Origin of the sequence: Paraneptunicella aestuarii (genome assembly GCF_019900845.1) — a bacterium.
In the GTDB taxonomy this organism is placed as follows: Bacteria; Pseudomonadota; Gammaproteobacteria; order Enterobacterales; family Alteromonadaceae; genus Paraneptunicella; species Paraneptunicella aestuarii.
Genome location: NZ_CP074570.1, coordinates 2306860 through 2364530 on the forward strand (window position 1 = coordinate 2306860; position 57671 = coordinate 2364530).

General features: G+C 43.1%; 39 protein-coding genes (2 of these 39 only partly in view). 35 read left to right on the forward strand and 4 right to left on the reverse strand.

What is annotated here, in order from left to right:
• The 3 genes from acs to add all read left to right on the forward strand — a co-directional run.
• A protein-coding gene (gene acs / locus KIH87_RS09530) for an acetate--CoA ligase (RefSeq protein ID WP_232361302.1) crosses the window boundary here: on the forward strand, positions 1-1325 show its 3' portion. Its footprint begins 619 nt before the window's first position; the window shows 1325 of its 1944 coding nt (coding positions 620-1944); its start codon lies off the left edge, out of view; its stop codon occupies positions 1323-1325.
• Positions 1326-1624: 299 nt separating this feature from the next.
• On the forward strand, positions 1625-2260 hold the full coding sequence (locus tag KIH87_RS09535; RefSeq protein ID WP_232361303.1) for a LuxR C-terminal-related transcriptional regulator: 636 nt from the start codon (positions 1625-1627) through the stop codon (positions 2258-2260).
• Positions 2261-2399: 139 nt separating this feature from the next.
• Positions 2400-3395 carry an adenosine deaminase gene (gene add, locus KIH87_RS09540; protein ID WP_232361304.1) on the forward strand — a complete coding sequence of 332 codons (996 nt, stop codon included), beginning with the start codon at positions 2400-2402 and terminating at the stop codon, positions 3393-3395.
• A 101-nt stretch (positions 3396-3496) separates the two neighbouring features.
• Here add and KIH87_RS09545 read toward each other — a convergent pair whose 3' ends face one another.
• On the reverse strand, positions 3497-5749 hold the full coding sequence (locus tag KIH87_RS09545; RefSeq protein ID WP_232361305.1) for a TonB-dependent receptor: 2253 nt from the start codon (positions 5747-5749) through the stop codon (positions 3497-3499).
• Between the two features lie 353 nt (positions 5750-6102).
• Complete coding sequence (locus KIH87_RS09550) at positions 6103-7383, reverse strand: citrate synthase (protein WP_232361306.1); 1281 nt, start codon at positions 7381-7383, stop codon at positions 6103-6105.
• A 567-nt stretch (positions 7384-7950) separates the two neighbouring features.
• Here KIH87_RS09550 and sdhC point away from each other — a divergent pair.
• From sdhC to pulA, 13 genes are all read left to right on the forward strand, one after another.
• Positions 7951-8325: a succinate dehydrogenase, cytochrome b556 subunit gene (gene sdhC / locus KIH87_RS09555; protein ID WP_232361458.1), complete on the forward strand. Its 375-nt coding sequence runs from the start codon at positions 7951-7953 to the stop codon at positions 8323-8325.
• Positions 8319-8666, forward strand: a complete 348-nt coding sequence (sdhD, locus tag KIH87_RS09560; protein ID WP_232361307.1) for a succinate dehydrogenase, hydrophobic membrane anchor protein — start codon at positions 8319-8321, stop codon at positions 8664-8666. The genes sdhC and sdhD overlap by 7 nt, the downstream gene beginning before the upstream one ends.
• On the forward strand, positions 8667-10439 hold the full coding sequence (gene sdhA / locus KIH87_RS09565) for a succinate dehydrogenase flavoprotein subunit (RefSeq protein WP_232361308.1): 1773 nt from the start codon (positions 8667-8669) through the stop codon (positions 10437-10439).
• Between the two features lie 14 nt (positions 10440-10453).
• Positions 10454-11164 (forward strand): succinate dehydrogenase iron-sulfur subunit, encoded by a 711-nt coding sequence (locus KIH87_RS09570; protein ID WP_232361309.1) that lies wholly within the window; start codon positions 10454-10456, stop codon positions 11162-11164.
• Positions 11165-11352: 188 nt separating this feature from the next.
• Positions 11353-14178 (forward strand): 2-oxoglutarate dehydrogenase E1 component, encoded by a 2826-nt coding sequence (locus KIH87_RS09575; RefSeq protein WP_232361310.1) that lies wholly within the window; start codon positions 11353-11355, stop codon positions 14176-14178.
• Between the two features lie 9 nt (positions 14179-14187).
• Positions 14188-15675 (forward strand): 2-oxoglutarate dehydrogenase complex dihydrolipoyllysine-residue succinyltransferase, encoded by a 1488-nt coding sequence (gene odhB / locus KIH87_RS09580; RefSeq protein ID WP_232361311.1) that lies wholly within the window; start codon positions 14188-14190, stop codon positions 15673-15675.
• 152 nt (positions 15676-15827) lie between these two features.
• Positions 15828-16994, forward strand: coding sequence for an ADP-forming succinate--CoA ligase subunit beta (gene sucC, locus KIH87_RS09585; RefSeq protein WP_232361312.1), 1167 nt, complete (start codon positions 15828-15830; stop codon positions 16992-16994).
• A complete protein-coding gene (sucD, locus tag KIH87_RS09590) occupies positions 16994-17866 on the forward strand; it encodes a succinate--CoA ligase subunit alpha (RefSeq protein ID WP_232361313.1) in 873 nt (290 codons plus the stop codon). Before sucC ends, sucD begins: the two co-directional genes overlap by 1 nt.
• A 1032-nt stretch (positions 17867-18898) precedes the next feature.
• On the forward strand, positions 18899-21736 hold the full coding sequence (locus KIH87_RS09595; protein ID WP_232361314.1) for a TonB-dependent receptor: 2838 nt from the start codon (positions 18899-18901) through the stop codon (positions 21734-21736).
• Between the two features lie 107 nt (positions 21737-21843).
• Positions 21844-23337 carry a tryptophan halogenase family protein gene (locus KIH87_RS09600; protein WP_232361315.1) on the forward strand — a complete coding sequence of 498 codons (1494 nt, stop codon included), beginning with the start codon at positions 21844-21846 and terminating at the stop codon, positions 23335-23337.
• Positions 23337-24833 (forward strand): tryptophan halogenase family protein, encoded by a 1497-nt coding sequence (locus KIH87_RS09605; protein WP_232361316.1) that lies wholly within the window; start codon positions 23337-23339, stop codon positions 24831-24833. The genes KIH87_RS09600 and KIH87_RS09605 overlap by 1 nt, the downstream gene beginning before the upstream one ends.
• A gap of 71 nt (positions 24834-24904) precedes the next feature.
• Positions 24905-27325, forward strand: a complete 2421-nt coding sequence (locus KIH87_RS09610) for a TIM-barrel domain-containing protein (protein WP_232361317.1) — start codon at positions 24905-24907, stop codon at positions 27323-27325.
• Positions 27326-30214 carry a pullulanase-type alpha-1,6-glucosidase gene (pulA, locus tag KIH87_RS09615; protein WP_232361318.1) on the forward strand — a complete coding sequence of 963 codons (2889 nt, stop codon included), beginning with the start codon at positions 27326-27328 and terminating at the stop codon, positions 30212-30214.
• A 566-nt stretch (positions 30215-30780) separates the two neighbouring features.
• On the opposite strand, the gene KIH87_RS09620 is transcribed toward pulA, so the two are convergent.
• The gene (locus tag KIH87_RS09620) at positions 30781-31554 is read right to left on the reverse strand and encodes a sulfite exporter TauE/SafE family protein (RefSeq protein WP_232361319.1); all 774 of its coding nucleotides are present in this window, start codon (positions 31552-31554) and stop codon (positions 30781-30783) included.
• A gap of 378 nt (positions 31555-31932) precedes the next feature.
• Here KIH87_RS09620 and KIH87_RS09625 point away from each other — a divergent pair, with 378 nt between their 5' ends.
• The 5 genes from KIH87_RS09625 to KIH87_RS09645 all read left to right on the forward strand — a co-directional run bounded on the left by KIH87_RS09625 (position 31933) and on the right by KIH87_RS09645 (position 41454).
• On the forward strand, positions 31933-34236 hold the full coding sequence (locus KIH87_RS09625; protein WP_232361320.1) for an EAL domain-containing response regulator: 2304 nt from the start codon (positions 31933-31935) through the stop codon (positions 34234-34236).
• A 421-nt stretch (positions 34237-34657) separates the two neighbouring features.
• Positions 34658-36985, forward strand: a complete 2328-nt coding sequence (locus KIH87_RS09630) for an EAL domain-containing response regulator (RefSeq protein WP_232361321.1) — start codon at positions 34658-34660, stop codon at positions 36983-36985.
• A gap of 44 nt (positions 36986-37029) precedes the next feature.
• The gene (locus KIH87_RS09635) at positions 37030-39186 is read left to right on the forward strand and encodes a hybrid sensor histidine kinase/response regulator (protein ID WP_232361322.1); all 2157 of its coding nucleotides are present in this window, start codon (positions 37030-37032) and stop codon (positions 39184-39186) included.
• Positions 39187-39397: 211 nt separating this feature from the next.
• Positions 39398-40093, forward strand: coding sequence for an ABC transporter ATP-binding protein (locus KIH87_RS09640; RefSeq protein ID WP_232361323.1), 696 nt, complete (start codon positions 39398-39400; stop codon positions 40091-40093).
• Positions 40087-41454, forward strand: coding sequence for an ABC transporter permease (locus KIH87_RS09645; protein WP_232361324.1), 1368 nt, complete (start codon positions 40087-40089; stop codon positions 41452-41454). The genes KIH87_RS09640 and KIH87_RS09645 overlap by 7 nt, the downstream gene beginning before the upstream one ends.
• Positions 41455-41555: 101 nt before the next feature.
• Here KIH87_RS09645 and KIH87_RS09650 read toward each other — a convergent pair whose 3' ends face one another.
• Entirely contained in the window at positions 41556-44231 is a 2676-nt protein-coding gene (locus KIH87_RS09650) for a cation-translocating P-type ATPase (protein ID WP_232361325.1), read from the reverse strand.
• 91 nt (positions 44232-44322) lie between these two features.
• Between KIH87_RS09650 and KIH87_RS09655 the strand changes: the two genes are divergently transcribed.
• From KIH87_RS09655 to KIH87_RS09720, 14 genes are all read left to right on the forward strand, one after another.
• Positions 44323-44904, forward strand: coding sequence for a hydrogenase maturation protease (locus tag KIH87_RS09655; RefSeq protein ID WP_232361326.1), 582 nt, complete (start codon positions 44323-44325; stop codon positions 44902-44904).
• Positions 44901-47345 carry a carbamoyltransferase HypF gene (gene hypF, locus KIH87_RS09660; RefSeq protein ID WP_232361327.1) on the forward strand — a complete coding sequence of 815 codons (2445 nt, stop codon included), beginning with the start codon at positions 44901-44903 and terminating at the stop codon, positions 47343-47345. Before KIH87_RS09655 ends, hypF begins: the two co-directional genes overlap by 4 nt.
• 2 nt (positions 47346-47347) lie before the next feature.
• Complete coding sequence (locus KIH87_RS09665) at positions 47348-47608, forward strand: HypC/HybG/HupF family hydrogenase formation chaperone (protein ID WP_232361328.1); 261 nt, start codon at positions 47348-47350, stop codon at positions 47606-47608.
• A complete protein-coding gene (hypD, locus tag KIH87_RS09670) occupies positions 47592-48743 on the forward strand; it encodes a hydrogenase formation protein HypD (RefSeq protein WP_232361329.1) in 1152 nt (383 codons plus the stop codon). The genes KIH87_RS09665 and hypD overlap by 17 nt, the downstream gene beginning before the upstream one ends.
• Positions 48744-48754: 11 nt before the next feature.
• Positions 48755-49831: a hydrogenase expression/formation protein HypE gene (gene hypE, locus KIH87_RS09675; protein ID WP_232361330.1), complete on the forward strand. Its 1077-nt coding sequence runs from the start codon at positions 48755-48757 to the stop codon at positions 49829-49831.
• 21 nt (positions 49832-49852) lie between these two features.
• Complete coding sequence (locus KIH87_RS09680) at positions 49853-50185, forward strand: hydrogenase maturation nickel metallochaperone HypA/HybF (RefSeq protein ID WP_232361331.1); 333 nt, start codon at positions 49853-49855, stop codon at positions 50183-50185.
• Entirely contained in the window at positions 50178-50930 is a 753-nt protein-coding gene (gene hypB, locus KIH87_RS09685) for a hydrogenase nickel incorporation protein HypB (RefSeq protein ID WP_232361332.1), read from the forward strand. Before KIH87_RS09680 ends, hypB begins: the two co-directional genes overlap by 8 nt.
• On the forward strand, positions 50923-52152 hold the full coding sequence (locus tag KIH87_RS09690) for a 4Fe-4S dicluster domain-containing protein (protein WP_232361333.1): 1230 nt from the start codon (positions 50923-50925) through the stop codon (positions 52150-52152). Before hypB ends, KIH87_RS09690 begins: the two co-directional genes overlap by 8 nt.
• The gene (locus KIH87_RS09695; RefSeq protein WP_232361334.1) at positions 52149-53030 is read left to right on the forward strand and encodes an FAD/NAD(P)-binding protein; all 882 of its coding nucleotides are present in this window, start codon (positions 52149-52151) and stop codon (positions 53028-53030) included. Before KIH87_RS09690 ends, KIH87_RS09695 begins: the two co-directional genes overlap by 4 nt.
• A gap of 18 nt (positions 53031-53048) precedes the next feature.
• Positions 53049-53852, forward strand: a complete 804-nt coding sequence (locus tag KIH87_RS09700) for an NADH-quinone oxidoreductase subunit B family protein (protein ID WP_232361335.1) — start codon at positions 53049-53051, stop codon at positions 53850-53852.
• Positions 53853-53891: 39 nt separating this feature from the next.
• Positions 53892-55193 carry a Ni/Fe hydrogenase subunit alpha gene (locus tag KIH87_RS09705; RefSeq protein ID WP_232361336.1) on the forward strand — a complete coding sequence of 434 codons (1302 nt, stop codon included), beginning with the start codon at positions 53892-53894 and terminating at the stop codon, positions 55191-55193.
• 97 nt (positions 55194-55290) lie between these two features.
• On the forward strand, positions 55291-56166 hold the full coding sequence (locus tag KIH87_RS09710; RefSeq protein WP_232361337.1) for a cation diffusion facilitator family transporter: 876 nt from the start codon (positions 55291-55293) through the stop codon (positions 56164-56166).
• Positions 56163-57371 (forward strand): thioredoxin domain-containing protein, encoded by a 1209-nt coding sequence (locus KIH87_RS09715; RefSeq protein ID WP_232361338.1) that lies wholly within the window; start codon positions 56163-56165, stop codon positions 57369-57371. The genes KIH87_RS09710 and KIH87_RS09715 overlap by 4 nt, the downstream gene beginning before the upstream one ends.
• 190 nt (positions 57372-57561) lie before the next feature.
• On the forward strand, positions 57562-57671 hold the 5' portion of the coding sequence (locus tag KIH87_RS09720) for a methyl-accepting chemotaxis protein (protein ID WP_232361339.1). It continues 2227 nt past the right edge of the window; only the first 110 of its 2337 coding nucleotides appear in the window; it begins with the start codon at positions 57562-57564; its stop codon lies off the right edge, out of view.

Consider the following 57671-nt stretch of genomic DNA (forward strand, 5'->3'; position numbering starts at 1 on the left):
AAGAATCCACCAGTAGTATCAAAAATGTAGTGGTGTATCGCTATACCAAGAATGATGGCTATTGGAATGATGCCAGAGACATAAGCTGGCAAGACCTGGTTGCTGATTTACCTGCGACTTGTGAACCCGAACCAATGGACGCGGAAGATCCTTTGTTCATTTTGTATACCTCTGGTTCAACCGGCACGCCCAAAGGGGTTGTGCATACCAGCGGTGGCTATTTGGTTTATGCTTCATTAACTCATGAAAAAATCTTTGATTATCATCCTGATGATATTTATTGGTGTGCTGCCGATGTAGGCTGGATTACCGGTCACACTTATATTGTTTATGGCCCGTTGGCGAATTGCGCGACAACGCTTATGTTTGAAGGTGTGCCTACATATCCTTCGGTTGCTCGTATGGGGCAGGTGGTTGATAAGCATAAGGTCACTATTCTATACACAGCGCCAACCGCTATTCGTGCATTAATGGCGAAAGGTGATGAGCCTGCACAAGGCTCGACTCGTGAAACCTTGCGCTTAATGGGAAGTGTGGGTGAGCCGATTAACCCTGAAGCCTGGCTTTGGTATCACGAGAAAATTGGTAATGGTAAATGCCCAATTGTTGATACCTGGTGGCAAACAGAAACGGGTGGTGTGATGATCACGCCTCTGCCGGGCGCGATTGACTTGAAACCGGGCTCGGCAACACTTCCTTTCTTTGGTGTGAAACCTGTTTTGCTGGATAGCAATGGCGTTGAACTGCAAGGTGAGAATGAAGGAAATTTGGCGATTACCGGTTCCTGGCCAGGCCAGGCTCGTACCGTTTGGGAAAATCATCAACGTTTTCAGGAAACCTATTTTAGTACATACGACAATATGTATTTCACGGGCGATGGTGCTCGTCGTGATGCTGATGGTTACTATTGGATCACCGGACGTGTTGATGATGTTCTGAATGTGTCAGGTCATCGCCTGGGTACAGCTGAAATTGAAAGTGCTTTGGTAGCCCATGAGAGTGTCGCCGAAGCTGCGGTTGTGGGTTATCCGCATGACATCAAGGGGCAGGGCATTTATGTTTATGTTATGCCTACCGATGGCACAGTGATTTCTGATGAGTTGACAAAAGCGGTAAGGCAGTCTGTACGTGATGAACTTAGCCCGATCGCAACGCCTGATTTTATCCAGTGGACTAAAGGATTGCCCAAAACCCGATCAGGCAAAATTATGCGTCGTATTTTGCGTAAAATTGCGGCTAACGATTATGCCGAGTTGGGTGATACATCCACATTGGCTGACCCTGGTGTAGTGCAAGAATTGATTGATAATCGCCTGAATAAATAGCACTTTACTCGCATTTCGCATATCAAGTTTCCAGCTCTGACAAGGGCTGGAAGCTCATTCCTGTAACGATTTTCTAATTCGTTAAAAGACTCTTCCGAATATAACTGAAAGCAAGTATAGTATCTGGCAGGCTATGTTCTTGTGGTCATGACATAAACCCTTGGAAATAGGTTGATGTCGTTTGTTGTTCATAGTCCGGTATAAAATTTCCTTTAATAATTAGACTAAAGTATAACTCTGGATCATAATTGCTTTTATGATTTGGGTTAAACCTTCTACTTAGACTTGAAGGGGAGAACATGACCAAGTTTTTGATAGCGGATGATCACCCGCTATTTAGGGATGCTCTATCTGCGGCACTAAAACCGTTATTCGACAATTTGGAATTTGTGTACGCCGATTCGCTGGACACTACCCTTTATGCATTGGAAAAGAATCCAGATATAGACTTAGTGCTTTTGGATCTTTTTATGCCGGGCAGTGAAGATTTCTATGGTCTTATTCGGGTAACTGAAGATTATCCTAATGTGCCGGTAGCTATTGTGTCTGGTAGCGACTCACCGAATATTGTGTCTCGCGTGATGACCTTTGGGGCTAAAGGCTTTATTCCTAAAACCACGGCATCTGCCGATACCGCTATTGCTATCAAGAAAATATTAAGCGGTGAAACCTGGTTGCCGGAACATTTGCAAACCAATCTTATTCGTGTTGCAACTGATGAGATTGATATTGCATCAAGAATGGCTGAGTTGACGCCTAAACAATTTCAAGTATTAAAGCAATTACAGGCTGGTTTGTTGAACAAGCAGATAGCTTTTGATTTGAATATCACCGAAGCAACCGTGAAAGCGCATATTAGTGCGATTTTTAAGAAGCTTGAAGTTAATAATCGAACTCAAGCGGTATTGGCTGCTGAAAAACTACAGTTGAACTAGGGTATTGTTAACGCATAGACCTGTATAAATAGCGCGTAAGAATTAGCTGTTCATGTAGTTTTTATTCATTAAAAATCACAAATGAGAACTCCAATAAGTTGTAAGGCTTATTGGAGTTTTCGTACATAAGGAGCTAGCAATGATTAATCCCAATATTCCTTTAGTAGAACTACACCGACATTTGGATGGAAATATTCACCCTGAAACCATCTGGGATTTAGCGCAAAAGCATGGCATCGCCTTACCAGCCAGTTCCCTTGATGAGTTAGTCCCCATGACTCAGATAATCGAGCAAACCAGTGATTTAATGGCCTTTTTGGAGAAGCTGGAATATGGTGTTTCCGTGTTGGCTGATTTGCAGGCTTGCCGCAGAGTGGCATTTGAGAATTTAAGAGATGCCAAGGCGCAAGGCATTGATTATATCGAGTTGCGTTTTTCTCCCTATTACATGGCTAAAGCACACAATCTGGATATGGCTGGCGTGGTTGAAGCTGTCATTGACGGTGTACAAGCAGGTATTCAGCAGTATGGTGTGCAAGCAAAATTGATTGGTATTTTGAGTCGTACCTTTGGTGCTGATATCTGTATGCAAGAACTTCAGGCGTTACTAGCTCATAAAGATAGTATTGTAGCGTTAGATTTAGCGGGTGATGAACTCAATTTCCCGGCTCCCATGTTCGTAGAGCACTTTAATAAAGGACGTGATGCCGGTTGGCAAATTACTGTTCATGCGGGTGAAGCGGATGGCCCGGAAAGTATCTGGAATGCTATTAAGTTGCTTGGTGCTACTCGAATTGGGCATGCCATTGCAGCTACAAGAGATCCTGAGTTGATGTCTTATATGGCTAAAAATCGAATCGCGGTTGAATCTTGCCCGACCTCCAACTTTCACACCAGCACAGTGAAAGAGTTGGAAAAGCATCCTCTGCCTTTGTTTTTGGAAAATGAGATTTTGGTGTCTATTAGTACAGATGATCCGGCTGTATCCAATATTGATTTGCCTCATGAATATGAGGTGGCGCATAAGGTGCTGGGAATGACGGCAGAACAATTAAGCCGGCTGCAGGAAAATGCCATTAAGTCGGCCTTTATGACGGAAAGTGAACGTCAGGCTTTGTGGAATAAAAAGGGATAGGCTCCCGGTCAACAAACAAAGAAAACAAAACTAAAGATTGAGAACATGAAAAAGCCGCGATTAACGCGGCTCTTTACTTCTAAGCTCAGATAAGCTGATCCTTAGTAGAAGTTGGATACGAACTCAATACCCCAGAAGCGAGCTTCATTGACATAGCCCGTCAGGTTGTTGAAGTCGATAACACCAGTCAGTTGTTGTTCGTCTGTGATGTTACGGCCGAATACGGCAATTTCATAATCTGAATTGTTGGCTGACCACTCGTAACCTACACGCAAACCACCTTCTAACAAAGGCTTGCCTTTGAATTCTTCAGCTTCATAAAGTACGAAGTTAACTTCACTGCGGTATGCCCAATCGGTGTAAGCGAAGAAGTTACCTTCACCGATTTCTTTGGTGTAACGCAATGTGAAGTTAGCAATCCACTCAGGTGCTTGCGGAAGAGGGTTGCCGTCGATCAACGCCAAACCATCTTCACGAGTAGGGTCGATCATAGTACAAGGTGCGCCACATGGATCTACAGCCAGGTCTGCTTGCTGAATTTCTGTGTGGTTGTAGCTCAAGCCTGCAGTTGCACTCCAATTTTCATCCAGAGTTGCTTGTGCATCCAATTCAAAACCGTAACCAACTGATTTATCAGCATTTAACAGGCTAGTGAAGTTTCCAGTACCGCCAACCGCAGTTAACTGTTGATCGCTAACTTCGTAGTAGAATACAGAACCGTTAACGCGAGCGCGGTTTTCCCAGGCACGAGATTTGAAACCAGTTTCAAAAGAGATCATGGTTTCTGAATCGGCAGTGGTTGGCGTGCCGCTAAATAACAGGTTACGACCCTGAATACTGGGGGCGCGATAGCCCTTAGCCAAGCGTGAGTAAATATTGGTTTCGTCAGTATATTTGTAGCTGGCGCTGATATCCCAGCTAACCTGTGAGTCTTCTACAGCGGATACAGCAGTGAATGACGGTGCACCAAATGGAGACAGGATAAGCTCACCGTCCCAATCGCGCTCGTCATCAGAGTAACGCAAACCAGCGGTTACTGTCAGGCGATCACTCACTTCGATATCCGCAGAACCAAAGATAGCCCATGCAGAGGTTTCCATATGCTGTTCGGAAAGTCCGTTCAGAATACCACCGGCCAGAGTGTCGAAACTCAGGTTTTGGATCGTTAATTCTTCGTCGAACCAGAATGCACCGACTTGATAGTCGATCATACCCAATTCATTTGAAGAAAGACGGATTTCCTGAGTAATCTGAGAATGATCAGGCATTTTCGCACCAGTTTCTGATGGGAATGGAATAAATCCTGGGCCATAGAAGCCAATAAAGGAAGCACCATAACCACCATCAATGTCACCGATAGATATCATTTCTGCTGACTCTTTACTGGTGATTGAAGTCAGGGTATGGCTACCCATATCGTATTCAAGTTTTAAGATTGCACCTTTGGTATCGATCTTTTGTCTGTTACGTGAAGCAGCGTCTTGATAAATCGTTTCAAAATCGAAATCGTCGATAAGATCATTCGTACCTGGCTTGATAATGTTGGCACGGAACAAGCGCGCATCCGCTTCCGCATCACGGAAATGGAAATTCAATAATGCATCAAATTTGTCGTTAGGCTCCCACAGCAATTGGAAACGACCTGCTTTTTCAGAAAAGCCACCTAATACATTATTTTGTTCAAAGCCCGGGGCTTTGTTGTCGATGTAGTCATCGCGATTTTGAATCAATAAGGAAGCACGAGCAGAAAGTGTGTCAGTTAACGCGCCGCCTACAGCAGTATCAAAATCTTTAGTGCCGTAAGAACCCAAAGTGAAATTTAGGTGAGCATCAAAATCTTGAGAAGGCTTTTTGGAATCTACTTTTACGATACCAGCAGGAGTGTTACGACCAAACAACGTACCTTGTGGACCACGTAGCACTTCTGTTTGTTCGATATCGAACATTGGGAAGCCTTTGGTTAGAGAGTTTTCTAGAACAACTTCGTCATAAACCAAAGAAACAGGTTGTGATGCCAACAAATCGAAATCTGTGTTACCCAAACCACGAATATAAAAACGTGGGAAAGTACGTCCGAAAGAGGATTCGATTAATAGACTGGGAATTCTCATGGAAAGGGCACGAACATCCATACCTGAAGAACCCATGATGTCCATTTCTTTGCTGGTTAGTGCGGCAACAGAAATTGGAACTTCCTGAACGTTTTGAGTTCTTTTCTGAGCGGTAACCATGATGACTTCCAACTCAAGAGATTTCTCGTCTTTTTTACTGTCGTTTTCCTGAGCTAAGGCATAGGGATTAGACAATGCTAATGCCACACCAATAGCTAAAGGTGCTTTGCTGTTAATTTTCATACGAGTACCGTTTATTGTGTGCGATTTCGAAATTGCTTTTTTTTATGCCAGCGCATTATCGGACTAAAGTCTTATAAAAGCACGAAAAAACTACACTGGATAATGTAATTATTCCTTATTGAAACTAAAGATTTGCATACGCAATCTCTGTGTTTCCATGACAAAGGTGTAATTAAAGCTAAAAAAATTCTTACCTGTCAAATTATTCGAGCCAATTCAATTTTTAATTTGAATTCATTCTTTTTCTTTGGGGTAGGTTATTTTTATTTAATTCAGTTTTATTTAATTCAGGAAAGGAAATAAAAAAATAGAGGCTATTAAGCCTCTATTTTTAGAATGGTAAGTCATTAAAATTATTTTTTAATAGACTTGAATGGACGTTGAGTTTTACCCGTATAAAGTTGACGAGGACGTCCAATCTTTTGACCTGGTTGACTTAGCATTTCGTGCCAATGAGAAGCCCATCCTACAGTACGTGCCAAAGCAAAAATACAGGTAAACATGTTAGTCGGGATACCAATTGCTTTTAATACGATACCAGAGTAGAAATCAACGTTAGGGAAGAGTTTCTTCTCTACAAAGTATGGGTCACTCAGAGCAATACGCTCAAGTTCCATCGCTACATCTAACAACGGATCTTTAAGGTTCAGCTCTTTCAATACTTCGTGACAGCTTTCTCTCATGACGGTTGCGCGAGGGTCATAGTTCTTATAAACCCTGTGACCAAAGCCCATCAAACGGAAAGGATCGTTTTTGTCTTTTGCTTTCTCAATAAACATTGGAATGCGATCAACAGAACCGATTTCTTTCAACATATTCAAACACGCTTCGTTTGCACCACCGTGAGCTGGACCCCACAAAGACGCAACGCCAGCAGCAATACATGCATAAGGGTTAGCGCCAGAAGAACCCGCTAATCTAACGGTAGAAGTAGAAGCATTTTGTTCGTGATCAGCATGCAAGGTGAAGATACGATCAACAGCGCGAGCAATGGTTGGGCTGATTTTGTATTCTTCAGCAGGTACAGAGAACATCATATTCAGGAAGTTTTCTGCATAAGACAAGTCGTTACGTGGGTAAACGAAAGGTTGACCAACGTTAAACTTGTAACACATCGCTACCAATGTAGGCATTTTGGCGACCAAACGGATGGCGCTTCTTAAACGCTGTTCCGGATCATGAATAGCCAAATCGTCATGGTAGAAAGAAGAAAGCGCACCAACAGTACCACACAGCATTGCCATGGGGTGTGCATCGCGACGGAAGCCTTTAAAGAAATCATTGACACTGTCATGCACCATGGTGTGACGAGTGATAGTTGATTTGAATTCCTGATAATCCTTTTCGTTTGGCGCTTCGCCGTGCAATAGCATGTAAACGACTTCAAGATAATCCGCGTCGCGGGCTAGATCTTCAATTGAATAGCCTCTGTGCAGCAACACCCCTTTATCGCCGTCAATGAAGGTGATTTCGGACTCACAAGAACCTGTTGCCATGAAGCCCGGATCGAAAGTGAACATTCCGATTTTACCAAGAGCTCGTACGTCAATGACATCAAGTCCTGCCGTGCCGCTTAAAATAGGTAGTTCAATCTCTTTATCACCTACTTTCAGAATGGCTGTTTTGTCTGCCATATAAAACTCTCCTTAAGAAGTTTTTCTGGGTGTTTTCGGGACATATGCGACCCCGCAGAATTTAAGCGCCGCTATTTGTACTGTTATTACCAGCATAAGTCAATTTTAATGCATCGCTTAAGTATACCAATGCTAGTGGCGGATTGCGTAATGAACAAAGTAAATTTAAATAATGATCTAAATACATATGATAAATGGGACTTACGCTTAAAAAGATGTTAGCTAAAAATAAGATGTTAGTTAAAAATCGTGCATTCTGTGAAATAAATGTGAAGCATTTGTTAAATCCATATCACAAGAAATCCGATCTCTAAATAATCTCGTAAAAATGTTTATTTTTGGGTGTAACAAAAATTGTTTTTGCTGCGCGTCACTTATATACTTTTGCGGCGTCACAGCTAAGACCCTACGATTTTAGTGCAAAATAATTTTTCAATTATTTTATTTGTTAATGCTGTGACATCTTGCAGGTAGCTGGAGACTCGTGATTTGGCATTTTTGTGGCAATTTACTAGTCTCTTGAGAGATGTGAAATTTGAAAGCCCGCAAGGGTAACAGGCGATAATGGTGAAAAAACAAAGACCAGTTAATTTACAACTCAATACGATTAGTTTCCCTCCTTCTGCTATTTCTTCGATTCTTCATCGCGTTACTGGCGTGGCAATGTTCTTTGCGCTTTTATTTGTAATATGCGCTTGGGCAATGTCATTAACTTCTGCTGAAGGTTTCGCGACAGTTCAAGAATTGATGAATGGCTTTATAGGCAAAGTTATCGCAATTGGCACAGTGTCAGCATTGACTTATCACTTGCTGGCTGGTTTGCGTCATGTTGTGATGGATTTTGGTCACTGGGAAGAGATTGAGTCAGGTAATAATAGTGCCAAAGTGACGATAGTGCTTTGGGTGATCATAACTATCGTGATTGGAGTTGTATTATGGTAACAAATCAGGCAACCCTGAAGCGTGATGGTGTGCAGGATTTTGTCTCCCTCAGAGCAACTGCGGCAATTATCACTGCCTTTACTGTATTCATGGCATGGTTTTTCATCTCAACTCCAACCATTACCTTCGAAGTATGGCACGGGTTGTTCTCTCATCTCGGCATGAAAGTCTTCACTTTAGCTACGCTCGTAGCAATCATGATTCACGTTCGCATTGGACTATGGCAGGTATTAACGGATTACGTTAAGCCTCCAAAAATTCGTGCAGGATTGCAATTTATCCTGAACTTGATTGCGTTCGTATACGTTGCCGTTGGTCTGTTTGTTTTGTGGGGTATCTAAGTGAAAGTTTCAGTACATGAATATGATGCTGTAGTCATCGGTGCCGGTGGTGCGGGTATGCGCGCTGCTTTGCAAATTTCTCAATCAGGCAAGTCCTGTGCTCTTTTATCTAAAGTATTCCCGACCCGTTCTCACACAGTATCTGCTCAAGGCGGTATTACCGTTGCTTTGGGTAATGCTCATGAAGATAACTGGGAATGGCACATGTACGATACGGTTAAAGGTTCTGATTATATCGGTGACCAGGACGCTATCGAATATATGTGTAAAACAGGCCCAGAAGCCATTCTTGAAATGGAAAATATGGGTTTGCCTTTCTCTCGTTTTGAGAACGGTAAGATCTACCAAAGACCTTTTGGTGGTCAATCCAAGAATTTTGGTGGCGAGCAGGGCGCTCGTACCGCAGCAGCAGCTGACCGTACTGGTCACGCATTGTTGCATTTGCTTTATCAGCAAAACGTTAAGAACAAAACCAAAGTATTCAGTGAATGGTATGCGCTGGATTTGGTTAAGAACCAGGACGGCGATGTTGTTGGTTGTACAGCCATTGATATCGAAACTGGCGAGGTGGTTTACTTTAAATCTCGTGCAGTTGTGTTGGCGACAGGTGGCGCAGGCCGTATTTACGCATCCACTACAAACGCTCACATCAACACCGGTGACGGTGTAGGTATGGCGCTTCGCGCTGGTGTTTGTTTGCAAGATATGGAAATGTGGCAGTTCCACCCAACCGGCATTGCGGGAGCTGGTACATTGGTAACAGAAGGTTGTCGTGGTGAAGGTGGCTATCTATTAAATAAAGATGGCGAACGCTTCATGGAGCGTTATGCACCTAACGCGAAAGACCTTGCTGGCCGTGACGTTGTTGCTCGTTCTATGATGACTGAGATTCGCGAAGGCCGCGGTTGTGATGGCCCTTGGGGTCCTCATATTAAGTTGAAACTGGATCACCTGGGTAAAGAAGTGCTTGAGTCTCGCTTGCCGGGTATTCTTGAATTGTCTCGTACATTCGCACACGTTGATCCTGTTAAAGAACCGATTCCGGTTATTCCAACCTGTCACTACATGATGGGTGGTATTCCAACGAACGTAGATGGTCAGGCGATTACTATCGACGAAAACGGTAATGAAAAACCTGTAAATGGTTTGTTTGCCTGTGGTGAGATTGCTTGTGTATCTGTACACGGTGCTAACCGCCTGGGTGGTAACTCATTACTTGATTTGGTGGTATTTGGTCGTGCGACTGGTTTGCATTTGGGTAAAGCATTAAACGAAATTGATACTGCTAGAGAAGCCAGCGAATCTGATGTTGATGAAGCGCTAGCTCGTTTCAACCGTTGGGAAAACTCAGAACCTGGTAAGGGTGAGGATCCTGTTCAAATCAAGAAAGACATGCAGCAATGTATGCAACTGAATTTCTCTGTATTCCGTGAAGGCGAAGCGATGGCGCAAGGCTTGAATGAATTGAAAGAAATTCGTGAGCGCTTGAAGCATGCCCGTCTGGATGACAAGAGCTCTGATTTCAACACACAACGTATAGAGTGTCTGGAATTAGATAACTTGATGGAAACAGCTTATGCAACAGCCGTTGCTGCGAACTTCAGAACCGAGAGCCGTGGCGCACATAGCCGCTTCGACTTCCCGGATCGTGATGACGAGAACTGGTTGTGCCACTCGATTTATAAACCGAGTGATGAGTCTATGATTAAGCGTGAAGTAAACATGTCGCCTAAGACTCGCGAAGCGTTTCCACCTAAAGCTCGTACTTATTAAGAGGTATTTCATCCATGATGCGTGAATTTTCAGTTTATCGATACAATCCTGATGTTGATAATGCGCCTCGTATGCAGTCTTACAAGCTAGAGGTTGAAGAAGGTCAGGACATGATGGTGTTGGATGCACTCTTATTATTAAAAGAGCAAGATCCAACATTGTCTTTTAGACGTTCTTGCCGTGAAGGTGTTTGTGGTTCAGATGGCGTAAACATGAATGGTAAGAATGGGTTGGCTTGTATTACTCCATTGTCAGACCTGGGGAATGGCACAATTGTTATTCGTCCTTTACCTGGTTTGCCTGTAGTGAGAGATCTGGTTATCGACATGACCCAGTTCTACACTCAATACGAGAAGATCAAGCCGTTTTTGATTAATGACAGTAAACAACCGCCTGCAAGAGAATATCTGCAATCTCCAGAAGAGCGTGAAAAGCTTGACGGTTTGTATGAATGTATCTTGTGTGCATGTTGTTCTACATCGTGCCCGTCTTTCTGGTGGAATCCAGATAAGTTTATTGGACCTGCGGGTCTGTTACATGCATATCGTTTTCTTGCTGATAGCAGGGATACAGCCACCGAAGCTCGTTTGAGTGAACTTGATGATGCGTTTAGCGTATTCCGCTGCCACGGCATCATGAACTGTGTGAGTGTATGTCCAAAAGGATTGAATCCGACTAAAGCAATTGGTCAGATTAAATCTATGTTATTGCAACGAGCGATGTAACAGGAATGCAAATGTGGATCTGGCTTTGGCAAGATCCACATAGCAAGGAAGAAGGCATAGTAAACGAAGTATTCAAAGCATGTCTTAAACAGTGCACTCCGCTCATAACGGCTTGTCTGTGTGTGCATGGGATCTTTGGCTATACTGCAACCATTAACGATTAATATTTGTTTGAGAAAGGGCAAACGATGCACGAAAGCGTGATGAAAGCATGGTGGGAATCGTCTCACATGGCTGGGGGTAACGCTGCTTACGTAGAGGAATTATACGAAGCTTATCTGGACAATCCACTGAGTGTCAGTGAGGATTGGAGAGAAGTTTTCGACAAATTGCCGAAAGTAGACGGAGTAGCACTGGAAACCAAACACAGTGAAGTGCGTAACCAGTTCCGTTTAATGGCCGAGCAAGGTTTAAAGGCTAAAATGCCTGTTGCCGCCAGTAAACAAGTTGCAACCGAAGCTGACCAAAAACAGGTTAAAGTTCTACAGCTAATCAATGCCTATCGCTTTCGAGGGCATCAACATGCCAATCTCGATCCTCTGGGGTTATGGCATCAAGAGCGTGTAAGAGATCTTGAACTGTCATATCACAACCTATCTGAAGAAGATTTTCATAGCGTATATAACGTAGGCTCTTATGCCGTCGGTCAAGAGCAGATGACGCTTGGCGAGTTATATAAGTCGCTGAATCGAACCTACTGTAATTCCATTGGTGCTGAGTACATGCACATCACCAATACGGAAGAAAAGCGCTGGATCCAAAAATATTTTGAAGGTGCCCAGTCCACACCTAAATTTGATCGTGAAACCAAGATCGACATTTTGAAAGGTCTGGTCGCGGCTGACGGTATGGAAAAATACCTTGGGGCTAAATTCCCGGGCGCTAAACGTTTTTCATTGGAAGGTGGTGATGCACTGGTTCCAATGTTGAAAGGCTTGATCAAACACGCGGGTAAAAACGGTGCCAAAGAAGTGGTTATCGGTATGGCTCACCGTGGTCGTTTGAACGTGTTGGTTAACGTGATGGGTAAAAATCCATCAGTCCTGTTCGATGAATTCTCAGGTAAACATGATGAATCATTGGGCATGGGTGACGTTAAGTACCACTCAGGTTTTTCTTCTGATTTCTCAACACCGGGTGGCAATGTTCACTTGGCGCTAGCCTTTAACCCATCTCACCTTGAGATCGTTAATCCGGTGGTAATGGGATCGGTAAGAGCGCGCCTGGATCGTCGTGAATGCGACAATGGTTCCATGGTTCTTCCAATTACCATTCACGGTGACTCAGCTATTGCGGGTCAGGGTGTTGTACAAGAAACCTTTAATATGTCACAAACCCGTGGCTTTAAAGTGGGCGGTACAGTGCGCATAGTGGTGAACAACCAGGTTGGTTTTACTACATCCAAAACCATTGATACTCGTTCCACCCAGTATTGTACTGATATCGCCAAGATGGTTCAGGCTCCGATTTTTCACGTAAATGCTGATGATCCGGAAGCAGTGCTTTTCGTATCACAGCTGGCGTTGGATTATCGCAATACCTTTAAACGCGATGTTGTGATTGATTTGGTGTGTTACCGTCGTCACGGTCACAACGAAGCGGATGAGCCCAATGCAACTCAGCCGTTGATGTACCAGAAAATCAAGAAACATCCTGTTCCTCGTCAACTTTATGCTGAACAACTTATTGCTCAAGGTGTGATTGAAGAGCATGAAGTTGATAAGTTAGTCAATGAGTATCGCGCAGCATTGGATCACGGTGCTTGCGTTGTTCCTGAATGGCGTCCAATGACAGAACATTCTGTTGATTGGAGCCCTTATATCGGGAATGAGTGGAACGTTGCCTATGAGGGCGCGGTTTCTGTGAGTGAATTGAAGCGTATCGGTACCAAGATTTGTGAGTACCCGGAATCGTTTAAACTTCATTCACGAGTGCGTAAGCTGTATCAGGATCGTGAAGCTATGATGGCAGGGGAAAAACTGCTTGATTGGGGTGCGGCTGAAACATTGGCTTACGGCACTATTCTTGAAGCGGGTCATAATATCCGTTTGACTGGTCAGGATAGTGGACGTGGTACTTTCTTCCATCGCCACGCTGTATTACATAATCAAACTGACGCTGCTGAATATATGCCACTGGAATATATTAGTGACAAGCAAGGGAAAATAGAAATCTATGACTCTGTATTGTCTGAAGCGGCGGCCATGGCTTTTGAATTCGGTTATGCAACAGCAGAACCCGGTTCTTTGGTACTGTGGGAAGCTCAGTTTGGTGACTTTGCTAACGGCGCTCAGGTTGTCATCGACCAGTTCTTATCATCTGGTGAGCATAAGTGGGGACGTTTGTGCGGTCTAACCTTATTGTTGCCTCATGGTTATGAAGGTCAGGGGCCAGAGCACAGTTCTGCGCGTCTTGAGCGTTTCCTGCAATTGTCTGCTGGGCACAACTGGCAGGTTTGTGTGCCTTCTACACCTTCGCAGGTGTACAACATGTTGCGCCGTCAGATCATCCGACCTTTACGTCGTCCATTGATCGTCATGTCACCTAAATCATTGTTAAGACATCCTTTGGCTGTCTCTTCCATGGAAGAGTTGGCAGAAGGTCGCTTCTACGAAGTGATTGATGAGATTGATGAGATTAAACCGGCAGGCGTAAAACGTGTGGTTATGTGTTCAGGCAAAGTTTACTACGACCTGTTAGAACAACGCCGCAAGAATGAACAAACCGATGTTGCCATTATCCGTATTGAACAGTTGTACCCATTCCCTCAAGAGGAAATGAAAGCAATTGTTCAAAAATATCAACATGTTAAAGACTGGGTTTGGTGTCAGGAAGAACCTCAGAACCAGGGAGCTTGGTATTGTAGTCAACATCACTTTGTTGAAGCCATCCCTGAAGGGGCAAAAGTGACTTATGCTGGCCGTGCCGCATCGTCTTCCCCTGCTGTAGGTTATCTGGCAATACACAACCAACAGCAAAAAGCGGTTGTTGCCGAAGCACTAGAAATTAATTAAAGGAATACCATGACAATTGAAATTAAAGTTCCCGTGTTGCCGGAGTCTGTAGCTGATGCCACTGTGGCAACCTGGCATGTAAAACAAGGTGACACAGTATCTCGCGACCAAAATTTGGTTGATATTGAAACCGACAAAGTTGTGTTGGAAGTGGTTGCGCCTAATGATGGTGTTATTTCCAGCATTACCGGTGCTGAAGGTGATACCGTTTTAGCTGAACAAGTTATTGCATTATTGGAAGAAAGCGCCGGTCAGGCTAAACCTGCCGCTGCTGAAGCAAAATCTCAATCCAGTTCTAAAGGTGAAGTCATGGATATTAAAGTTCCGGTTCTTCCTGAATCAGTTGCTGATGCAACTGTTGCAACCTGGCATGTACAGCCGGGTGAAGCTGTCTCCAGAGATCAAAATTTGGTTGATATCGAAACTGACAAAGTTGTGTTGGAAGTTGTCGCGCCTGCCGATGGCTCTTTAAGTGAAATCCTGGCTCAGGAAGGCGAAACGGTAAACGCTGAGCAAATTATCGCTAAATTTGTAGCGGGTGCCGGAGCGGCTCCTGCTGCGGCAGCACCAGCAGCAGAAGCAGAAGCTGATTCTGACAGTGAAGCACTTAGCCCGTCAGTTCGTCGTTTGTTGGCTGAAAAAGATATCGACCCTGCATCAATTCGTGGTACGGGCAAAAATGGTCGTATTACCCGTGAAGATGTGGAAGCACATTTGAAAGGTGGTTCTGCTCCTGCGCCAGCAGCGAGTACAACTCAACCTTCTACAGCTGCCGCTCCAGTTACTGGCATGGTAGATCGTACAGAAAAACGCGTTCCTATGACCCGTTTGCGTAAGACTATCGCTACTCGCTTGTTAAATGCCAAGAATTCTACGGCCATGTTGACGACATTTAATGAAGTTAACATGAAACCTATTATGGATATTCGTAAGCAATATCAAGATGCATTTGAAAAGAAACATGGCATTCGTCTTGGTTTCATGTCTTTCTACGTGAAAGCAGTTGTTGAAGCGTTGAAGCGATTCCCTGAAGTGAATGCGTCAATTGATGGCGACGATATTTGCTATCACAACTATTTCGATATCTCTATGGCTGTTTCTACGCCTCGTGGATTGGTAACACCAGTATTAAAAGATTGTGATCAATTGTCTTTGGCTGAGATTGAAAAGGGTATTAAAAACCTTGCTATTAAAGGTCGTGACGGCAAGTTGTCTATGGAAGAATTGCAAGGCGGTACATTCACCATCACTAATGGTGGCGTATTTGGTTCTTTGATGTCTACTCCTATTATTAATCCTCCTCAAAGTGCAATTCTTGGAATGCACAAAATACAGGATCGCCCAATGGCAGTAGATGGCAAAGTGGAAATTCTTCCAATGATGTACTTAGCTTTGTCTTATGACCACCGTATTATCGATGGTAAAGAATCTGTCGGCTTCCTGGTGACTGTTAAGGAACTATTGGAAGATCCAACACGTATTTTGTTGGATGTATAACAGATTTTAAAAGAATTGAAGTTTAGCAGGACGCCCCGCCAGTTAATCTGGCGGTTTATTTATAAGGGATTAGCGTACATAGCTTCGGCTATGGCTAGTTGAGTTAAGTCGCAAAGGCGACAAGTTTTTCATCTAAATACGGAAAAAACACCATGAATTTGCATGAATATCAGGGTAAGCAATTGTTTGCGCAGTATGGCTTACCTGTTTCAGAGGGGTATCCTGCGGATACGCCACAAGCTGCTGTAGAAGCCGCCGACCGCATTGGTGGTTCTGAGTGGGTCGTCAAATGTCAGGTCCATGCCGGTGGCCGTGGTAAGGCTGGCGGTGTAAAGCTTGTTAAGAGTAAAGACGATATCAAAGCTTTCGCTCAGAATTGGTTAGGCAAGAACCTGGTTACTTTCCAAACTGATGAAAATGGTCAACCTGTAAGTAAAATTCTTGTTGAATCATGCACTGATATTGCCAACGAGCTGTATCTTGGTGCGGTTGTTGACCGTACGACTCGTCGAGTTGTGTTCATGGCATCCACCGAAGGTGGTGTTGAAATCGAAACCGTTGCTGAAGAAACTCCTGAAAAGATCTTGAAAGCTGCTATCGATCCTCTGGTTGGCGCTCAGCCTTATCAGGCACGTGAAATGGCCTTTAAATTAGGTTTGGAAGGCGTTCAAATCAAACAATTCACCAATATCTTCATGGGCTTGGCGAAAATGTTTGAAGAATTAGACGTTGCTCTTATTGAGATCAACCCTCTGGTTATCAAAACTGATGGCAACTTACATTGTCTTGATGCCAAAGTAGCGATTGATAGCAACGCTATGTACCGTCAACCCAAGTTACGAGAAATGCAAGATCCTTCTCAGGAAGATGCGCGTGAAGCTCATGCAGCACAGTGGGAATTGAACTACGTTGCATTAGACGGAAACGTTGGCTGTATGGTTAATGGTGCAGGCTTGGCGATGGGTACAATGGACATCGTTAATTTGCACGGTGGTAGCCCGGCTAACTTCCTTGATGTTGGTGGTGGTGCAACCAAAGAACGCGTTGCTGAAGCATTCAAAATCATTTTGTCTGATGACAAGGTTAAAGCGGTACTGGTTAACATTTTCGGTGGTATCGTTCGTTGTGACATGATTGCCGAAGGTATTATTGGCGCAGTGAAAGAAGTCGGTGTAAACGTTCCCGTTATTGTTCGTTTAGAAGGTACTAACGCCGAATTAGGTCGTGAAGTTCTTGCCAACTCTGGTTTGGATATTATTGCTGCTGAGTCACTTACTGATGCAGCCAAGAAAGTTGTTGCTGCTGCGGAGGGTAAATAATGTCAGTCCTGATTAATAAAGATACCAAAGTTATCTGCCAGGGTTTTACTGGTGGTCAAGGTACTTTCCACTCTGAGCAAGCGATTGCATACGGTACGCAAATGGTTGGTGGTGTAACGCCGGGTAAAGGTGGTACAACTCACTTGGGTTTGCCTGTATTTAACACTGTTCGTGACGCGGTTGAAGCAACTGGCGCGACCGCCACGGTTATCTATGTACCAGCTCCTTTCTGTAAAGATTCTATTATCGAAGCAGCTGATGCTGGCATCGAGTTGATCGTATGTATTACTGAAGGTATTCCTACTCTGGATATGCTTTATGTAAAAGAATACGTTGAAACCAAAGGCATTCGCATGATCGGTCCTAACTGTCCGGGTGTTATCACTCCGGGTGAGTGTAAGATTGGTATTATGCCTGGTCACATTCATAAGCCTGGTAAAGTGGGGATCGTATCTCGCTCTGGTACATTGACTTATGAAGCGGTTAAGCAAACTACTGATGAAGGCTTCGGTCAATCAACCTGTGTTGGTATCGGTGGTGATCCAATCCCTGGCTCTAACTTCATTGATATTTTGAAAATGTTCCAGGATGATCCTCAAACTGAAGCGATCGTCATGATCGGTGAAATCGGTGGTACTGCGGAAGAAGAAGCGGCAGCATTTATTAAAGAAAATGTGACCAAGCCGGTTGTATCTTATATCGCCGGTGTAACTGCTCCTCCTGGCAAACGTATGGGCCATGCTGGTGCGATTATCGCAGGCGGTAAAGGTACTGCTGACGAGAAGTTTGCAGCACTTGAATCGGCTGGCGTTAAAACCGTTCGCTCTTTGGCTGACATTGGTAGCGCACTACGCGAAATTACTGGTTGGTAATACTGACAGTAATCACATAGAAAACATTTTTCTATTTACAAGAGGCTCCTAATACGGAGCCTTTTTTAATTTCAGGTGTAATCGTTTCTAACTCTAAGCTTACAAATTTAGATTCTGGTTCATTGATTACATACCTGCACTTTTCTTTTGATGGTTTGCACATCTTTGTTTTTAGGTAAAAGAGCAGGGAAGTCTCGAACGGCATTCTTTGCCGCTACTCCTTTATTGACTGAATATTCATTTTTGTAACCCGACCCTTAACCTTTAATCCAGCTTGGTATCTCATATCACTTGTACAACATCTCGGTTATTGAGCTGTTTCACCAAACGCCAATCTTGAAGTATTGTTTTCTCGTTTTACTTCTTGCCACTTCACTTTCGTATCCGCTGCCTTTTATTTTCTTGATAGTTCAAAGAGATAGAAGGATAGATTATTTTTTATCTATTCTTTTGTTTGTAGAAAACAATCCAAACCGAGAGCGTTGTTTCATCAAGAAAAGGATTCTTCTATAAGGCATTAAAACTCATTTCAAACACTCAACATGAAAGCGCTAACAAAAATGAATTAATTAAGTTTTGTCTTTTTAATTGGTAAGAAATAAAATAACCGATAAGTATTTTAGTGGTGTTAAATTACAAATATTTAATTTCAATGTTTGTAATTTTGCCTGAATAAAGTCTTTTAACAGCGTCATTACATACTTAATGTAGTTTTATTACAGCATGTTTTTGGAGAGGAGTTCTGTATATTCCTTTCCCTATTTTAATAATATAAAAGTTATATAAAACAAAAAGATACCTTTTGATGTTGGTCGGGGTAAATGCAAGAATTGCATGTTACCAAATTGTTAAATTATTGTTCTTGGACAGTAATGAATACGTATGCAATTGGTTGTAAAGAAATAAATCAAGGCGTTAATATCACGAAACTACAAAATGGGCAGTAATGTAAAATTTGATTACTGTTGTTGATCAGATAATTACTCTGTCTTTGCAGTATTTGTTATTGGAAACAACACACGGGAAAACACAATGTCACAATTTAATAAAAAAATTATAGCCATCTCTGTGGCTACTGCGCTTACCAGTGCAGTCAGCTATGCACAGGAAGCTGGCGCTGGCGACGATAATGCCGAGGTTATCCAGGTAACTGGTATTCGTGGCGCTTTGCAACGAGCTCAAGCGATCAAGATGGACGAAACATCCATTGTTGAAGCGTTATCTGCTGAAGATATCGGTAAGCTTCCTGACACCAGTGTCGCAGAATCACTCTCGCGCTTGCCTGGTTTGGCTGGTGAACGCCGTAACGGTCGTACCAGTGGTTTGTCTGTTCGTGGTTTCAATGAAAACTACGTAGGTACGTCATTAAATGGTCGTGAACTTTTAGGTATGGGTGACAACCGTGGTGTTGAATACGATTTGTATCCATCAGAAATTGTTTCCAATATTGTTGTTTACAAAACACCTGAAGCTGGCCTTTTGACTCAAGGCATCGGTGGTACGGTTGATTTGCAGACAGTAAGACCTTTGAGCGCTGACTCAACTCTTACCTTCAACGCTAACTACGAAAGAAATGGCGAAGATGCATCTAACCCTGATTATGACAACGATGGTCATCGTTTTTCATTCAACTACGTAGATCAGTTTGCTAACGATAAGTTAGGTGTTGCACTATCTATTGCTTCTATGGAAACGCCTCGCCAGGAAAATCAATTCCGTGCATGGGGTTATGCCAATGTAAATACTGCATCTGATCGTCGTGCAACCGACACAGCAACAGCTCCGGATGGCACAGTTGTTTACGGTGGTCACGATTCATTTGCTCGTTCAGCATTATTGGAGCGTGATTCAATTGCCGCTGTTATTCAATATGCGCCAACAGATGATTTAATGATTCAGTTCGATGCTTTATACATTGATTTTGAAGAAAATGATGTTAAGCGTGGCTTGGAAGAAGGTGGCCCTGAGTGGGGTACAGGTGCTTACACTATTACAGGTGTTGAAGATGGCTTGGTTACTTCAGGCTATTATGACGGTTTCTATTCTGTAATCCGTAACGATGCGCGTCGTCAGGAATCAGAGTTAACCACTTTCGGTTTAAATATTGAATATCAAATCAATGAAAACTGGACTGCGGTAGCAGACATCTCAGTGGGTGATGTTGATAAAACCATCATTGACATAGAAAGTTATTCAGGTGTTGGTCGTGCCGGTATTGATGGCCGTCCTGAAACCGCTCGCGCTTTCCAAATGACCTCTTCAGGTATTATGTTTAGCGATCATCCAACGATTGCTCCGGTTGACTTGACTAACCCTGACTTGATTCGTTTGGCAGGCCCTCAAGCATGGGGTGGTAGCTTAACTCCAATCGCTGCATTTCAGGGCGTAGATGGCTTCCCACCAAATACAGCTCAAGATGGTTTCGTTAACAGTCCTGAATTTGAAGAATCCTTAGACAGCATTCGTTTTGAATTAAAAGGTGCTATTGAGTTTAGCATTTTCTCTGGTGTTGAATTAGGTATTAACTATTCAGACCGTTCAAAGTCAAAAGTTAACGGTGGTGCATATTTAACAGCTCCAACATGGCCTAATGATGGCCCAATCCCAGATGTGTTGGGTGTTACCAGCTTGGCCTTTATCGGTATTGAAGGTGTTTTAGCTTATGACAGCTTAGGTTTATATAACAGCGGTTATTACACTGCTACGGATGCATCTTTAATCGAAAACGGTCGCCGTGGTGATTCTTATACTATCGATGAAGAAGTAACGACGTTGTACGCCAAATTGGATATCGACACTGAGCTTGGCAGTGTTATGGTTAAAGGTAATCTTGGCCTGCAAGTTGTTAGTGTAGACCAGTATGCACACGGTTTCTCTACTTCTACTGGCCCTACGGGTTACACTGCATCTTTGGCCGTTGAAGGTGGCACTGATTACACTGATGTATTACCTACATTGAATTTAAGCTTTGAAATTGCAGAAGATCAATACATTCGTACCGCAATGGCTAAAGTCATTTCTCGTCCAAGAATGGACGACATGAGACCAAACAGCCAAGTGTCGTTCCAGTTTAATGATTCAAATATCTTGAGCACTGATCCTGCTAACAGTGCCTGGAGTGCAAGTTCTGGTAACCCATTCCTTAAGCCTTTGGAATCAAACCAGTTTGACTTGTCATATGAATACTACTTCGCTGATGACGGCTACGTTGCTGCCACTTTCTTCTATAAAGACTTGGTTAACTGGCATAAGAGTGCTGCAACTGTTATGGATTTCTCTGACTTCTATGTTCCAGGTTTCCATCAATCTTCTGATGAATCAGGCAACCAGGCACCAGCTACTTTCCTGGGCGGATTGTCTTATCGTGAAGATGGTTTGACTGGTTCAGTTCGTGGTTGGGAATTGCAAACAAGCTTGCCGTTCCATATCTTTAGCGATGCTTTAGACGGTTTCGGTCTTGTTGCGGCGGTGACCTTCCTGGACGGTAGTCTGGATAGTGGTGCTGATGATGACCGTATCCCTGGCTTGTCTGAAGAGAACTACAGCTTTACCGCTTACTATGAGAAAGCGGGTTTTGAGTTCCGTGTATCTGCTACCAAACGTTCTGAGTTCTTAACTGAAACTCGTGGTTTGAGCTTGTCATTAGCTGGTGCTACCGACCAAGGTGCAACCTTGGTTGACGCTCAAGTAGGTTACGATTTCAGTGAATCAAACATTGATTGGTTAAAAGGTCTGCGCGTTACTCTGCAAGGCCAAAACCTGACGGATGAAGAAACTATTCAAACCAATGGTAGTGGTGACGCTCGTCAAATTACGCAATTGCAAACATTTGGCGCTAACTACCTGTTAGGATTTAACTATTCTTTCTAATACCATGGAAAGTATGAGCCTGTCACTGAGGCAGGCTCACGTTAGTTCAATTTGAAATGTAGTGGTAAAACCTCACTCGTGGGGTTTTTTTATATTTGGTAGCAAGTATGAATAGTCAAATCAAAAACGTTGTGGTGTTAGGTGGTGGAACGGCTGGCTGGATGTCGGCGGCCTTATTAAAGAAGGTGCTGGGAAACAACATTAATCTGACATTGGTTGAGTCTGAATCTATCGGTACTGTTGGTGTTGGTGAAGCAACCATTCCTCCCATACGTTTGGTGAACAATGTTTTAGGCTTGAATGAAGCTGAGTTTATTCGAGAAACTAAAGCGACGATCAAGCTTGCTATTAAATTTGAAAACTGGAAAAAGCAGGGAGAAAGCTATTTCCATACTTTTGGTGCTCCCGGAAAGAGCATTGCGTTCTGCCATTTTCATCATTACTGGCAACGAGCGAAACAGCTCGGCGACACCAGCAGTTTATGGGAATATGACCTGAATTATCTCTGTTGTCAGGAAGGCAAATTTGCACAGATAAATAGCAAAGACCCTATTCTTGAATTGCCTTTCTCTTATCATTTTGATGCTTCTCTTTACGCTCAATATTTACGTAAACTGAGTGAACAAATGGGCGTGACCCGCATTGAAGGCTTGGTGAAGGAAGTTCATCAAGATCCAGAAAATGGTTATATTTCAGAGTTAATCCTGTCCGATGACAGAGTGGTCTCAGGCGACCTGTTTATTGACTGCTCGGGGTTCAAAGGATTACTTATTCAAGAGAAATTAGGCGCGGGCTACGAAGATTGGAGCCATTGGTTGCCTTGCGATAGTGCCTTGGCCATACCTTCTGAACGACACGAGAAAACCGCACCTTATACTCGCTCTATTGCCCATGACGCAGGGTGGCAATGGCGGATTCCATTGCAACATCGTAATGGAAACGGCTTGGTATATAGCAGCTTGCATTATTCACAACAGCAAGCCGAAGACTTATTACTCAGTAATCTAGACACTCAAGCTTTAGGTGAACCTAAATTAATTCGTTTTAAAACCGGAAGACGCCGTAAACAATGGCATCGCAACGTGGTGGCTGTTGGCTTGTCGAGTGGATTTCTTGAACCGTTGGAATCGACCAGTATTCATCTTATTCAATCAGCTATCGTCAGGTTGATTCAACTTTTCCCTCACAACGGCATTGCTCAAGCCGATGTGGCTGAATATAACAAGCAATCCAAATTGGAGTTTGAGCAAATCCGAGACTTTTTGATTTTGCATTACCATGTTAACCAACGTGATGACAGTCAGTTCTGGCGCGATATGCAGGAGATGGAAATACCCGACTCGTTAACGCATAAAATGGAGTTATTTCGAGCTACCGGGCGTTTATTTAAAGAGCAAAACGACTTGTTTCAAGACAGCTCATGGCTACAAGTCATGCTCGGGCAGGGCATTGAGCCACAAGATTATCACCCATTAGCTAATTCAATGACCGATCAGCAATTGCTGGAAATGCTGGCAAATATGAAGCGTGTCAAGATGGATCCGTTGCCCAAGCTACCTGAGCATGATGCTTTCCTAAAACAGCTTTGCGGAAACATGTAATGACAAGGCGCATTGTCATTGTTGGTGGCGGCACTGCGGGTTGGATGGCCGCTAATCTGTTTTTAAAGCGTTGGCACCAAAACGGGTTTGACGTTACCTTGGTGGAATCACCTGATGTCGGCATTATTGGTGTTGGAGAAGGCTCAACGCCCACCTTAAAACGTTTCTTCGAGCTGATTAATGTCGCTGAATCTGACTGGATGCCTAAATGTAACGCTACTTATAAAGTGAGCATTCAATTCGATGGTTGGAGCCCTGGTTCAGGTGTCGCCAGTTATCGTCATCCTTTTATTTCTCAAGTCGATACCTTTACCCAACGCGCTTTTGAAGTGAATTGTCGTACTCGTCGTTTAGGGCTTAATACTCATACTTCGCCCGAAGATTTTCTTATCAATGGCATTCTCGCGAAACAGGGAAAAGGGCCGCTGACGCCTGATCACTTTCCATTCAGAATGGAATACGGTTACCACTTTGATTCTCATTTGCTAGGGCAGTTTTTATCTGAGTTAGCCGTTTCCCGTGGTGGCAAACATATTCAAGGTAAAGTGGTTGATATTCGACGAGCCGAGAGCGGCAATATCGAGGAAATTCAGCTTGAATCCGGGCAATGTCTTGAAGCCGATTTATTTGTCGATTGCACGGGCTTTGCTTCCTTGTTGATGCAAAAAAGCCTGGGCGTTGGCTTTCAGTCATTTAAAGATAATTTATTTAATGATTCGGCCGTTGTGCTTCCTACTCCGATTGATGAGCAGGATATTCCGGTGGAAACCAAATCGACAGCCTTGTCGAACGGTTGGTGTTGGAAGATCCCACTGACCAATCGTTTCGGTAACGGTTACGTCTATAGCTCTGATTATATTTCTGCCGATCAGGCGGAAATGGAACTGCGTCAGCATTTGGATATTAAAGATAGCTCTGTCGAAGCTCGCCATTTAAAAATGCGTGTAGGGCAACTTGAAAAGCATTGGCATTACAATTGTTTGGCCATTGGTTTGTCGCAAGGTTTTATCGAACCATTGGAAGCAACGGCACTACATCTGGTGCAGATCAGCATAGAATCTTTTATGGATAACTATGAGAAAGGACAATTCAGCCAACAGTTTCAACATGATTATAACCAGTTTATCTCTGAGCGTTTTAATGGCGTCAGGGATTACATTGTTGCGCATTACAAGTTAAATACTCGTAGTGACAGTCAATACTGGATTGATAACAGAGAAAACAAACATCTATCGGAGCCATTGGGTAAGTTGCTGGATGTGTGGTTCCAATGTGGTGATGTCAGTGAAGAAATCAGTCGTCAAAATCTGCATCACCAATTCGATACTATTTCCTGGCATTGTTTATTGTCAGGCTATGGTGCGTTCCCGAATTTAGCACCGAATCAACCCGGAAGAGGCGACCTGTATAAAGAGCAGGATATCGCCAGATTTTTGCACGGCTGTGCGCTGAACTTTGAATCACATCAAGTTAATTTATCCAGGCTAACGTCTTGATATTTCAATGCTTGTTAACGATTGCTTTTAAAGCAGAACAATAGAACAACCATTTTCAGGGGGAATAACCTATGTGGCGTCAATTCATCGCCTTATGTATTGTTGCAGTATTACCTACCAGTGTTCTGGGCAAAACATTTCTGGGGCATGAATTACAACAGCATACCCTTATCGTTAAAACGGACGAAGGCGACCTGCATTTTAGACCTATTAATCCTGAATCGGTGGAAGTGTCGTTTAACAAACCAAATGTAAAACAACTCGATTCTTTCGCGTTAGCCGATAGCAATACAAGTGTTCCATTTGCATTACAGGCTAATTCAGAAACGCTGATTTTTTCCAGTAAAGAGCTTCAGATCGTTATTAAAAAACAGCCGTTCTCAGTGGCTTTCAAGAAAAACGGCAAGACATTACTTGAGCATGAAAGTGGTTTCTTTTCATTAGACTCGATGCGCGGCGTGCGCTTTAAACTGCAAGAACAAGAAAAACTGCTGGGGGGCGGGCAACGCGTGCTTGGCATGGATCGTCGAGGCCAGCGTTTAAAGCTCTACAACCAAACCTTTTGGGGTTATTCCTACGAAGCCAAGGCGCTGTATTACAGCTTGCCTGGGGTACTTTCCAGCAATAAATATATTCTGGTATTTGATAACTCTGCCAAAGGCTATCTGGATCTGGGTAAATCAGATAAAGATGTGATGCAGCTAGAAGCGGTTGCCGGGCGTAATGCGTATATCTTTGTCGCTGCTGATGACTATCCTGAATTAATGGACAACTACACCAAGGTTACCGGAAAACAGCCTCTACCACCTCGTTGGGCGTTGGGGAGTTTTGCTTCACGCTTTGGTTATCATTCTGAGGAAGAAGTACGCAATGTAGTGAAGCTTTATCAGCAGCAAGACATCCCCTTAGATGCGGTCATCATTGATATTTACTGGTTTGGCAAAGATGTGCGTGGGCACATGGGCTCGTTGGATTGGGAGCGTGAAACCTTTCCAACTGGCGAGAAGATGATCCAGGATTTCAAAGCGGACAATATCAAAACCCTGCTTGTGACTGAACCTTACTTTATTAACACCTCTAAACAATGGCAAAGCGCGGTAGAAGAGGGCGTCTTAGCCAAAAACCTTGCGGGTGATACCCGAAAAATAGACATGTTCTTTGGTCTTGGTGGTTTGATCGATATCTTCGACCCGAAAGCGCAGGACTGGTTCTGGAACCACTATGATCGATTATTCAAGCAAGGCGTTGCCGGCGTTTGGGGCGATCTTGGAGAGCCTGAAGCACATCCATCCGATGTGATCCATGCCATAGGTTCAGCCGATGAAGTACATAATGCCTTTGGTCACACCTGGGCTGGAATGTTGTACAACAAGCATCTGCAACATTACCCTGATGATAGATTGTTTATCTTAATGCGAGCAGGGTTTGCGGGCTCTCAGCGTTATGGCATGTTGCCCTGGACAGGTGATGTAGAGCGTTCATGGGGTGGTTTAAGTGCTCAAGTGGAATTGTCCTTACAAATGGGATTGCTAGGGCTCGCCTATAACCACTCAGACTTAGGCGGTTTTGCCCGTGGTGATGAACTGGATACCGAGCTGTATATTCGCTGGTTGCAGTATGGTGTATTTCAACCAATCTACCGGGTACATGGTTTGGAAACTGTGGCTCCAGAGCCTGTTTTTCACGATGAGGCTACCAAAAACATCGTGCGTAACTACATCAAATTACGCTATCAGCTCTTGCCTTACATTTACACCCTGTCCTATGAGAACAGCACCTCGGGTATGCCTATGATGCGCCCTTTGTTCTTTGCTGAACCTGATAAGCTAAGCGCAATGGATTATAAGGATGGATATTTTTGGGGCGATGCTTTTTGGGTGAATCCGATTGATAAACCCAATCTGGAAACCAAAACTGAATACTTACCCGAAGGTTATTGGTTCAACTTCTGGGACGACAGCATCAAACTGGGCGGTAAGCAGTTTGAATCAAAAGTGACGTTAGAACAAATACCGGTTTGGGTGAAAGCGGGAAGCTTTGTGCCAATGGCTCCGCCACACAACAATACCGAGCAATATCATGGTGAGCAGGTCATCGTACATTATTATCATCACGATTCGGTTAGTCAGGCACAAGGCCAGTTGTATCAGGATGATGGCAAGTATCGAAATAGCCTTCAGGAACAACGCTATTCATTGTTCCAGTTTTCAGCACAAAACAATAAAAACGCGCTAACGCTGGAAGCTCACAAAAGCGGCAATGGTTATCAAGAAGAACCTGAGCGACGCCAATTTATCTGGACTATTCACAATATCCAATCTCAGCCTAAAGCTGTCTCGATAAATGGTGAAACGACTCAGGCATTAGCAGATCAGAAAGCGCTAAGCAAAGCGACGACTGGTTTCTGGTTTGACCCTACATCCCAACAACTCAACATAGTTTCTGCCTGGAATAACAGCACAGAAACCATTCGCATAAAGGTTATTCAGTAAATGAGTGCAGTATTGAGAACGAAAGTGAGACATGACAGGATGAAAGATAACGCTTTTAAGCAACGTTTTTTTAATAATACGGTTAGACAGGTTGGGAGGGCTGTGGCCTTATCGGGGCTGCTTTTTGGTAGTTCTGCAATCCATGTTTATGCTGAATCATTACCGAATTCAGAGGTTATTGATTTTAGTCATGCGGCTCAGGATTTTGCTGCGCATTGGGTGACACCAAGCGTTATCTTGTTGAAGAATGCGCCTGCAAAAGCGGTATTGGCTTATTCTAAAAGCGCCTCTTTGGATGAGGATTTAAAAACCCGACAATATGTTGCGCTATCACCTGTTGCAATGTCGGCTGATTTAAAGCAACGATATCCCCATTTATCCGGGTTTAAAGCCTTCAAAATCGAACTGGATACCAAGCAGGTCAAAAGTCTTTTGAAGAAGCAGTTAGCGGTGATTTCTCTGAATGAAAATAATACTGCGCAGCAGGTATCCTATGTGCAACATTATGGCGTGTTGGATGCCCTATATACATCTGGTCAAAACGATGCAGATGAACTGCCTTATGGTGCTATATATGGACAAGCGGTTGGGAAAGGCGGTGATCACAAAGAGACTTTGTTCAGAGTCTGGGCTCCTACCGCCGAGCAAGTGTATGTGTATCTTTATGATGAAGATAAAAAGTTAATAACCAGTCTGCCGTTGGTTGAAGATAGCAACACCGGAGCATGGACTGTTTCCACCCGTATTGCTCCTCAGGGCACTTACTACCGGTATGAGGTGGAAACGTATCACTATGCTTCAAAAGCCAATGAAAAATTATTGGTAACAGACCCATATTCACTGAGCCTGTCACGTAATAGTGAATATTCTCAGGTCGTTGATTTAAGTGCCTCCAACACTTATCCCAAAGGCTGGGAAAAGCAAATGATTACCGGAATAGACAGACCCGAAGAAAATGTACTTTATGAAGTTCATATACGCGATTTTAGTGCTGCTGATACACAACTTTCCAACCCGCAGTTTGCCGGGAAATATAAAGCCTTTAGTGAAACTGAAAGCGATGGTGCGCGTCAGTTAAAGCGCTTAAAAGATGCGGGGCTGAATACCATTCACTTGCTGCCAACTTACGATATCAGCACGGTGAATGAAGATCCTGAGCAAACGATTTATCCTACCGATACTTTGCAGAAAGTCTGTACTTTGTTGCCGCAAGTCAGTGTGTGTGCAAGTGAGTCGGATAAGCATAAAACCATAAGTGAAATACTCTCGGGTTACGATCCATTAAGCGGCGATGCTCAAGCATTGATCGAAGAAATACGCCCGCACGATGCTTATAACTGGGGTTATGATCCGTATCATTACACGGTTCCTGAAGGCAGTTATGCGTTAAATCCGGAAGGTATTCCACGTATTGTGGAATTCAGGGAAATGGTTCAATCCATCCATAACAAAGGTTTTCGCGTTGTAATGGATGTGGTTTACAACCATACCTTTGCATCGGGATTAGGTGAAAAGTCGGTATTAGATAAAGTGGTTCCCCAGTATTACCATCGTCTTAACCCGATTACGGGCACAGTAGAACAATCCACCTGTTGCGACAACACTGCTACAGAACATCGTATGATGGCCAAGCTCATGATCGATTCTCTGGTTGTCTGGGCAAGAGACTATAAGATCGATGGCTTCCGTTTTGATTTAATGGGGCATCAACCTAAAGCGGCCATGCTTGAAGCCAGACAAGCTGTTCGCGCTGTGGATCCCGATACTTACTTTTATGGTGAAGGCTGGAATTTTGGTGAGGTGGTGAATAATGCTCAGTTTATTCAAGCCTCTCAAACTGAATTGGCAGGAACAGAGATCGGAACCTTTACTGACAGGTTGCGGGACGCGGTGAGAGGCGGTTCATCGTTTGCCTTTAAAGACGCTATTCGCGAGGGGCAGGGTATTGGCAATGGCTTATTAACCGTTCCTAATGAGCTTCAAAATGACGCTAATCACCAAGCTATGATGGATGAATATTCGGTGTCGATGGATCAGCTACGCATCGGATTAGCGGGGAATTTAAAAGCGTTTCCTCTTGAGAACAGTCAGGGACAAAAGGTCACAGGGCTGGATATTCCTTATGGAGACGCTGGAACTGGCTATGCTGACGATCCGGCGGACACCATTAATTATGTGTCGAAGCACGATAATCAAACTCTTTGGGACAATAATCAATATCGTATTGCCTTTGAGGTTTCTACCGATGACCGAGTGAATATGCAGGTATTGTCATTGGCTTATCCATTATTATCTCAAGGGATCCCATTTCTTCACATGGGAAGCGAGTTGTTGAGATCGAAATCATATTTAAGAGACAGTTTTGATTTCAACTATTGGTTTAATAAAGTCGATTTTTCAATGCAGAGTAATAATTACCATGTAGGATTACCGCCCAAAGTTAAGGATGGTGATAATTGGGAATTAATACAGCGCATTATTAAAAACAATGAAGGCAGAGATTTAGTCTCACCTGAGCATATTCAGCGAGCAAATAATATGTTTTTGGAATTGCTTCGCATAAGAACAAGCTCACCTTTATTTAGCCTGTCAAGTAAGGATGAAATTATTCAACGGGTTAAATTTCATAATACAGGTAAAAAGCAACAGCAAGGCTTAATCGTGATGAGCATTAATGATGAAACGCCATGGCAAAACCTGGATCCCAATTTCGATGAAATACTAGTGATTTTCAATAATGGGGGTGAAACGAAAGAAGTGAAATTACCTTCATCCTCATATCGATTACATCCGGCATTAGTGAATAGTGCCAACCCTCGTTTAGCTCAATTGCAATTGGGGGAGACGGTGGTTGCACCTGCACTAACTGCACTGGTGTTGGTTCGATAAGCAATAAAACTCGAACGCGCCTCCAGCCGCAGAAGTGCGGCTGGAGAGCATTTATCTTTAATTGTCATAACGCTCTAACACGATGAATTGGATCTGCTTATTGAATGTACTTGGTGGCTTGCTTGCGTGGGCAGGAATCGGTTTCAATGTTGTATTAATGATTTAAGTATATCGTCGCGTACAACTGCCAAATTAAATAAAAACAAACGCAAGCAATGACAATATTTGCAAAGCGATACAAAAACTTAAGCAATGTTCTTTTAACCGGTTCCATTTTTAACAACCTATACTACAAAACTAATACTGCTATAAATGAAATCATTCGTTGATTAATGCTGATTTGAATAAACAGAAAAATGTGAATTCAAACTGACAAGGAAATGATTTCAATTGGTCATGACTTTAAAAGGCTAATGGTGGTTTAAATATCTTCGCTTGTCAAATACGACCAGTTGTAATTATGTCGGCATCTTCCAGTTTTTAAATTCTCTTTTTTATCATTTACATCAACATTAATTGAGAGCAGATGTAAGTAAAATAATTAAAAATTTAAGAAAATTAAAAAGTTAAATTAGCCCCATTAATATCAAAAATGAAATTAATACCAGTAACACCGATATTAATGACTTAATAATATTGATGGTAATTTTTTCAATAAACTTGCTACCAAAATACACACCGATAAAAGCGCATAATGAGGCGAGGGTGACGAGCATCCAGTCTACTTTCACTGAATGGCTGCTAAAACTGACACCATATACAAGTAAGCGGGCAACATCCACGAGTACGGCAATAACTACACCTGTACCTATGAATTGCTTTTTATCAAGGTTGGATTTGACCAGAAACATACTTCTGAAAGCCCCTTGATGCCCCGATAGCCCACCGAAAAAACCACTTAGTGCTCCACCATATGGCAGCCAACGTTCCGCAAATCTTAGGTTGGCAAATTTAGGAGAAAGCTCCAGGGAAACAAAAAACAGAATGACACCACCAATGACCAAATTGATATAGCTTGTTGTGCCTTGGTATCCCGAAAATTGATAGTTTATTGGACTATTGAAATCGCCAAGCGCAATAAGCAGATAGGCTCCAATAAAGGCAAACAGGGTTGCAGGTAGCCCAAACTTGATGATGTGTTTCATTACTGCATGTTTGCCCAGCAGGAGCAGTTTCATCAGGTTATTACTCAGATGCACTATGGCTGTTGTTGCAATAGCCACTTCCAATGGAAAAAACAACGCGACAACGGGCATAAGCAAAGTACCCAATCCAAATCCAGAGAAGAGCGTAAGTAACGAAGCGAAAAAAGCGGTTAAACAAACGACAAGGATATCCATAGAAGAGCAGCAATATTGTTATTTTTGTTGAGTGAATTATGCCTAAGCCAAGTCAATGCGTCTATGCTCGGGAAAAATCGCTGAAGCTCCAAGGGAGTGGGTTAATGTGCGTCTGTGATATATTGCTGTGGGCAACTAATCGTTTTGGAATAGCCATTAAGCCTCTCCTGTTAACCTTAACTTTCTGAAAAAAATCACATGGATACTCGTATGTCGATTTTTGTAAGCTACTGATTACGCTTTTTGTCTTTGCTCATCATCAAGTTACATCTTGATCCGCGCTTTACTCCATATTATTAATGTGTATATTAATAACCATTAAATGGTGTGATTTCCATAAATGAAATGTTGATTCTTTCTGCCTTACGAGGTGCGTAAATGCCGGTTGATGTTTACACCAAAGTAATAGTGATTAGTGATGATACCTTGCAGGAAGTTAAAACAGGTGAATCACATTCCGACTTTGAATGGATTAGCCCCAAATCAGATTTTTTAACGAGCATGTTATCTGGCGCAGATGTGCTGGATGTGATTGTCCTGGATTTAGATATGAGTTCCAGGGATGTGTTGCTTGTTCTTAATAAACTTGCTCCTTTTAAACATTCCCTCACCTTGGTGTTATTGGTCGGAAATAACGTTGATTCTATCCATACAGTGCTTGAGTATACTGAAAACCTGGGGATTAAGGTTTCCTCGTCGTTGTCCAAACCTGCTAATCGATCCGATTTGCCGTTGCTGATAGATGCAGCTATCCAGCAAAACGAGCTGGATGAGCAACTCAACAGCATATCATTGCATACTTCACTGGATTACTATGAAGCGCTATCTAATGGTTATTTTTCTGTCGTCTATCAACCAGAGATAGATGTGTTGAGCGACCAAATCGTTGGCGTTGAATGTTTGGCTAGGTTGTACTTGCCCGAAACGGGTATGGTGGTACCTACTATATTTATCCCTGATCTTGAAAGAGTCGGGCTAATAAATCAGTTTACCTTACTTATTCTGGAGCATTCTCTCAATGAGTTGCAGAGCCTGTTTCAACAGGGATATCAGTTCTCTATCGCTTTTAATTTAAATGCCTCTTCTTTAACCCATCAGTTTGTAGAAGAAATTCGATTAAAAGTCGCCAGTGTTGAAATTGACTCTGAATTCATCACCTTTGAAATTGATGATTGTAACGATTTGCTAAATAATGCTGTTGCCATGTCATCGTTGAAACAGTTACGAAAATTGGGTTTTAATCTTTGTATAGATAATTTTGAGAGTTGTAAAAACGCAGCACGTTTAATTAGCGATACATCATTCAATGGAATAAAAATAAATTATAAACAGCTATCTTCCGAATCTCGGAATATAGCGCAGAACAACGAATTCCTCTCATTACTCAATCAGGCTGGAAAAAAACATTTCAAAGTTATCTACAAGCGAATTGATCGTAGTAGCCAACATCAACGTTTAAAGAACGAATATGGTCGTTTGCAACAAGGTTTTTTCCTCTCAGAACCATTAAGTATTAATGAATTACGTGAAAAACTTTTCCTGTCTATTAACCATAATCAAAAGGAAAGAACGACGTCACTGGAAGAACTGTGTGAAAAGATCCAATCATTTGAAGGTGATATCGTCTGGATATCTAATCAGAACCAAGTGGATAGCATTGCGCTGGAACTTGCAAAATATATCCCCAATCTTAAACACTCATCGCTTACTGATAAGTTAGAGCACTGCCAACTTATTATTTTCGATAATCAACTAAATCTCGAAACTATCGAATCTTTTCTCCATCAGTACCCGGGGATTAAGTCACTGGTTCTATATCGACGAGCTTTAGGAAAATGCCCCGTGTATTTATTTGAACTCGGAGTGTCTGACATTATTGAGTCGAATGTTTCGACAATGGAGTTAGTTTACCGTATTCATAATATTCTGGAGCAGCGTACTATAAATGCATCTGTCAACGACATTGCCATGAAAGCTATGCGGCAGGCTGCTCAATATGGTGCAATTGTTAATTACTGCAAGGATGCATTCGCACTACATTCTCCTGAGAAATTATTACGCCATACCATACGCTTTTTTGAGAATGAAATAGGAGTAAAAATAGCAATATCTTTAACGAATGATACCCAGGAATACATTGACGTTTCTGATCAAAAAGATTGTCCGGATCTTGTGCGCAAAGTTATGAGGGTTCTTCATACCAAAGGGCGTGTCTATCAGTATCGGGAACAGCGATTGGTATTTAATGCTTCGGGAGTGTGTATATTAGTGCTTAATGCTCCCACCGATGAGGTTGAAAATGGAAATTTGAAAGATATAGGCGCGGCCATTATCAATGTTTTGGAAGAAAAATGGGATGAAGTATTAAAACAGCAAGCCCTGTTAACTATCTCGTCACAATTACAATCCGTATCTACGGATTTAAATACAGTATTGGCAACATTAAACAACAAAAAGAATAAAGCGTTGCAATTGTTCTCTCAAAAGATCAGAGATAGTTTTCATGTAATGGATTTAACGATAGAACAAGAAGAATACATGTTGGATTTGGCGCAAGATATTATGAAAGCTTTATCCTTCGATGATGAAATGAATGAATTGGTTGGCTTGGTTGATGAGATTAGAGAAGTTGCTCATCAGAGACTTGAAAAGCAAGACACAAAAATACCCCGAAATAAATAAATATTCCCGATTTAATCGTAAAACAGTTAATCTCGCTGCATATTTCACAAGTGCTGAATGCCTTTTATTCTAAGGCCTTCTGGCAATATTTTTTTAAATATGAAAAAAATAATGAAGTTTAGATCTCGATCAATATTTTATTGACTATACTTAATTTTGACTCTCTGCCTTGTTTAATTGTTCTTCATTTGTATTTACATTTAATTTTGATGAGACAAGTAGTAAGTGGGAAAAGCGGTGGGGCCATAGATTGTTTAATTGGTTTCTTTTCACTAGAGCCTCTTTAATTTAAATCACCTGTTTTTTTGCCTGTAATTCCCCCCTTACTCGTTAAATGGAGTCGAGGGCTCAACGACGTTCTTTGATGGAAAAATAAGAAGAATGAGTTGATTCGAAGTCAATGTTGTAAGAGGTTAATCTCATGGTCGATGTGTCTTGCAAGCGTGTTTTGCTTCTTGGCAATTTGGATGATTCTATAGGGCTAGTCGAAAATTATTTTGAAGGAACAGGCATTCAGTGCCATCGCTTGCTGCAACCTGATACTGAGTGGATGAATATCGATGATGGTTATGATGCCTTTGTTTTAGGGTTGGATATGCCAGGTATCGATGGTGTAGCCATGCTTGAACGGTTGGCTAAACGAGAAATCGGAAATCCGGTAATTTTAATGTCTCGCATGGACGATGTGTTACTGGAATCCACCATTCGTTTGGCTAAACGAGAAGGTCTTAATGTTGCCGGTGTGTTAAAACATCCTGCTATTGAACAAGACTTTTGTGCATTGATGCAGGATGTGTTTAAAACACAGAAAAGTAAGTCGCAGCATACATCTTCTCAAGATGAAAATGATAACTCCTCGCTGAACTCTCCTATTGACTATAAACAAGCACTTAATAATGGTCACTTTTACTTGGTTTATCAGCCACAGGTTGATTTAGAGAATAAATTGGTCGTTGGTGTTGAATGCTTGTCACGTTTGTCTTTGCCAGAGGTTGGTGATGTTGAACCTCGTAAATTTATTTCTGAAATGGAACATTCGGGCATGATCAGTGAGTTTACCTTAGTCGCCATATCCCAAGCTCTGAATGAACTTAAAAACATCGCACGTCGAATCGCTGACTTTAAAATTTCCTTCAATATTTCGGTTTTATCCTTGAGTGAGGCGTTTTTTGACGAGTTATGCCATTTAGTGTCTGAATCGGGATTAGAGACTCACAATCTTGTTTTGGAAGTGAGTGAATCTTCCATTTTGAGTTTAAACAAACACTTTGAAAAGGTACTGATTAAACTGCGATTGGCGGGTTTTTCTCTGATGGTTGATGGCTTTGGTTCGGGTTTGTCGACATTGCGAAAAATGCGTGATTTACCTTTCTCGGAAATAAAGATTAATCGCAAGTTAGTAAACGATATTGGTGCTAAAAAGAACGTAGAGTCTATCGTTTCTGCCATGATTGAGCTAGCTCAAAACCTGTCATATCGCATTGTTTGTGAGGGCGTGGAAGACGTAAAGCAATTGACGTTTTTGCAAGGACTTAAGTGCAATGTTTTTCAGGGGAACTTGCTGGCAAAACCTATTAGCTATTATGAGCTGCGCTCTTTTATTTATGACGTTGCCAATCAGGTGGATACTATTTGTCTGGATAATACGCCTAATAACGTCGCTGAGCGTATCAATAGTGCTGATATCGATGTTGTTTGGGTTAGCCAGAATAAACAAGTGAATCATCGCTTGGTGACTGAGCTCAAAAATAACTTAACGCGATTTCAGCATATTCAAATGGAGCAAATAGATAGATATCAATTTACTCATAAAGAATTACTGATACTGGATGAGACACTGTCACTGGGTGATATCACTCGAATCATCAAGCTTTCTCCCGACTCAAACATGTTGGTGATGTACGATAAGTTTCAGTCTCGACAACCAATAACGCTTTTTGAGTTAGGTATTATGGAGGTGATTGAATCCAGAGTTTTACCATTGGAGTTGATGCACCGCCTTATTCGATTAATTGAATACAGCAATAAAATTCGCCAGATCGACAACGCTAATAAAAGTTCCAGTGAAATGGCAATGGAGGCGATGAAACAAGCCGCGCAGTACGGTTCTATACTGGATTTCTTTAAAGAAACCATAACCATTCGCTGCCATAAGAAACTGAAGCAGAAAACTGCACGTTTTTTTGAATCAATGGGATATCACGTTGTTGTTACCTTATTCGATCACGATTACATGCATATTAAGATGTCTGGATTGGATGGCTGTCCGGAACTGGTTCGTAGAGTGGTGTCCTTACTCAGAGAGCGGGGAAAGGTGTATCAGTATGACAATCGATTGGTTTTTAACGGTAAAGTCTCCAGTATCCTGATTTTAAATGCACCCAAAGATGAATTTGAATGCGGACGGATAAAAGATGTCGGTGCTGCTGTTGTTGATTTACTCGATGAGAAATGGAATCAGGTGCAAGAACAGCGAGCCTTGACTAGAATTTCAGAACAACTACGTTCTATTTTGTCTACCTCTGTCGTTGATTTGAAAGAAAAGTCTTCCTGTGCATTGGAGTCATTTGCACAGCAGATATCTCAGAGTTTTCATATTCTTGATTTATCTGAGGAGCAAGAAAATTTTCTGGTAAATATGGTCAAGCAAGTTATGTCATCAATGTCTTGTGAGGCTGAATTGCAGGCATTGGCTAGTCGAGTGCATGAAATTCAAAATGTTGCGGATGAACATGTTGGTCGATATTGATCTGCTCGTAGCATAGCGCGGCTGTGTAACGTGAAGGATAAGGCATGATTAAAAAAACGATGAATACCACAATGCCAACATGGAAAATTGGCGTTTTAGTATTGTTGTTGCTGAGTATGTTTACTATTGTTGTGCTGATTTATATTAATTTGAATTGGTACTTGAAATATCACGATGCCAAACAGGATTGGTTTGTTAAAGGGAATGAGCTGATTACCCAGGTTGATTTACTGGCTCAAATTCACCATGAACTCGACTCCTACCTCTATTCCAGAACTCATTCTCTGCAACAGCACGAGCAATCATTAAATCAACATGATAGCCCTGCGTTTTTAGCTAAAATCTCTGCGCTAAAGGAAATGCTACAGACAAATGCACAGCGAGATGCGCTTAATACCATTGAGCTGGCGTTTTATGTTTCTCCCAGTGAATTTACTGATGAGCGACATGAATATTTAATTGATGCTTTCAGGTTTCTTAATCAGCAGTTCTCAAATGCAATCGCATATCAAGAAAATCAAGCGAAAACCTTTATTGCAGAAAGTGACAGAAATGTAAGGAATACCAGTTTTTTTGTCGTGCTATTAGCGTTACTTGGCTGTTGTCTGGCGTTTGTGGTGCGCTATTTGTATTTAATTAATGAGCAGTTGAAAAGTACGCTTGTCCAGGTAGATACATTGATCGATGAAAATCCAGACGTTATCTTTATGGTTGATTATGAAGGTCGTATCCGCCGCGCTAATAATAAGGTTTTTAATGTCTTTGGCTACAAACCTCAAGAGTTGATTGGCATATCCGTGGAACTTTTTATCCCGAATGAGTTTCGGCATCGTCATGAACAATTGCGCTCCCGTTTTAATCAAAGCGATGCGGGTATGGCGATGGGAGCAAGGCGAGACTTGCTGGCGGTGACCAAATCTGGAGAAATCATTGATGTTGAAATTAGTATTTCCAGAATGCCGTATCTAAATCAGCGAATGTATTGCTTAACATTGAGGGATGTCACCCAGAACAGATTAAAAGAAGAACAATTGCAGCATTCTCGTAAAATGGATTCTATTGGGCAACTCACAGCAGGAGTGGCTCATGACTTCAACAATCTGCTGGCCGTTATTGCAGGAAATGCACAATTAATTGATGAGCATAACGAAGATAATCATTTATACGTTAGCAAGATCTCATCAGCGGTTCAAAAAGCAAAAGAACTGACGCAACGTTTGTTGGCTTTTGGTCGTAAACAGTTACTCAGTACATCTGTAGTTGATGTAAATCAGTTGCTTAACGATATGGAGAACAGGCTTAAACGTACAGTAAATGACCAGACTGTTATAGAAATGACGTTAGATAAGCCATTATGGTTAATCAATATAGACCCTCGGCAATTTAGTAATGTCATTATGAATCTGATACTCAATGCCAAACATGCCTTGCCAAAGGGAGGCCATATCCTGATAGTGACTCAAAATATCAGTTTCGCTTCTATTAGCCCTGAAGATATCAAGCTGGATGAATTGCGAAGTGCCTCGGGAAACTACGTGCTAATTCAGGTTAGAGACAATGGTTGTGGTATTCCCCCCGAAGTGCTGGAAAAGGTTTTTGAACCTTTCTTTACTACAAAAGGGATTGGCAATGGTTCTGGGTTGGGCTTGAGCATGGTGTATGGATTTGTGAAACAGTCTAAAGGCCATATCGTTATTGATAGTGAGCCTGATTGTGGAACGACAGTGTCCATTTATTTGCCTGTAGCAAAGCAAGATAAAAGCGATAAAAAAGAAGATAATGCAAAGGCGAACGTACCCGAAAATAAGGCTTCTGATAAGAAGAACAGCAAATTGTTGGTTGTTGAGGATGATCCCGAAGTTCGCATGATACAGTGCCAGATCCTGAAAATTGCAGGCTATGATTTTGACGAAGCGGTTGACGGAGAAGAAGCGATTAATTTGCTGAAATCACATCATTACGATTTGTTATTTACCGACGTGATGTTGCCTGGAGCGCTCAATGGCGTTGATGTTGCCAATGAAGCAAGGAAATTGAATCCCGATATTCGTATTTTATTTGCAACCGGTTATATGCAAGAGAGTGATTTTGCATCCTTGGACAACCAACAACAGAACGATATTCTGCACAAACCTTTCCGTAGAGAAGAGCTATTAGGTAAAATCAATGAACTACTGACTTCAAGAATAATCTCGGGATAGTTTGCAATATATTCTCCCTTATAGTGCAGAAATTTTTACTATAGGTATTTAAATTTATACAAATTTACCATTAAGTATAAAAAAACTGTGTTAGATCAAGGGATTCACCCATTTCGGATGTTGCAACCCTTGGCATTCATAGCTAGACTGCCCGGCAAGTTTTCTAGCGGTCACATAAAGCTCGATCGCACATCAAACAACGGCACTAACCTTGAGTTTAAGCAACGCAATTGAGATCCAAAATCTTATCTTCACCTGGGATAAAATTAATAATCCAGTGCTGAAAATACCTGAATGGAATGTTGCCAAGGGAGATCATGTCTTTTTATTTGGCCCATCGGGGTCGGGTAAATCCACTCTGCTAAATCTATTAGCGGGTATTCTTGTGCCAGATAAAGGCGCTGTAAAGATACTGGGTGAAAGCTTATCAGGCATGCGCGCCAATACCAGAGACAAGTTTCGGGCTAAACACATCGGCGTTATCTTCCAACAGTTTAATTTGCTACCGTATCTTTCTGTGCTGGATAATATTCGCTTAGGCCCTTATTTTTCTTCCAAAGGGACAGTTGACAAGCATCATCTAGAGCATATTCTGGATGCCTTGGAGTTAAGAAATGACGACGCTTTACTGAATCACAAAGCTAAAAATCTCAGCGTGGGTCAACAGCAACGAGTTGCGGTTGCGCGGGCGTTGGTAAATCGACCGGAAATTATTATTGCAGATGAACCCACGTCGGCATTAGACAGTAATTTACGCGACCAGTTTATCAAGCTGTTATTCAAAACCACGGAAGATACCGGCAGCACTATTGTTTTTGTCAGTCACGATAAAAGTCTGGCGTCGAATTTTGATACTCAAGTAAGTTTGGAGCAGATAAATAAAGTAGCTGGAAAATCAGAATGTTAGTACAAATAGCAGTATCAAGTTTGCTAGCAAGAAAATTTACAGTATTGCTAACGGTTATTTCAATTTCCGTTAGCTTTTTCGTTTTATTGGGCATTGACCATATGAAAACGGAAATGAGACAGAGCTTTGGTAGAACCGTGTCTGGCGTGGATATTATCGCTGGAGGGCGTACAAGCTCTGTGAATTTGCTTTTGTATTCGGTATTCCGCATTGGTAATGCCACTAATAATATTAGTTGGCAGAGCTATGAAGAGCTTTCTAAAGGAAGGGGAGTTGCCTGGAGCATTCCGGTTTCGTTAGGCGATTCTCATCGTGGCTATCGAGTGTTGGGAACCAATAATAGTTATTTTGAACATTACCAGTATGGCAATAAACAGCCTTTGGCATTTAACTCGGGGCAGTTTTTTGAGCGAGTTTATGATGTAGTGTTAGGTGCTGGTGTTGCTAAAACACTGGGCTATAGCATGGGACAATCTCTTACTATTGCTCATGGTGTTGGTAGTACCTCCTTTACCCAACATGAAGGCCATCCTTTTAAAATTACAGGGATATTAAAACCCACCGGCACCCCGATTGATCAAACAATCCATGTGACTCTGGCTGCGATTAATGCCATTCATGAATCTATGGGGCAGCATAGTCATTTAACGCGACGATCATCCATTAAATCTGAACCTGATGATCACGCCCATGCTCATTCCGAGAACGAACATGACGAGCACGACCATAACCATCAACAAAGCAGCACCTCAGCCTCACAAGCTTCTTCTCCAGCCAATCCATTGATAGCAGATATAACCACTCATCCTGAAAGTATTACTGCCGTCATGTTGGGGTTAACTTCTAAAATTGCCACGTTAGGCTACTTAAGAACCATTAATGAATATAAGGGCGAGCCGTTATCTGCCATTATGCCTGGGTTGGCTTTGCAAGAGCTTTGGCAAATGATGAACATGGTTGAGAATACCTTGACGCTTATCGCTTACCTTGTTTTGCTCGCCGCTCTGTTTGGCATGATGACCATGCTTCTGGCGTCAATGAGAGAAAGACAACGGGAAATTGCCATATTAAGAGCGGCAGGAGCCAGTGCATTGTTTGTTTTGGTGCTGATTGAAGCGGAGTCTATGTTGATTGTCATACTGGGTATGCTGTTGGGATTTATTGCCCTGGTTGGCGTATTGAGCTTATATCAAGCCCTGTTAGCCGAAGAGTTTGGTTTGTTTGTTTCGGCCGTCCCGGATTTGGCAAGCAGTTTAGGCTATGCGTTGTTGGTTTTGCTGTTAAGTGTCATCTTGTCATTTATTCCAGCCTGGATGTCTTATCGTCAATCCATGATCAATGGATTAACGGTGAATTACTAGGAAACGATCACTTCTCTATATTTGCCACCAAGGGAAACTTAAGCTCTTCAGTCGCTTCACAGCGAGTCCGCAATAAGTTTCCCTTGGTGAGCAAGGCTCACTTAAAGTGGCCTATGTTTTCGCCATAGTTTATGGACTTCATCCACTATAATCAGTATCAAGGCAATACCCAATAGCTCGACCCATTGATTAAAAGTGACGGGTTGCAACTGCAATATATCGCTAATGCCATCGGTATATAAAGCCATGATATGAACCGCTTGGGCTGCGAACATGCCGAAAATCAGAAATGGATTACCCAGGAAGGCTTGCTTGAAAATGGATTTATGTTCAGAGCGGCTATTAAACACGTGAATATTTTCAAATAACACCATTTGCAGCAGAGTGATGTTACGCGCTGCTTCAATAGAAAGCCCGAGCGATAACTGCACTTTAAATACCGCAAAGGCTAAACATCCCATCACGATGGCATTAATAATCACACGCTCAATCATCAAACGGTCAAAGACTGGCTCGTCGGGGTGGCGAGGCTTGCGTTTGAGTTCGTTTCCTTCTTCCGGTTCAAAAGCCAATGCCACATCCTGCAAACCGTTTGTGACCAGATTCAGCCATAGCAATTGTATGGGCAGTAGCGGTAGGGGAAGCCCCATTAAAATAGACAGGATGAACAGGGTTATCTCTGCCGCACCAGTTGAAATCAGCAGGAAGACGACTTTACGTATGTTGTTATAAACGATGCGTCCTTGTTTTACGCCTTCGACAATGGAAGCAAAATTGTCATCGGTGATGATTAAATCGGAACTTTCCCGGGCTACGTCAGTGCCTCGTTTGCCCATGGCAACGCCAACGTGGGCTGCATGTAAGGCAGGTGCATCATTCACACCATCTCCTGTAACCGCGACAAACTCACCTTGATGTTTCAATGAATCTACCAAGCGTTTCTTTTGGCGAGGTTCAACACGAGCGAAGACGTGGTGTTTGGCGACTTCCCGATCAAACTCTTCTTCGCTCATGGCTTTTTGAGGGCTATCCACCAAGGCTGATAAAGCACTAATTTGTGCGCCAGTGAGAGGCTGGTCGGCTTGCTGCAATCCCATTTCTTTGGCGATGGCTTGGGCGGTATTGGGGTGATCGCCAGTCACCATCGCAACTTGTATATCGGCTTCCCGGCATTGAGCGATGGCTTCTTGCACCTGTGGTCGCAGAGGATCCAGCATGCCCACAATTCCCAGAAAAACAATATTGCAGAGTTCTTGTTGTGGCTCCATGCCATCATTTTGAAGTGGCTTATAGCCCAGCCCCATTACCCGGTATCCCTGTTTTGCCATCTGCTGCATTTGCTGTGTAACGGCTTCTTTATGCAAAGGTGTATTGTCTGGCGCTAACGTTGAAAACTCCAATAGCTTCTCTACACTACCTTTTATAAACAGGGTGGGTAGGCCATCCACATTTCTAACGCTGGCACTATAGGCATTCTCCGATTCATAGGGAATATTGGATATTTCCTGATTGCTATTCAGGATTTGACGATGATCCAGTCCGTATTTATTGCAAGCGACCAAAAAGGCTAAATCGACATGGTCGCCGTTACCCGACCATTCACCATCCACACATTCCAGCGTTGACTCATTGGCCAGCGTTCCTGCAATAATCAATGGTTTGATACCCGAGTCGCCATTTGCCAGCTGACCCGATTCATCCTTTATTTCACCATGCAAATCCAAACCTTCACCAGTAACAGAATATTGCTTTCCATCCGGTGTTGCGATTTGACGAATGGTCATTTCATTAACGGTAAGGGTTCCGGTTTTATCTGAAGCAATGTAAGTGCATGACCCCAAAGACTCTACAGCCACCAATTTACGAACAATAACGCCTTTGTTTGCCATACGTCTCATGCCGATAGCCAGAGCGACCGTTATCGCCGCTGGCAAGCCTTCAGGAATGGCGGATACAGCTAATGCCACGCCCATAAGAAAGACCTGAGATAAATCGTCACCTCTGGCTAGCGTGATCAAAAACAAAATGACGATCAAGATAACAATTGAGTAGGTGATCCTGACGGTAAACTTCTCCAACCTCAGTAGCAAAGGGGGTTTGGTGTCTTCGGTTCCGGTAACGTCATGGGCGATATGACCAATTTCCGTATTAACACCTGTGTCGGTGACAATCCCTTCGCATCGACCATGAGTGACAATGGTTCCTGCAAAAACAACGTCTTTTCTTTCCGTAATAGGATGACTGTCGTCTTGCGAGTTATATTCGGCAGATTGACCGCCTTGCTGCTCGTATTGTAATGGATCGCTAGCGGCTTTTTGCTGAGGCTGAGATTCACCCGTTAACATGGATTCATCGACGATAAGGTTTTTGGAACGGGTAAGGTGTATATCTGCGGGAACCTTATCGCCTGAAACCAACTGAACCAGATCCCCAGGAACCAACTCTTCAGTTGGCAATCTGACGATTGTACCATCCCGATAAACAGAGGCATGAAAGGGAACCATGTTTTTCAGGGCTTCGGCTGCTTTCGCCGCAGAAAATTCTTGTATGGTGCCGATGAACGCATTAAGAAATAGCACCAGAAGAATAAAGAAGCTGTTGATGGTTTGCCCTAAAAAATAGGACACAATGGCAGCAGCTAAGAGAACATAGATAAAAGGACTTTTAAATTGACGAATGAAAATAACAGGCGCACTCGGAGGCGCTTTGTCCGGAAGTTTATTCACTCCGTATTGCTGCAGCCGTTGTTGCGCTTCTTGGGTTGATAATCCTTGCATATCAGTTACTTCTTATGTCGAAATAGATAATGGAAAGTAGATGTAGAGATTACGTTATCTCTAACAATTAGACTTGATTAGGATCAGTATTATGGAAAAACGGTCAAAGACCAATATTTCACAGCAAGATTCACAAGATGATCATAATTCAATGACAAATCAAAATATTGCCTCGGTAGACAATTGCCTGATCAGGATTATCTGTCTTGGAAATCCATTGCATGGCGATGATGGTTTTGGATTTCATGTCTTTCAGTGTTTAAAACAAAAAGCGCTTCCTGAGAATGTTGAGCTCATTGATGGTCGCACCGCAGGATTGGCATTATTGCCTCTGTTTAAGGACTGTGAGCGAGTCATTGTGGTTGATGTGGTATCCAATACCGAGGCTACCAATAACGAACAAATTAAAGCTGGAGAAATTGTCGTTATTCGTGAGTTACAAGAGAATCTGGAGCAATCCCATTTGCAATTTGAACATGGTGGTAGTCTGGTTGAACTCATTGCCATGTTACCTGTTTATCAGCAATCTATTCCCCATATTGATTTTGTTGGCGCTGTTGGCCAGAACGATCGATTCTATGATCAAACATTAGGAGCAAAGCTACTGGCTCAGGTTAATCTGGTGGTGGATGAGGTTTTAGCGTTGCTTTTGACTGGCAAAAACGCGCCATGAATAACTGCGCTCTTTATTATCAGTTGCGATTTACAGGGATCATTCAAGGCATAGGCTTTCGCCCAACCGTCTGTCGGGTAGCAGAAAGGTTAGGAATTAAAGGCGAAATAGAGAATCGTTACGCTGACGTTGTCGTTCGCTTTGTTGCATCAGAACAATTAGCCAATCGTTTTTTACAAGAGATTCAGCAAGCTTGCCCAGCAACAGGGCACATTGAAAGCGTTGAACTTGTCGCTCACTCAATTAAACCACATCCTCCTTATTCAGATTTTAACATTGTCCAAAGTGCAGCTAAGGCAATAGACCGTTCGGTTGATTCTGTTTCGCCAATCTATGTGCCGGTTGATAAAGCCATGTGCTCCGTTTGTGTGTCGGAACTGGATAACATGAATTTGAGTGAACCATTTCGATTCTGTTGCGATTGTGGGCCTCGTTTCACCATATTAAAAAGAATGCCTTATACCCGCTTGAATACAGCAATGAATGACTTTGCTTTGTGCTCGCAATGCCAAAGCGAATTCGACGATTTGAACCAGCGACGAGCACACTTTGAAGGTATTTGCTGTGCTCAATGTCAGCCTGAGTTACGGTACTGCGATGTGCAAGGGAAACCATTATGTGATGCTGAGCATACGATCGCATTTGCCGCCCAAGCCATTGCTCAAGGGAAAATATTGGCGATAAAAGGGATAGGGGGCTTTCATTTAGCCTGTGATGCCCTTAATCCTAAAAGTATTGCCGAACTTAGGCAGCGCAAGCATCGTCCTGATAAGCCTTTGGCGGTGATGTTTCGTGATATTGCGCAGTTGCAGAATTACTACGAGTTGAATGCACAGGAAGAGGCTGTATTAACTTCGTCACAAGCGCCAATTGTGCTACTGGAAAAGTCCAGATTTAAGCGTTTGTTACCTGATAATCTTTCTCCGCAGAACCATTCCATTGGCGTGATGTTGGCTTATTCGCCACTGCACTATCTGTTATTAGAGAGAGGTCCGAATCCATTAGTGATGACCTCTGGCAATGTCAGCGGTAGTCCCATATGTCATGCTAATGAACAGGCGTTGGCTTCGTTAAGCGGAATTGCGGATCTCTTTGTTTTGCACAATCGGGATATTGAACATCCTCTGGATGATTCAGTGGTTCAAATCCTATCGGGCAAACCCCGACTCATTCGGCGAGCCAGAGGGTATGTGCCAGAAAGTATTTCAGTTCATTTAAGAGACAAAGTTGAAAAGCCTCAGCAAATATTGGCTTTGGGGGGCGATCTTAAAAATAGTTTTGCCTTAATGAAGGGCTCCTTAAATGAACGGGCAGATGTTGTGTTATCGGGATTTAATGGCGATTTAGGTAGTCTTGAATGCTTTCAATCATTCAAGGTTAAAATTCAACAATATTGTGAGCTGTTTGCTTTTGCGCCTACAGCGATCGCAGTAGATGCACATCCAGATTATGTATCCTCACGCTACGGTGAACAGCTAGCCCAAGAGCTGGCAATCCCCTTAATACAGGTACAACACCATCATGCCCATATGGCAGCCTGTTTGGCTGAACATCAACTTTCCCCTGAGCAGAACGTATTTGCCCTTTGTCTGGATGGATTAGGTTTTGGTGATGATAAGCAAGGACAATTAGCGACAAATGACAGCCAGATTTGGGGCTGTGAATTACTTTATGGTAATGCGGATTCCGTACAAAGGCTTGGCTCGTTAAAGCCTTATCCTTTATTAGGCGGAGACAAAGCCAATACCCAGCCTTATCGTAATTTAGTGGCGCTGTTAGCTAATCCAGAACAGCCTCAAAACGACGAATTGCTTAACTTTATACAGCAACGCTTCCCTAAAATAGCCTCCCAACTAGAACAATTGTGGCAACTAGCCGATTATCAATATACGCATTCGATAAACCTGTGCTCTTCGACTGGGCGACTGTTTGATGCTGCTGCTTGCCTGTTGGGTGTTGCTCCCATGCAAATCAGCTACGAGGGACAAGCTGCGCAAGCATTGGAAAATTTGGCGCAACAAGGTGATCTTCTCTATCGTTTACCTTGTACTCCGGGGGTGAGTTTTGATGGCATTGGGCGCTTGAATGCTCATACTTTGTTTACGTGTATGCTTCAGGAATTAGTAAAACACGATAACGATAAGCAAATTCGCGCCAATATCGCTCTCGGATTTCACCAATATGTGATCGATGGGCTAATTAGCATGGTTAATCATGCTGTTAACGCGTTATCATCTGAATCTATTGCAACAATAAACAAAACGCTTGTATTGACCGGAGGTTGCATGCAAAACCGTATTTTATGTGAAGGGCTGCAACAATCTTTATCAGAGATGGGGTGGCAGGTATTGTCTCATCAAACCGTTCCTTGCAATGATGGTGGTTTGGCGTTAGGGCAATGCCTTGTTGCATCCTCTCAATTAAGCCGTCGAGGAATCTGAGCATGTGTTTAGGTGTGCCTGCTCAAATAGTCAGTATTGAAGATGCTACCTTGGGAACCGCTACTGCTGATACCGGAGGTGTACAGTGCATAGTGAATATCGGATTGCTGGATTTGCAGGGTAAATCACAACAAGAGTTGATTGGTTCCTATGTGCTGGTGCATGTGGGTTTTGCCATGGCAATTATTGACGAACAGGAAGCAATGGATACGCTTAAACTACTACAGCAGATGTCCGGAGAGGCCAATGAACTCGACGACTAGCGCTAATTCGGGCTCAACTGCACTCGCGTTTAAAGATCAGACTATCGTGCAAACCCTGGCTAAGAATATCACTTCGCTTGCCAATCAATTAGCTGAGCTTAAAAAGCGCCCCTTACAGATTATGGAAGTATGCGGCGGGCATACTCACGCGATTTACCGTTTTGGTCTGGATCAGTTATTGCCCGATACCCTTGAGTTCGTGCATGGCCCAGGTTGTCCGGTGTGTGTACTGCCGCCCGAAGCTGTCGATAATGCTATTGCGCTTGCTCAGCAGCCCAATACGATTCTTGCCAGTTTTGGCGATACCTTGAGAGTTCCGGGCTCTGCAAACAGTTTACTGCAAGCAAAAGCCCTGGGGGCAGATGTTCGAGTCTTGTATTCGCCAATGGATGCTTTACAGCTAGCAACGCAACATCCTGACAAGCGCATTATCTTCTTTGCCATTGGTTTTGATACCACCATGCCAGGCATTGCTTACAGCATCCAACAGGCATATCAGCAACAAATCCCTAATCTGTTTTTTTATTGCCACCACATTCGTTTGCTTCCAACGCTGGAAGGATTATTTCTGCAACCCAATCCGGTAAAGTTAGACGGTTTAATCGGACCGGGGCATGTCAGCATGGTTATAGGAAGCAAGGTCTATGAAGACTTTGTCACAAAAACAGATTTGCCTTTGGTTATTGCGGGTTTTGAACCTGTTGATTTGCTGGATGCTCTTTATCAAATTTTATTGCAAATAGAGCAAGGTGAGTCTCGGGTTGAAAACCGTTATACCCGAGTTGTACAAGAACAAGGTAATCAAGCAGCGCTGAAAAGTATCCATGAGGTGTTTGATATGGATATTGATGCTAATTGGCGAGGTTTAGGCGAGGTTTCCGGTTCAGGCGTGCATATTAAAGACAAGTACCGGGCTTATGATGCTCAACAATTTATCAATAAAGAAGAAGCGAATAAGCACTCAGAAACACAACTTGAACCCATTTATTGCCAGCAGGTGATGACCGGGCAATTGCGTCCAACACAATGCCCTAAATTTAATTCAGAATGCATTCCTGAACATCCACTTGGAGCTTTGATGGTGTCATCGGAAGGGGCGTGCGCAGCGTACTATCAGTATAAAATTCGGGCATAGATAAAGTACAGATGACGACGAACGACAAAAGTAACGAAGCAAATAAAGAAATAATCACTTTAGCTCATGGTGCTGGCGGCAGAGCCATGCAAAACCTTATTGAGGGCTTGTTTTTAAAGGCTTTCGGCGATGAAGGTTTGTTGTTAAAAGACGATCAGGCAAGGTTATACCTAACCGAATATGCAGTTCATCAGCTTGCAATGACCACCGACAGTTACGTGGTTTCGCCAATCCAATTCCCCGGCGGTGATATTGGCAAGCTTGCCGTGTATGGCACAGTGAATGATTTAGCCGTTGGCGGTGCCATTCCCTTATATTTGAGTGCGGCTTTTATTATTGAAGAAGGGCTTTCTATTGCCGAGTTGGGATCCATCGTGTATTCCATGGCACAAGCTGCACAAACGGCAAAGGTGAAAATCGTCACGGGTGATACCAAAGTCGTCGAGCGAGGCAAAGCCGATAAGTTGTTTATTAATACAACGGGTATTGGCGTTATCCCGCCCAATATCGAGATTAGCGCGCAAAAAGCCCGCCCCGGAGACAAAGTCATCGTTAATGGCAATATTGGAAGCCACGGTGCGGCTGTGATGCTGGCGCGTGGTGAGCTTGGGCTTTCTGCTGATATTAAAAGCGACTGTGCGCCTCTAAACCTGCTCATACAGCCTCTTTTACAACAGTTTCCTGATATTCATTGTATGCGTGATGCAACCCGTGGCGGCGTGGGTGTTGTGCTCAATGAACTGGCGCAGGCTTCTGGCGTTAATATTGAATTGATTGAGCCGAATTTGCCGATTACGCCACAGGTAAATGGCGTATGTGAATTATTAGGGTTAGAGCCGCTTTATCTGGCCAATGAAGGATTGGCTGTGTTTATTGTTCCTGAAGAGCATGCTGACGCCATTTTGCGACAAATGCAGCAGCATCCTCACGGAGAACACGCCAGAATCATCGGCTCTGTGGTTGATTCGGTTCCAGACAAAACAACAAAAGGCCAGTCTTCACAAGCTTTGCTCTATATCAAGAATGAATTTGGTAGCAAGCGTATCCTTGATATTCCCTATGGGATTCAATTGCCGAGGATTTGCTGATGCACCTGAGAGGATTTGTTGATGCATGAATTGTCGCTGGTGAAATCCTTGTTGCAGCAGGTTGAACCTTATCAGGATCGACCGATCAAAAAAGTGGTACTCGAAGTGGGAACCATGACCTGCGTCGATCCGGAGCGCTTGGTATTTTGCTTTGATATGGTGAAAGAGGAAGCGGGATTGAGCGATGTTAATTTGCAGATCAACATGCAGCAAGCGATAGCTAAATGCCAGCAATGTGAACGAGAGTTCAAGTTACAACAATTAGGGCAGCCCTGCGAATGTGGCAGTTACCACTATACTATTGGCACAGGGCGAGATTTAAATTTAATCGAAATAGAGTTTAACGATGTGTAATCACTGTGGTTGTAGCGCAGAAAAAGCGCGAATTTCAGATCCTCAAAGCGGCAAACACACTCATTTGCATATGGATGGCAACAGCCTGAAATTGCAAGAGTCATTACTGGCGGGCAATACGGCTCTCGCTGAACAAAACAGAAAATGGCTGCAAAAATTACAAGTGATTGCCATTAACTTAATGGGCACGCCGGGCGCAGGTAAAACCGCTTTGTTGGAAGCAACCTTGAAAGCCCCTCAGTTCGCTTCGCTGGATATTTCTGTGCTTGAAGGTGATCAACAAACCTCTAACGATGCCAAGCGTATTCAGTCTGCCGGTGGCAAGGTGCTGCAAATTAACACAGGCACGGGATGCCATCTGGATGCAGACATGATCCATTCCGGTATTCATAGTCTGGAGCCTCAACCCGGTAGCCTGCTGTTTATTGAAAATGTAGGGAATCTGGTTTGTCCGGCATTATTCGATTTAGGCGAGAATTACCGCATTACCATGATGTCGGTGACTGACGGTGCGGATAAACCGGAAAAGTACCCGCATATGTTCAGCGAATGCGATTTAATCATCATAAACAAGGCGGATTTATTGCCTTACGTTGATTTCGATTTGGAATACGCCAAAAACTGTATTGCCAAATTAAATCCTGACGCCGACGTGATTTTAATGTCAGCAAATAAACAGGGGGATGCAGATGAAGAGAATCAACAGTGGCAACAGTGGTTAATGAACCGGGTGAATAATGCGTAAGCAGTATTTGCCCAAAGACTCGCTACCGGCACTTTATGAAGCGTTGAGAAAGCGGGGCTATAAGATCATCGCGCCTCATGTACATGATGGTGCTATCGTCTTTTCCGAGCAGCATTCTCCCGATACCTTACCCTGGGGATGGCAAGAGGAAACAGAGCCGGGACGTTATCAGCTACAACATACGGAACGGGATAATAAGTCAGAAAATCCAGCTCGCGCTTTTGCCTGGAATAACGGCCCTCAAGGGATTAAGCCCTGGTTGTTTAAACCAAAACAGGAAATGTGGCGTGCCGAAGAAACCGAAAATGGACTGCGTTTCAGACAACCAGATTATGCTGCCGAACCTATTGCCTTTATCGGCGCCAGAGCCTGTGATTTAGCGGCGCTGAATTTACAAGACAAGCACTTTATTCAAGGCCATTACCCAGATCCTTTTTACAGCGCTCAGCGCCAACAATTACTGCTCGTTGCCGTTAACTGCCAGCGTAGCGCAAGCACCTGTTTTTGTACCTCTACCGGTGATGGACCTGAAGCCTTGTTTGGCTATGACTTGTTACTGGATGAATTGGATGAAGGCTTTTTGATTGAAGCCAAAAGCGAAGTGGGTGATGAAATTTTAGTGGAATTAGCACTTGAATTGCCGCTTGAGTTACCACTTGACGCTTGCGAACAAAGTCTGCTGGAACAAGCCGAGCAGCAATTGCAACAAGCGGCACAGCAACAGAGAAAAATGCCCAGTGATTCAGAGTTACGGCTATTGCAAAACAAGCTGGATGACCAGCGCTGGCATGAAATCGCTGAAAAATGCCTGGCTTGCGGTAATTGCACACTGGTCTGTCCCACCTGTTTTTGTTCCAAACAGGAATCCAATAGTGAAAAGCTGGGCGAGGTGTCGTTAGCCTCGGTACAAACCTTTCATCCCGAACAAAGCGACAACAATGATGTGGCTTCGCAAGTGCGAGTTTGGGATTCCTGCTTTAGTGAACAGCATAGCCATATCGCAGGAAAGAATATTCGACCTGAAATCAGCCAGCGTTATCGCCAATGGTTATTGCATAAGCTATTGATGTGGCAAGAACAGTTTGGTCGTTCCGGCTGTGTTGGTTGTGGACGCTGTATTAGCTGGTGTCCGGTTGGCATTGATTTGGTTGAAGAAGCTAATCTTCTGCTTCGTTCCGAGCTTGACCAAGCCGTTGAACAAGCAACAGGGGAAAGACCATGAGCGTTGTATTACATACCGACCATATGGTGCATCTACCCAAGGTGGCCAGTTTTGTACCTGTTCCTGCTCGATTGATAAAGAAGGATCAGGAATCTGACGGTTTATATACCTTACATCTGGAAATTTGCAGTCAGCAACCTGAGCATATTCAACAGTTTGCAAGGTTTCAATTTGGTCAGTTCAATATGCTATCCATTATGGGCATTGGTGAAATACCTATTTCCATTATGGGCTGGCAAGACGGGCTATTGATGCACACTATTCGTTCTGTCGGGCGGGTGTCGGAAGCCTTAAACAATTTGCAACCCGGTAGTCAAATCGGTTTGCGAGGCCCATTTGGGCAGGGCTGGCCGTTAACGGATTTTACCGGGCGAGATTTGATTTTTATTACGGCGGGGCTGGGTTGTGCGCCTGTGGTGGCTGCCATTAACTACGCCGTTGCTCATAAGCAACAGTATCGGCGCATTGTGATCTTGCAAGGTGTCAAACATCATCAGGATTTGCTATGGCAAAGCAAATACGATGAGTGGCGCGACAAGGGGGATTGTCAGGTGTTGTTAGCGGCAAGCGAAGAGAATAAGCGCAAGTACCATTGGCGCTTGGGCTTGGTGACTGAGTTGCTGGAATTAGCCGAGTTCGATCCGTCTCATTGTTCCGTCATGATGTGTGGCCCGGAAATCATGATGTTAGCGGCATTAAAGCAGCTTAATAAGCAGCAGGTTGATGAATCGGAAGTGTATTTGAGCCTGGAGCGTAATTTTCAATGTGGCCTTGGTTCTTGTGGGCATTGCCAATTGGGGCCGTATTTTGTGTGTAAGGATGGCCCAGTGTTCCATTATCCTCAAATCAAACCCTGGTTTGGTCATACGGGTTTTTAGAGCAAAATGGAGAGGAATATGAGCAAAGCCAAATCAAAAGTCACGGTTGCCATTCATAAACTCACTTCCTGTTCAGGATGTCAGCTAGCGTTTCTCAATCAGGGTAAAGCCTTATTGAGCTTGCTGGAAATTGTGGAGTTTAAGCACTTTATTGAAGCGGGGGTTTACGAGCCTGACGCAAAAGTGGATTTGGCCTTTATCGAAGGAAGTGTTTCAACGCCAGAAGATTTAAAGCGCCTGCAAGAAGTACGAAATAATGCCAAGCTGTTGGTCAGTATAGGCGCGTGTGCAACAAGCGGAGGGGTGCAGGCATTGCGTAATCTTGCTGATGGCGATGTATGGAAGCGAGGTGTATACCCTCATCCCGAGTTTATTGCCACACTGGATACATCAACGCCTGTTGCAGAGCACGTAAAGATTGATTTTGAGTTGTGGGGCTGTCCGATTACGGTGCAGCAAATTCGCCATTTTGTGCAGCAACTTACGCTTGGCACATTGCCACAACCGGAAATGGAAAAATTGTGCATGGAATGTAAACGACAGCAAAATGTGTGCGTAGTCGTCACGCGGCAAGCGCCTTGCCTAGGCCCCGTTACCCGAACTGGCTGTGGCGCATTATGCCCTGAATTTGGCAAGGCTTGCTATGGTTGCTTTGGTGCATCTGAGCAGCCTAACGCTCGTAGTTTAGCGAATCGTTTTTCAGGTTTGGGACTGGTTTCTGAGGAAGTGGCGCAACGTTTTGCGGCAATTCATAGCCATGAACCTGCATTTAAAGCTCAGGTAGAACATTGGCAGGGGCTTTCGGTAAGAGAAATCGAATAAAATTTTATCGGTGGATGTTTTTCGGAACATAAGGCAAGCATGACAACAAAAGCACGCAAAATTAATTTAAAAGTTCCTTTCGTTACTCGTTTGGAGGGAGAAGGCGCATTAGAGCTGACAACCAAAGGCAACGACATTGATAAGTTACATTTAAAGATTTTCGAGCCGCCTCGGTTGTTTGAATCCTTTTTGCAGGGCAAATCATACAAAGATGTGCCAGATCTCAGTGCCCGTATTTGTGGTATTTGCCCTATGGCGTATCAGCTTACGTCTATTCAGGCTATGGAAACCCTGTTTGGTGTGCAGTTGCCCGAGCATATCATCAGGCTGCGTCGCCTCATGAACCTGGGCGAATGGCTGCAAAGTCATGCCTTACATATTCATTTCCTTGCTGCGCCCGATATTTATGGCTTTGATAGTGCCTTACAGATGGCGGGGGAATACCCTGAGTTTTTACAGCGAGGCATGTTAATACAGGAAGCGGGCAATTCCTTAATGACCTTACTTGGCGGACGCTCTGTCCATCCAGTTGGGCTGCAAGTGGGCGGCTTTACCAAGTTGCCCAATGCTGAAAAATGGCTGCACTGCTTAACCCTTGTTGAACACGCTTTACCTGCGGCTAAGCAATTAGTGAAATGGAGCAGTGAACTGGAATTGCCTGATTACAGCCATGACTTTTTGTGCGTAAGTCTAAAAGGCGAAAAAGCCTTTCCCATTAATAGCGGTGATATTCAAATCAGTAACGGACTGGTGATAACGCCTGCGCAGTATCCTGAACATTTTAAAGAACATCAAACCCGGCACTCGACGGCATTTTATTCGTTGCTTGACGGTCATGATTATCTGGTCGGCCCTTTAGCCCGTATGAACAACAGCTTTCATTTGCTGCATGAAGACGTAAAGCAAGTCGCCAAAGAGTATGGGCTCAAGTTTCCTAATCAAAACATGCATACCAGTATTCAAGCGCGAGCATTGGAGTGTTTTTCCGCATTACATGAAAGTCTGGGCATTTTGCAACAAGGGCTTCCGGAAGGGGAAGCCAATGTTGCCTATGATATTAAAGCGGGTGAGTGTCATTTTTGCACTGAAGCGCCCAGAGGCTTGATTTATCACTATTATGATTTAGATGATGAAGGTAAGGTGTTGAAATGTTCGATTATTCCGCCGACTAGCCAGAATCAGGCTCGTATCGAGAAAGACCTGCATTTTTCCGTGAAACAATTCGGTTTGGATAAATCTGACAAGGAGCTGAAATATTTCTGTGAGAGGATTATCCGAAATTATGACCCTTGTATTTCCTGTTCTACTCATTTTCTGGACTTTAAACGTATTCAGAAATAGATAAGTGCGCTTTAGATAGGTTATAGCCATATCTTTGCACTGGTACTAAAATCAAAGAGTTAGTTGTAATAAATACAGAGGTAAGATGAACGCCAAGATGAACGTAAAAAAGGTTTTATACATTGAAGGTACGGTCAATCTGATCATGGCCTTGTTGAAGTTTATCGTTGGCCTTACCGTACAATCTACAGCAATTATTGCTGACGCTGCGCATTCTTTAAGTGATGTTGCCAACAATGGGTTAGCTTTTCTTGCTATTCGTTTTTCTGAAAAGCCTGCCGATGATGACCACCCTTACGGGCATGAGAAGTTTGAAACGCTGGCTGTATTTGCTCTGGCTTCATCCCTTGTCATTATTGCTTTTGAAGTCATTATCCATGCAGTACAACGTATTGGTGAGCCGATTGAACCCAGCCCTGTGGGATTCTGGTTATTAGTCGCGTGTGTGGTGATTAATATTGGCCTGACTACGTGGGAACACTACTGGGCTAAACGCCTTAATTCTCATTTGTTACATGCCGATGCAAAACATACTCTTGGCGATGTTATGACTTCTGTTGCCGTTATTGCTGGATGGCAACTTGCCAGCATGGGCTGGTACTGGATTGATGCCGTAACGGCTATCGGTGTCGCTGGTATCATTTTCTACTTTGCCTTTCAGCTGTTTAAACAATCCATTCCTATTCTTGTGGATGGTACAAAACTGGACAATGCTGCGGTAGGAAAAACCGTCCAAAAGCTGGATGGAATTGAATCGGTGCATAGCATTCGTTCTCGCTATAACGGTAAGCATGTGGCAGCTGATTTGATTATTACCGTAGCTCCTGACATGCCAACCGAAGCGGCTCATGAACTTGCTAACGAAGTAGAATCTATATTAAAGAATAAGTTTAATGTGGAAGATGCTGTGGTTCATATCGAACCGGATCCCCAATATACGGCTGATAAAGAGAATCCTGATAAAAAAGAATGAGTCATTCAGGCAATGTAGAGCTTAAATCGCACTTAAGAATGATGCTGTTCGCATTATTCTCTATAACGATTCTGTTCTCGGTGTCGGGTTATAGTACGCCGATTATTGTTGATAACGCAGCATTTTCTCAATCCGCATCAGCACCTCAATCTGCGCAAAATACCGGGGCAGGTAGTTGCCATCAAATACAGGTATTTACCCGCCAAGGCTGCCCACATTGCGCCAAAGCCAAACAATATTTTGCGTTATTCGCACAACAATATCCGAATATTCAGATACAAACCCTGGATGTACAGCAAGGCGATAACCTGGAGCAACTTAGAGTTATCAGCCAGCGCTATGGCATAGCTAATCCTGGCGTTCCTACCTTTAGAATTTGCGACGCTGTTATGGTTGGGTTTGATGAGCAACAAACACCAGCCTGGATAACACAGCAAATGGCTATTACCGATGTTGCGGCAACCCGAAATATTCATTTGCCTCTGTTCGGTGATGTCGCGCCCGAGAAACTTGGTCTTCCTCTGTTTACCGTTGTCATCGGGTTGGTTGATGGATTTAACCCTTGCGCTATGTGGGTGTTGTTATTCCTGCTTTCAATTCTGGTCAATTTGAAAGACAGGATCAGGATGGCCGTTATTGCCGGTAGCTTTGTGTTAGTGAGCGGACTGGTTTATTTTGCGTTTATGGCTGCCTGGCTGAATGTGTTTCTGATCCTTGGATATTCCCGCAATATTCAGATTGTACTGGGCGCGATAGCATTTTTGATTAGCCTGATTCATATCAAGGATTACTTTGCATTCAAACAAGGGATTAGTTTGAGCATACCTGAATCGGCAAAACCGGGACTGTATTCGCGAGTGCGTAAAATTGTTCAGGCTGAAAACCTTTGGCTGGCGTTTCCCGGCATCATCGTTGTTGCCGTATTAGTCAATTTTCTGGAATTGCTCTGTACTGCCGGATTGCCCGCAGTCTTCACCCAAATTTTAACCGCAAAATCCCTTCATTCCTCCGAGTATTATGCTTATCTGACTTTATACAATATCGCCTATATTTTTGATGATAGCGTGATGGTTGTAATTGCTGTTTATAGCCTTAATAAAATAAAAATGAATGAGGCTCAGGGAAGAGGTTTGAAACTATTGAGTGGTATTTTTATTTTAGCTTTATCTTTAGGTTTGTTGTTTTTTCCAGAAGTTCTTTTTTAATAAGAGTAGTAGTAGTTCTTACTTTCTATATTCGAGGAAAATAATTTTACGAAAGATTGTAAATTCAATTTGAAATTGCACAGCCATTTTAACTAAACATTCAGGCTTATCATGCTTTTAATTTGACAGTTGGCTCCACTGCATCCAAATTTAAAAATGTCAGTGGTGGATTTTAATTAAGAGTATTGACATGAAGCTTCAAAAACGGATAAGCATTTATATATCCTCACTGGTGATTAGTTCTTTAATTGTGCTTGCTGCTGCATTATTTATTACAGCGAAAAGTGAAATTGAAAATGC

Excerpts from the sequence above, each read along its gene's own strand:
- sdhD (WP_232361307.1), top strand. The coding sequence starts at position 8,319 with ATGGTAACAAATCAGGCAACCCTGAAGCGTGATGGTGTGCAGGATTTT.
- KIH87_RS09535 (WP_232361303.1), top strand. The coding sequence starts at position 1,625 with ATGACCAAGTTTTTGATAGCGGATGATCACCCGCTATTTAGGGATGCT.
- sucD (WP_232361313.1), top strand. The coding sequence starts at position 16,994 with ATGTCAGTCCTGATTAATAAAGATACCAAAGTTATCTGCCAGGGTTTT.
- KIH87_RS09575 (WP_232361310.1), top strand. The coding sequence starts at position 11,353 with ATGCACGAAAGCGTGATGAAAGCATGGTGGGAATCGTCTCACATGGCT.
- pulA (WP_232361318.1), top strand. The coding sequence starts at position 27,326 with ATGAGTGCAGTATTGAGAACGAAAGTGAGACATGACAGGATGAAAGAT.
- KIH87_RS09715 (WP_232361338.1), top strand. The coding sequence starts at position 56,163 with ATGAGTCATTCAGGCAATGTAGAGCTTAAATCGCACTTAAGAATGATG.
- KIH87_RS09570 (WP_232361309.1), top strand. The coding sequence starts at position 10,454 with ATGATGCGTGAATTTTCAGTTTATCGATACAATCCTGATGTTGATAAT.
- sucC (WP_232361312.1), top strand. The coding sequence starts at position 15,828 with ATGAATTTGCATGAATATCAGGGTAAGCAATTGTTTGCGCAGTATGGC.
- KIH87_RS09635 (WP_232361322.1), top strand. The coding sequence starts at position 37,030 with ATGATTAAAAAAACGATGAATACCACAATGCCAACATGGAAAATTGGC.
- KIH87_RS09630 (WP_232361321.1), top strand. The coding sequence starts at position 34,658 with ATGGTCGATGTGTCTTGCAAGCGTGTTTTGCTTCTTGGCAATTTGGAT.
- KIH87_RS09710 (WP_232361337.1), top strand. The coding sequence starts at position 55,291 with ATGAACGTAAAAAAGGTTTTATACATTGAAGGTACGGTCAATCTGATC.
- KIH87_RS09690 (WP_232361333.1), top strand. The coding sequence starts at position 50,923 with ATGCGTAAGCAGTATTTGCCCAAAGACTCGCTACCGGCACTTTATGAA.
- KIH87_RS09695 (WP_232361334.1), top strand. The coding sequence starts at position 52,149 with ATGAGCGTTGTATTACATACCGACCATATGGTGCATCTACCCAAGGTG.
- KIH87_RS09625 (WP_232361320.1), top strand. The coding sequence starts at position 31,933 with ATGCCGGTTGATGTTTACACCAAAGTAATAGTGATTAGTGATGATACC.
- KIH87_RS09550 (WP_232361306.1), bottom strand. The coding sequence starts at position 7,383 with ATGGCAGACAAAACAGCCATTCTGAAAGTAGGTGATAAAGAGATTGAA.
- KIH87_RS09595 (WP_232361314.1), top strand. The coding sequence starts at position 18,899 with ATGTCACAATTTAATAAAAAAATTATAGCCATCTCTGTGGCTACTGCG.
- KIH87_RS09665 (WP_232361328.1), top strand. The coding sequence starts at position 47,348 with ATGTGTTTAGGTGTGCCTGCTCAAATAGTCAGTATTGAAGATGCTACC.
- KIH87_RS09650 (WP_232361325.1), bottom strand. The coding sequence starts at position 44,231 with ATGCAAGGATTATCAACCCAAGAAGCGCAACAACGGCTGCAGCAATAC.
- KIH87_RS09645 (WP_232361324.1), top strand. The coding sequence starts at position 40,087 with ATGTTAGTACAAATAGCAGTATCAAGTTTGCTAGCAAGAAAATTTACA.
- KIH87_RS09545 (WP_232361305.1), bottom strand. The coding sequence starts at position 5,749 with ATGAAAATTAACAGCAAAGCACCTTTAGCTATTGGTGTGGCATTAGCA.
- hypF (WP_232361327.1), top strand. The coding sequence starts at position 44,901 with ATGAATAACTGCGCTCTTTATTATCAGTTGCGATTTACAGGGATCATT.
- hypD (WP_232361329.1), top strand. The coding sequence starts at position 47,592 with ATGAACTCGACGACTAGCGCTAATTCGGGCTCAACTGCACTCGCGTTT.
- KIH87_RS09600 (WP_232361315.1), top strand. The coding sequence starts at position 21,844 with ATGAATAGTCAAATCAAAAACGTTGTGGTGTTAGGTGGTGGAACGGCT.
- KIH87_RS09700 (WP_232361335.1), top strand. The coding sequence starts at position 53,049 with ATGAGCAAAGCCAAATCAAAAGTCACGGTTGCCATTCATAAACTCACT.
- KIH87_RS09620 (WP_232361319.1), bottom strand. The coding sequence starts at position 31,554 with ATGGATATCCTTGTCGTTTGTTTAACCGCTTTTTTCGCTTCGTTACTT.
- KIH87_RS09610 (WP_232361317.1), top strand. The coding sequence starts at position 24,905 with ATGTGGCGTCAATTCATCGCCTTATGTATTGTTGCAGTATTACCTACC.
- KIH87_RS09705 (WP_232361336.1), top strand. The coding sequence starts at position 53,892 with ATGACAACAAAAGCACGCAAAATTAATTTAAAAGTTCCTTTCGTTACT.
- KIH87_RS09655 (WP_232361326.1), top strand. The coding sequence starts at position 44,323 with ATGGAAAAACGGTCAAAGACCAATATTTCACAGCAAGATTCACAAGAT.
- KIH87_RS09680 (WP_232361331.1), top strand. The coding sequence starts at position 49,853 with ATGCATGAATTGTCGCTGGTGAAATCCTTGTTGCAGCAGGTTGAACCT.
- KIH87_RS09605 (WP_232361316.1), top strand. The coding sequence starts at position 23,337 with ATGACAAGGCGCATTGTCATTGTTGGTGGCGGCACTGCGGGTTGGATG.
- hypB (WP_232361332.1), top strand. The coding sequence starts at position 50,178 with ATGTGTAATCACTGTGGTTGTAGCGCAGAAAAAGCGCGAATTTCAGAT.
- hypE (WP_232361330.1), top strand. The coding sequence starts at position 48,755 with ATGACGACGAACGACAAAAGTAACGAAGCAAATAAAGAAATAATCACT.
- add (WP_232361304.1), top strand. The coding sequence starts at position 2,400 with ATGATTAATCCCAATATTCCTTTAGTAGAACTACACCGACATTTGGAT.
- odhB (WP_232361311.1), top strand. The coding sequence starts at position 14,188 with ATGACAATTGAAATTAAAGTTCCCGTGTTGCCGGAGTCTGTAGCTGAT.